Origin of the sequence: Cyclobacterium lianum, from assembly GCF_900143075.1 — a bacterium.
GTDB classification, from domain to species: domain Bacteria; phylum Bacteroidota; class Bacteroidia; order Cytophagales; family Cyclobacteriaceae; genus Cyclobacterium; species Cyclobacterium lianum.
In genome coordinates this window covers 57,672-115,342 of record NZ_FRCY01000016.1, presented here as the reverse complement: position 1 = coordinate 115,342, position 57,671 = coordinate 57,672, and the positions used below count along the sequence as shown (strand labels likewise).

45 protein-coding genes and 1 pseudogene (2 of these 46 cut by a window edge) are annotated in these 57,671 nt (G+C 44.7%); 25 read left to right on the top strand and 21 right to left on the bottom strand.

Annotated elements, in window-relative coordinates:
- On the bottom strand, positions 1 to 176 hold the 5' portion of the coding sequence (gene folE, locus BUB19_RS20060) for a GTP cyclohydrolase I FolE (RefSeq protein WP_073097153.1). 526 nt of this gene lie to the left of the window's left edge; the window shows 176 of its 702 coding nt (coding positions 1–176); the start codon lies at positions 174 to 176; its stop codon lies off the left edge, out of view.
- Entirely contained in the window at positions 136 to 546 is a 411-nt protein-coding gene (locus BUB19_RS20055; protein ID WP_073097151.1) for a 6-pyruvoyl trahydropterin synthase family protein, read from the bottom strand. The genes folE and BUB19_RS20055 overlap by 41 nt, the downstream gene beginning before the upstream one ends.
- Before the next feature lie 333 nt (positions 547 to 879).
- On the opposite strand from BUB19_RS20055, the gene BUB19_RS20050 reads away from it, so the two are divergent.
- Positions 880 to 1,608: a murein L,D-transpeptidase catalytic domain family protein gene (locus BUB19_RS20050; RefSeq protein WP_073097150.1), complete on the top strand. Its 729-nt coding sequence runs from the start codon at positions 880 to 882 to the stop codon at positions 1,606 to 1,608.
- Here BUB19_RS20050 and BUB19_RS20045 read toward each other — a convergent pair.
- Genes BUB19_RS20045 through BUB19_RS20030 form a run of 4 tightly spaced genes read right to left on the bottom strand, consistent with a single transcriptional unit; the run spans position 1,585 to position 6,220 of the window.
- Complete coding sequence (locus tag BUB19_RS20045) at positions 1,585 to 3,270, bottom strand: L,D-transpeptidase family protein (RefSeq protein WP_073097148.1); 1,686 nt, start codon at positions 3,268 to 3,270, stop codon at positions 1,585 to 1,587. The genes BUB19_RS20050 and BUB19_RS20045 overlap by 24 nt on opposite strands.
- Complete coding sequence (gene kdsA, locus BUB19_RS20040; RefSeq protein WP_073097147.1) at positions 3,270 to 4,115, bottom strand: 3-deoxy-8-phosphooctulonate synthase; 846 nt, start codon at positions 4,113 to 4,115, stop codon at positions 3,270 to 3,272. Before kdsA ends, BUB19_RS20045 begins: the two co-directional genes overlap by 1 nt.
- A gap of 12 nt (positions 4,116 to 4,127) precedes the next feature.
- Positions 4,128 to 4,679 (bottom strand): KdsC family phosphatase, encoded by a 552-nt coding sequence (locus BUB19_RS20035; RefSeq protein ID WP_073097145.1) that lies wholly within the window; start codon positions 4,677 to 4,679, stop codon positions 4,128 to 4,130.
- A complete protein-coding gene (locus BUB19_RS20030) occupies positions 4,679 to 6,220 on the bottom strand; it encodes a GNAT family N-acetyltransferase (RefSeq protein ID WP_073097144.1) in 1,542 nt (513 codons plus the stop codon). The genes BUB19_RS20035 and BUB19_RS20030 overlap by 1 nt, the downstream gene beginning before the upstream one ends.
- A gap of 213 nt (positions 6,221 to 6,433) precedes the next feature.
- On the opposite strand from BUB19_RS20030, the gene BUB19_RS20020 reads away from it, so the two are divergent.
- The 13 genes and pseudogenes from BUB19_RS20020 to BUB19_RS19950 all read left to right on the top strand — a co-directional run bounded on the left by BUB19_RS20020 (position 6,434) and on the right by BUB19_RS19950 (position 29,910).
- Positions 6,434 to 7,339: a mechanosensitive ion channel family protein gene (locus BUB19_RS20020; protein ID WP_073097141.1), complete on the top strand. Its 906-nt coding sequence runs from the start codon at positions 6,434 to 6,436 to the stop codon at positions 7,337 to 7,339.
- An 81-nt stretch (positions 7,340 to 7,420) separates the two neighbouring features.
- Positions 7,421 to 8,365: a DUF6089 family protein gene (locus tag BUB19_RS20015; RefSeq protein WP_073097140.1), complete on the top strand. Its 945-nt coding sequence runs from the start codon at positions 7,421 to 7,423 to the stop codon at positions 8,363 to 8,365.
- 127 nt (positions 8,366 to 8,492) lie between these two features.
- Positions 8,493 to 11,267, top strand: coding sequence for a leucine--tRNA ligase (gene leuS / locus BUB19_RS20010; protein WP_073097138.1), 2,775 nt, complete (start codon positions 8,493 to 8,495; stop codon positions 11,265 to 11,267).
- 552 nt (positions 11,268 to 11,819) lie between these two features.
- The gene (locus tag BUB19_RS20000) at positions 11,820 to 12,752 is read left to right on the top strand and encodes a YihY/virulence factor BrkB family protein (protein ID WP_218588581.1); all 933 of its coding nucleotides are present in this window, start codon (positions 11,820 to 11,822) and stop codon (positions 12,750 to 12,752) included.
- A 959-nt stretch (positions 12,753 to 13,711) separates the two neighbouring features.
- Positions 13,712 to 17,143 (top strand): SusC/RagA family TonB-linked outer membrane protein, encoded by a 3,432-nt coding sequence (locus BUB19_RS19990; RefSeq protein ID WP_073097133.1) that lies wholly within the window; start codon positions 13,712 to 13,714, stop codon positions 17,141 to 17,143.
- Between the two features lie 13 nt (positions 17,144 to 17,156).
- Entirely contained in the window at positions 17,157 to 19,055 is a 1,899-nt protein-coding gene (locus tag BUB19_RS19985) for a RagB/SusD family nutrient uptake outer membrane protein (protein ID WP_073097132.1), read from the top strand.
- A gap of 81 nt (positions 19,056 to 19,136) precedes the next feature.
- The gene (locus BUB19_RS19980) at positions 19,137 to 22,115 is read left to right on the top strand and encodes a SusC/RagA family TonB-linked outer membrane protein (protein ID WP_245802913.1); all 2,979 of its coding nucleotides are present in this window, start codon (positions 19,137 to 19,139) and stop codon (positions 22,113 to 22,115) included.
- 11 nt (positions 22,116 to 22,126) lie between these two features.
- A complete protein-coding gene (locus BUB19_RS19975) occupies positions 22,127 to 23,908 on the top strand; it encodes a RagB/SusD family nutrient uptake outer membrane protein (RefSeq protein ID WP_073097130.1) in 1,782 nt (593 codons plus the stop codon).
- A gap of 50 nt (positions 23,909 to 23,958) precedes the next feature.
- A complete protein-coding gene (locus tag BUB19_RS19970; protein ID WP_073097191.1) occupies positions 23,959 to 24,984 on the top strand; it encodes a DUF5627 domain-containing protein in 1,026 nt (341 codons plus the stop codon).
- 25 nt (positions 24,985 to 25,009) lie between these two features.
- On the top strand, positions 25,010 to 27,136 hold the full coding sequence (locus tag BUB19_RS19965; RefSeq protein WP_073097128.1) for an endo-1,4-beta-xylanase: 2,127 nt from the start codon (positions 25,010 to 25,012) through the stop codon (positions 27,134 to 27,136).
- Between the two features lie 151 nt (positions 27,137 to 27,287).
- On the top strand, positions 27,288 to 28,436 hold the full coding sequence (locus tag BUB19_RS19960; protein ID WP_073097127.1) for an endo-1,4-beta-xylanase: 1,149 nt from the start codon (positions 27,288 to 27,290) through the stop codon (positions 28,434 to 28,436).
- Positions 28,437 to 28,593: 157 nt separating this feature from the next.
- Positions 28,594 to 29,265 (top strand): annotated as a pseudogene (locus tag BUB19_RS19955) (glycoside hydrolase 43 family protein); the annotation flags it as partial.
- 150 nt (positions 29,266 to 29,415) lie between these two features.
- Positions 29,416 to 29,910, top strand: a complete 495-nt coding sequence (locus tag BUB19_RS19950) for a glycoside hydrolase family 97 C-terminal domain-containing protein (protein WP_073097125.1) — start codon at positions 29,416 to 29,418, stop codon at positions 29,908 to 29,910.
- Between the two features lie 25 nt (positions 29,911 to 29,935).
- Here the strand turns inward: BUB19_RS19950 and BUB19_RS19945 are convergent, their stop codons facing one another.
- Positions 29,936 to 31,891 carry a 7TM diverse intracellular signaling domain-containing protein gene (locus BUB19_RS19945; protein WP_073097124.1) on the bottom strand — a complete coding sequence of 652 codons (1,956 nt, stop codon included), beginning with the start codon at positions 31,889 to 31,891 and terminating at the stop codon, positions 29,936 to 29,938.
- Between the two features lie 1,024 nt (positions 31,892 to 32,915).
- On the opposite strand from BUB19_RS19945, the gene BUB19_RS19935 reads away from it, so the two are divergent.
- Positions 32,916 to 33,878 (top strand): Smr/MutS family protein, encoded by a 963-nt coding sequence (locus BUB19_RS19935; RefSeq protein WP_073097121.1) that lies wholly within the window; start codon positions 32,916 to 32,918, stop codon positions 33,876 to 33,878.
- A gap of 2 nt (positions 33,879 to 33,880) precedes the next feature.
- Positions 33,881 to 34,714, top strand: a complete 834-nt coding sequence (locus tag BUB19_RS19930; protein WP_073097120.1) for a hypothetical protein — start codon at positions 33,881 to 33,883, stop codon at positions 34,712 to 34,714.
- On the opposite strand, the gene BUB19_RS19925 is transcribed toward BUB19_RS19930, so the two are convergent.
- Positions 34,711 to 35,856 carry a cystathionine gamma-synthase gene (locus BUB19_RS19925; protein ID WP_073097119.1) on the bottom strand — a complete coding sequence of 382 codons (1,146 nt, stop codon included), beginning with the start codon at positions 35,854 to 35,856 and terminating at the stop codon, positions 34,711 to 34,713. The genes BUB19_RS19930 and BUB19_RS19925 overlap by 4 nt on opposite strands.
- A gap of 206 nt (positions 35,857 to 36,062) precedes the next feature.
- Between BUB19_RS19925 and BUB19_RS19920 the strand changes: the two genes are divergently transcribed.
- Positions 36,063 to 36,806 (top strand): TVP38/TMEM64 family protein, encoded by a 744-nt coding sequence (locus BUB19_RS19920; protein ID WP_073097118.1) that lies wholly within the window; start codon positions 36,063 to 36,065, stop codon positions 36,804 to 36,806.
- On the opposite strand, the gene BUB19_RS19915 is transcribed toward BUB19_RS19920, so the two are convergent.
- From BUB19_RS19915 to BUB19_RS19905, 3 genes are read right to left on the bottom strand one after another with little or no spacing between them, the layout of a single operon-like run.
- On the bottom strand, positions 36,779 to 37,636 hold the full coding sequence (locus BUB19_RS19915) for a TraB/GumN family protein (protein WP_245802912.1): 858 nt from the start codon (positions 37,634 to 37,636) through the stop codon (positions 36,779 to 36,781). The two genes, BUB19_RS19920 and BUB19_RS19915, sit on opposite strands and share 28 nt — an antisense overlap.
- A gap of 28 nt (positions 37,637 to 37,664) precedes the next feature.
- A complete protein-coding gene (locus BUB19_RS19910; RefSeq protein WP_073097116.1) occupies positions 37,665 to 38,396 on the bottom strand; it encodes an RluA family pseudouridine synthase in 732 nt (243 codons plus the stop codon).
- A gap of 20 nt (positions 38,397 to 38,416) precedes the next feature.
- On the bottom strand, positions 38,417 to 39,997 hold the full coding sequence (locus tag BUB19_RS19905; protein WP_073097115.1) for a peptide chain release factor 3: 1,581 nt from the start codon (positions 39,995 to 39,997) through the stop codon (positions 38,417 to 38,419).
- Positions 39,998 to 40,148: 151 nt separating this feature from the next.
- Between BUB19_RS19905 and BUB19_RS19900 the strand changes: the two genes are divergently transcribed.
- Both BUB19_RS19900 and BUB19_RS19895 read left to right on the top strand, forming a co-directional pair.
- Complete coding sequence (locus BUB19_RS19900) at positions 40,149 to 40,703, top strand: hypothetical protein (RefSeq protein ID WP_073097114.1); 555 nt, start codon at positions 40,149 to 40,151, stop codon at positions 40,701 to 40,703.
- Positions 40,703 to 41,515 (top strand): TIGR02757 family protein, encoded by an 813-nt coding sequence (locus BUB19_RS19895; protein WP_073097112.1) that lies wholly within the window; start codon positions 40,703 to 40,705, stop codon positions 41,513 to 41,515. The genes BUB19_RS19900 and BUB19_RS19895 overlap by 1 nt, the downstream gene beginning before the upstream one ends.
- Before the next feature lie 84 nt (positions 41,516 to 41,599).
- Here BUB19_RS19895 and pyrE read toward each other — a convergent pair whose 3' ends face one another.
- Positions 41,600 to 42,244, bottom strand: a complete 645-nt coding sequence (gene pyrE, locus BUB19_RS19890) for an orotate phosphoribosyltransferase (protein ID WP_073097111.1) — start codon at positions 42,242 to 42,244, stop codon at positions 41,600 to 41,602.
- An 83-nt stretch (positions 42,245 to 42,327) separates the two neighbouring features.
- Between pyrE and BUB19_RS19885 the strand changes: the two genes are divergently transcribed.
- Positions 42,328 to 43,017, top strand: a complete 690-nt coding sequence (locus BUB19_RS19885; protein ID WP_073097110.1) for an NUDIX hydrolase — start codon at positions 42,328 to 42,330, stop codon at positions 43,015 to 43,017.
- On the opposite strand, the gene coaD is transcribed toward BUB19_RS19885, so the two are convergent.
- From coaD to BUB19_RS19865, 4 genes are all read right to left on the bottom strand, one after another.
- Positions 43,005 to 43,460, bottom strand: coding sequence for a pantetheine-phosphate adenylyltransferase (gene coaD, locus BUB19_RS19880; protein WP_073097108.1), 456 nt, complete (start codon positions 43,458 to 43,460; stop codon positions 43,005 to 43,007). The genes BUB19_RS19885 and coaD overlap by 13 nt on opposite strands.
- Positions 43,460 to 44,308, bottom strand: coding sequence for a DUF3822 family protein (locus BUB19_RS19875; RefSeq protein ID WP_073097107.1), 849 nt, complete (start codon positions 44,306 to 44,308; stop codon positions 43,460 to 43,462). The genes coaD and BUB19_RS19875 overlap by 1 nt, the downstream gene beginning before the upstream one ends.
- A gap of 2 nt (positions 44,309 to 44,310) precedes the next feature.
- Positions 44,311 to 44,892, bottom strand: coding sequence for a hypothetical protein (locus BUB19_RS19870; protein WP_073097106.1), 582 nt, complete (start codon positions 44,890 to 44,892; stop codon positions 44,311 to 44,313).
- A gap of 61 nt (positions 44,893 to 44,953) precedes the next feature.
- On the bottom strand, positions 44,954 to 45,457 hold the full coding sequence (locus tag BUB19_RS19865; RefSeq protein ID WP_073097105.1) for an NUDIX domain-containing protein: 504 nt from the start codon (positions 45,455 to 45,457) through the stop codon (positions 44,954 to 44,956).
- A 22-nt stretch (positions 45,458 to 45,479) separates the two neighbouring features.
- On the opposite strand from BUB19_RS19865, the gene BUB19_RS19860 reads away from it, so the two are divergent.
- Both BUB19_RS19860 and BUB19_RS19855 read left to right on the top strand, forming a co-directional pair.
- Positions 45,480 to 46,904 carry an ATP-dependent DNA helicase gene (locus BUB19_RS19860; RefSeq protein ID WP_073097103.1) on the top strand — a complete coding sequence of 475 codons (1,425 nt, stop codon included), beginning with the start codon at positions 45,480 to 45,482 and terminating at the stop codon, positions 46,902 to 46,904.
- A gap of 42 nt (positions 46,905 to 46,946) precedes the next feature.
- The gene (locus BUB19_RS19855) at positions 46,947 to 47,348 is read left to right on the top strand and encodes a DUF1573 domain-containing protein (RefSeq protein WP_073097186.1); all 402 of its coding nucleotides are present in this window, start codon (positions 46,947 to 46,949) and stop codon (positions 47,346 to 47,348) included.
- 54 nt (positions 47,349 to 47,402) lie between these two features.
- On the opposite strand, the gene BUB19_RS19850 is transcribed toward BUB19_RS19855, so the two are convergent.
- From BUB19_RS19850 to BUB19_RS19830, 5 genes are all read right to left on the bottom strand, one after another.
- On the bottom strand, positions 47,403 to 48,059 hold the full coding sequence (locus BUB19_RS19850) for an SGNH/GDSL hydrolase family protein (RefSeq protein WP_073097102.1): 657 nt from the start codon (positions 48,057 to 48,059) through the stop codon (positions 47,403 to 47,405).
- 101 nt (positions 48,060 to 48,160) lie between these two features.
- Positions 48,161 to 49,207, bottom strand: a complete 1,047-nt coding sequence (locus tag BUB19_RS19845) for a S66 peptidase family protein (protein WP_073097100.1) — start codon at positions 49,205 to 49,207, stop codon at positions 48,161 to 48,163.
- Positions 49,208 to 49,215: 8 nt separating this feature from the next.
- Complete coding sequence (locus BUB19_RS19840; protein ID WP_073097099.1) at positions 49,216 to 50,505, bottom strand: D-alanyl-D-alanine carboxypeptidase; 1,290 nt, start codon at positions 50,503 to 50,505, stop codon at positions 49,216 to 49,218.
- A 5-nt stretch (positions 50,506 to 50,510) separates the two neighbouring features.
- The gene (locus BUB19_RS19835; protein ID WP_394333890.1) at positions 50,511 to 50,900 is read right to left on the bottom strand and encodes a DUF423 domain-containing protein; all 390 of its coding nucleotides are present in this window, start codon (positions 50,898 to 50,900) and stop codon (positions 50,511 to 50,513) included.
- A gap of 4 nt (positions 50,901 to 50,904) precedes the next feature.
- A complete protein-coding gene (locus tag BUB19_RS19830; RefSeq protein ID WP_073097098.1) occupies positions 50,905 to 51,588 on the bottom strand; it encodes a YggS family pyridoxal phosphate-dependent enzyme in 684 nt (227 codons plus the stop codon).
- Between the two features lie 470 nt (positions 51,589 to 52,058).
- On the opposite strand from BUB19_RS19830, the gene BUB19_RS19820 reads away from it, so the two are divergent.
- The 3 genes from BUB19_RS19820 to BUB19_RS19810 form a co-directional block, all read left to right on the top strand.
- The gene (locus tag BUB19_RS19820; protein ID WP_073097095.1) at positions 52,059 to 52,646 is read left to right on the top strand and encodes a DUF6992 family protein; all 588 of its coding nucleotides are present in this window, start codon (positions 52,059 to 52,061) and stop codon (positions 52,644 to 52,646) included.
- A gap of 620 nt (positions 52,647 to 53,266) precedes the next feature.
- Positions 53,267 to 56,491, top strand: coding sequence for a SusC/RagA family TonB-linked outer membrane protein (locus BUB19_RS19815; protein ID WP_073097094.1), 3,225 nt, complete (start codon positions 53,267 to 53,269; stop codon positions 56,489 to 56,491).
- A gap of 20 nt (positions 56,492 to 56,511) precedes the next feature.
- Positions 56,512 to 57,671: the 5' portion of a SusD/RagB family nutrient-binding outer membrane lipoprotein gene (locus BUB19_RS19810; protein WP_073097092.1), read on the top strand. The gene runs 445 nt beyond the window's last position; only the first 1,160 of its 1,605 coding nucleotides appear in the window; its start codon is at positions 56,512 to 56,514; the stop codon falls past the right edge of the window.

The following is a 57,671-nucleotide window of genomic DNA, read 5'->3' as shown; positions in this document are numbered from 1 at the left end:
ATGATATCCCTAAAATGTTTCTCTATCAACTCCATTTTGAGCTCGTCGTCCATTTCGAAGGCATCTTCCCTCAAGGGGGTGTCATGTGAGGAAGCCACGTGCTCGTTCCCAAATTCCTCTATTGCCTGGTTGATATCAATTCCCGCTGTATTCAACAAAGTTTCTTTCTGTTTCATATAATCGAACTGTTAAATCGTATTTTTTCTCAATTTTTTCTCTCAAAATATTCCAAATAACCACAGCAATGTTTTCTGCAGTTGGGTTAAGGGTTTTAAATTCATCGGTATCCAAATTTAAGTTTTTGTGATCAAATCGGTCGGTAACATATTCCCTAATCAGGTCCTTCAATAATTTCATGTCATAAACATAACCTGTATCCGGATCTATCGGGCCTTCGAGTTTTACGATCAGATCGTAATTGTGGCCATGGTAATTCTCATTGTTACATTTCCCAAAAACCTCCTGGTTTTTTTTACTGGACCATTTCGGATTGTGAAGCCTGTGTGCTGCGTTGAAATGCTCTTTCCGGAATATGGCTGTTTTCATAGGTTATTTAACCGTATTGGTTTGTCTTTGTTTAATATTTGTAAATATTGATTCAACAAAAAAGCCAAATACTTATTTTACAGGCATTTCGTGTGTAAATATTTTTTCCATGCTGCATTTTGTCAAATCAATTTCAAGCCAAAGAACAACTGTAGCGGGGTATTGGGTTCAAAATTCATTGAATTTTAGGCCGGTGCAAAATAATTGAATGGTGAAAATAAATTATTTTTGCGTTTTTGCTGTTAACAAATACCACAGAAATCAGGGTTGCATTTGGTTTTAGCCCAACATCAACCTGATCTATTCTAAACTTTTATTAACTATGCTGTCCATATGAATAAAATAATGATGGTCCTGCTCTGTTTGTGGAGTCCTGTACTTTCTTTCGGTGATGCCCGACTGGTGTTCCCCGAAAGAATTCCAAATGTTCCCATAGCCTCAGAATACCTCAACAAGCATGCAGAAATGGCAGAATTGCTTTGGCAAAGTTTGCAAAATGAGGCCGTCTTTTTAAAAAGGGAAGTGTTGGAGATGGCCGTAAAGGGTTATTTTACGATGGCGGAGAAGGGCTTGTTGCGTGAAGGGAAACCGCTTTCAGTCATTGATTTTGACCTGCCCTCCAGTAAAAAGCGACTTTGGATCATCGACATGAAAACGCTGAAACTACGTTATGCCTCACTGGTAGCTCATGGGAGGAAGTCCGGAGAGTTGATGGCCAAAAATTTTTCCAATATCGCTGAAAGCCACATGAGTAGCCTGGGCTTTTACCTGACGGGCGAGACTTATTCCGGCAAACATGGTGCTTCGCTTCGTCTAGATGGTCTGGAAAAAGGAATCAATGATCAGGCCAGGTCCAGAGCCATAGTGATCCATTCTGCCGATTATGCTGAGCCTTCTTTTTTAAAAGCTCACGGTAGATTGGGAAGGAGTCTGGGCTGTCCGGCCTTACCCAGGGAGGATTACGAAGAAATCATTGCGTTGATCAAAGACAAGAGTTGCTTGTTTATTCATTCCAGCCAGGCTGCTTACAGGAGCAAATCAGTTTTCCTTGGCCAGGGGTGACTGTAACAATTTAAGCAATTCGGCGTCTCTGGAATAAATGTCTTTGCGAATATTTTCCTGGCCGGATGCGTCAGTCCAGAAAGTCAGGTAGATCAGGACAACAGGAATTTTCCGTTTTAAAGTTACCGTCTGTTCCCGGCCGCTGTTCATGGCATTCCTTATCCGCTCATCATTCCAGAGAGGCTGATCTGCAAGGAGCAATTGGGCAAGTTCAAATGGTTTTTGGATGCGGATACATCCGGAGCTCAATGCCCTGTCTGCCCGAAAGAACAAGTCTCTTGACGGGGTATCGTGCATGTAGACGTTATATTTATTGGGAAACATGAATTTTACCAATCCCAGCGAATTGTGGGGTCCGGGACTTTGCCTTATCATATAGGGAAAATTTCTACCTGTCATTTCGCCCCAATTGACAGTGACCGGATCTATTTCATTGCCGGAAAAATCAAGCAGCCGCATGTTTTTATTCCTCAGGTAGCTGATATCCTTCCTGACCGCCGGGATGACATCATTGGCGAGGATGGTAGGGGGAACCGTCCAGGTTGGGCTGAAGACCAGGTAGGACATCTCCGCATTGAAGACCGGGGTTTTTCTGTAGGACTGGCCCACTATAGCATTAGAATGCAATAGGGTGTCTTTCTGCCGGATAAAATCCATAGAAAAATTGGCTATATTGACCAGAACGAACTCCTGTAGTGTAGTATCTGGCAGCCATCTCAGCCGCTCCATATTGACCGCTGCTTTTTCAATCAAGTCCTTTGGTGCATGATTTAGTGCCGCTACCGTGGCCTTACCCAGTCTGCCATCTGGCAACAGGCCATGGCGCGACTGGAAATTTTTAACGCCTTCTACCATCAGGCTGTCGTAGACATCTGCCTGGCCGGAATCCGGCGCATAGTGGTCAAGATCCTTCCAGAAAATCAGCCTTTGCCGCAGTTCAGCAATCTGGGCTGCTCTATGCCCCGGCTCCAGGGGTTTATCCGGAACGGCAATTTTCCTGACCGGCCCGGTAAGCGCTTTTTCCAGTTCATAGTATTTTTTAATGGTTTGGCGCATCCTGTGGTATATGCCAAACTTCGGGTGGAGGCTGAAAAGTTGTTGCCGCACATTTTTATGGGAGAGTGCAAGATTTAATTTTTCCAGGACCTTGGGCTCATTTTCTTTGTGTTGTATATCCCAGACCCCCTCCAGATGTTCCGGATGGACTTTTCCCTGGTAGAGGTGCCTGGCCAAAAGTATAAATGCATCGCTGAGCAACACCTCCATCAGGGCCTGCTCTCTCAGGGAGATGAAATCGTTTGCCAGCGCTTTTTCAAAAAGCAAATCAAGCTGCCCGAGGTGATAATCTTCAGGAAGCAGGCCGTCGAAGCGCGATTGCTGGATGAGCAACCTGAGTTCAAGCGCTTCACAAGAAGGTTTTGTGCCGGTTAACCAGGCAGGAGCAAACGCCCTATCTGAATAAAAAGTGAGTAGATAGGATCTGGAAAACAGGCTGTTTTGCTGAAAATCAGTGTCCAAAACAGACGGATCACTTTCCAGCAGGCTTCTGATTTCGCCGGGCAAATTTTGAGTGGGCAGGCTGGCCTCTGCTTCCAGTCCCGGCTGAAGCCAAGTAAAGATTAAAGTAAGGATCAAAGAGATTTGTCGGAAGTATACCTTCATCACAATTGGTAATCCTCAAATTCATGTCCCAGGGTCCAGGCCTTTTTCAGCATGCCCAAAAAGCCATCCATTTCTGCCAGAGGAACCATGTTGGGTCCGTCACTTAAAGCCACCGAGGGGTCGGGATGGGTTTCTATAAAAAACCCGTCTACTCCGGCGGCACCGGCGGCCCTGGCAAGAAACGGTGCCAATTCTCTTTGTCCTCCGCTGCTTCCATGGTTTCCTCCGGGCTGCTGCACGCTATGGGTGACATCAAAAACTACCGGTGCAAACTGCCGCATGATGGGTAGCGCCCGCATGTCTACTACCAGGTTGTGGTAGCCCAGGCAAAAGCCCCTTTCTGTGAGGCATACCTGCTGATTGCCGGTGGAGCGAATCTTATCTACTGCAAATTGCATGTCTTCGGGGGCCATAAATTGGCCTCTTTTGATTTTGATGGCCTTTCCGGTTTTTCCTGCGGCAAGCAGCAGGTCTGTTTGCCGGCATAGAAATGCAGGTATCTGGATCACATCCACTACTGCAGCTACGGCTTCCAGCTGGCAGGTTTCGTGTACATCGGTAAGCAAAGGTACCTGGAGGCTGTCGCCCACTTCTTTCAAAACTGCCAGGGAGCGTTCAAAGCCGATGCCCCGGAAAGACTGTCCTGAAGTACGGTTGGCTTTGTCAAAAGAAGCTTTGAATACATAGCCAAAACCATGTTTTTCTGCATAGGCTTTGACCTTTGTGGCTATTTCGAGACATATTTCCGGGCTTTCTACGGCACAGGGTCCCGCAAACAATACCGGTTTTGCACCACCCAGTTTGAGGGTTTTACGGATGATCATGTCGTGTTGGCTCCTGTTCATTTTTATTCGGTATCAATATGTTTTTTTACTTTGTACCTGAGCAAATGGCAGTTTCTCCTGCGAGAATAAGATCAGGTCGGCAAGTTCGCGGAAAGCTCCCTTGCCTCCCTTCTGGTTCGTGACAAAATCCACGCTGCTCCTGATATAGGAGATGGCATCTGCGGGCGCTGCTGAGAGCCCGACTTTGCTGAGCAGCTCTGCATCGATGAGGTCGTCTCCGATATACGCTACCCCGGATGCCGGAAGCTGCTTTTTGTCAATTATCTCTTTTAAGGTAGCCCACTTGTCCCGTACACCGTGATAATGAAAATCTACGGCCATCTGTTCACAACGGATTTGCGAAACCTTTACATTTCTACCGGAAAGGATGCCGGTTTGAATACCCGCCTGCTTCAGGTAAGAAATGATCTGTCCGTCTTTGACCTGGAATTTCTTATATTCCGTTCCCTGATCGTCCAGGATGATGCCTCCATCGGTAAGCACCCCGTCCAGATCAGACACCAGTAAACGGATCTGTTTTGCTTTTTCCAGTAGTGCAGAGGGGATTTGTTCGAATGGATCCATTATCTTTTGTTTTTCCACTGGATAGAATAGAGGTCCAGGCGTCGTTGGGCCAGGTTTCGTACACTTCCGGCCTTGCGCAATTTGGTAAGCAAGTCCAGGTCGACATCGGCCACAATGGTGGTCTCTGTATTGAGAGATGCTTCCGCAATGATGGCGTCATGGGGAAAGGAAAAATCCGATGGAGAATATATAGCGGCCTGAGAATGTTGGATATCCATATTTTCTACCCTGGGTAAATTGCCCACAGACCCTGTTATGGCTACATAGCATTCATTTTCAATGGCTCTGGACTTAGCACAGGTACTTACTCTAAGGTATGCATTTTTGGTGTCTGTCCAAAAGGGGACGAAAAGGATGTCCATCTCCTTTTCCGCCAATATGCGGCTCAATTCAGGAAATTCGATATCATAGCAAATCAATATTCCCACTTTACCTGCATCGGTATCAAAAACCCTGATCCCGTTTCCTCCCTGCAGGCCCCAGTAGGATTGCTCATCCGGGGTAATGTGCAATTTGTACTGCTTGTCCATGGTGCCGTCCCGCCGGCAGAGATAACTTACATTCCTCAGTTTTTTTCCGTCATACTCCGGCATGCTGCCGGCGATGATATTTACATTGTAGGAGAGTGCCAGGTCCCGCATGCGGATGACGATTTCCTCCGTGTATTCGGCCAGATTCCGGATGGCCTCAGAGGCATCCATTTTGTTGAATTCTGCCAGCAGTGGTGCATTAAAAAATTCAGGAAACAGGCAAAAGTCAGATTTGTAGTCGGATACCGTATCGACAAAAAATTCCACCTGCTGCATCAGGTCATCTACATCGGTAAAGCGCCTCATTTTCCATTGTACCAGGCCGAGGCGGACAATGGTTTTTTTATTACCGATCAGTTTTTCTTCCTTTTCGTAGTAGATATTGATCCACTCCAGTAATGTGGCATAAGCCCTGGAATCTGTGTCCTCAGGAAGGTATTTGGTGATCACTTTTCTGACGTGAAATTCATTGGCGAGCTGAAAGGAAAGTACCGGATCAAATATCTCTTTGTTTTTAACCAGTTCTATGTATTTCCTGGGAGACATCTGGTCTGCATATTTGTTGTATCCCGGTATCCTTCCGCCGGCGATAATGGATCGCAGGTTCAGGTTTTCGCAAAGTTCCTTCCTGGCATCATAAAGCCTGCGGCCGAGACGAAGGCCCCGGTATTCCTTGTCTACAAACACATCTGTACCATACAGCGTATCTCCCTCTTCATCGTGTGTATCAAATTTGCCGTACCCAGTGATCTGGTCGTAGGTGTGGTTGTCTCCATATTTGGAATAATCCACGATCAGGCTCAGGGCTACAGCTACTACTTTTCCGTTGTCCTCCAGGCAAATTTGTCCCTCGGGGAAAGCGTTTAGCTGGTTTTTGAACTCCTCTTTTGTCCAGGTCATCCCCTGGGTTTTGTAGGCCGAAACCATGATCTCCCGGATATCTCTGAAATCGGAATGCTTGATGTTCCTTAATTTTAGACGGTGTTCGAGTTCTTCTTTTTGTTTACTCATGACGTAAAATTATCACAAATTTACCTAAATTGATGGCTATTGGTGAATACAGTTTAAAAAATTCAATGTTTGGCCGGGAGATAAACTTTCCGTGTAAATTGCTGGTTTCAATCCGGATTGAAAATAGGTATAGCAGGCGTGTTGGCAAAAGCTATATTGAAGATGTCGTAAGGCCGTTTGCTATCCTGAAGCAGACTGCACAACAAAATGGTGATGGAGGAAATTATTGACAGTATTAAAAAAGGGGATTTCGGAAAAATTTTAGAATATCTCAACGATATCCTGGATATCAGATTATTGATGTTGGGAAAGACAGAGTTGACCCTGGGTTTATTTATCAGCCTTGCGGTAGCTGTGTTTCTGCTTTTTTTTGTTTCCGAATTGGCCAGAAAGTTCCTGGCCAATAAAGTGCTCACCCGCTATAAATTAGAGGTTGGCATCAGACAATCCATTGCTACGATTTTTAAGTACGTGCTGATCATTTTAGGTCTGGTCACCATTCTCCAAAACAGCAATGTGGATTTAAGCGCACTGGGGATCCTTGCGGGAGCCATAGGTGTGGGTATCGGTTTTGGCTTGCAAAATATTACCAATAATTTCATTAGCGGCCTGATCATTCTATTTGAAAGACCTATCAAGGTGGGAGACAGGATTGAGGTCAATGACGTATATGGGGATGTGACTAAAATTTCAGCCAGGTCTACCATGGTACTGACCAACGACAATATTTCCGTGATCGTACCCAATAGCCAATTCATCGACAATGCGGTGATCAACTGGTCTCACAATGACAGGAATATTCGGTTTAACATCCCGGTAGGAGTTTCCTACAGAGAAGATCCATCTAAAATCAGGAAAATACTTCTGGAGGTGGTCAAAGCCAACGAGGGAGTGCTCAATTACCCCGAGCCGGACGTGCTTTTTGACCAATATAATGAGAGCAGCATCGATTTTAACCTCCGGGTATGGACCTCCGATTATATCAACAAACCAGGTGTGCTGAAAAGCCAGTTGTACTACGAGATCTTCAGGAGATTCGGCGAAGAAAAAGTGGAAATACCTTTTCCCCAACGAGATCTCCACATACGCTCCGGACTGGAGAAATTTACACGATCGTAATTTTTTATTATTACCTTTTATTTTATCTTTAGGCCTTAATTCCCAATAGGTTATTGGAGCAGGAAACAGGTGAAGGTTTTTATGAACAGGTTTTTTTCGTTGGCAGCATTTTTTTTGCTGTTCCTTTCCGGAGACATTTTTGCGCAGAGCATGTACAGGTTCAGATTCGAAGAGCCCTGGTCATTTTCCCTGCAGGCCGGCCCCTCTCAATATTTTGGCGATTTGTATGCATTGTGGCAATATAGTGAAGGAATACAGCCAGACTATAATGCTGCCATGAGTGCCAGATACACCTTCGGTACCCGGCTCAAAGCAAGGGCCGATGTCACCTATTACCAGATTTCGGGTCAGGATGTTAAAGCAGATCCGAGGAGTGGGCGCATACCCAGGGATCTGAATTTCAGAGGGCGAAATTGGGAGGCAGCATTCCTGGTAGAATATTACTACAAGCCGGTAAAACTGTACAATATCACCCGCGAGTTTATCAACCCCTATTTGTTTTTCGGGATCGGTGCTACTACCAACAACCCCAAGACGCTTTACAGGGATGACTGGGTAGCTCTGAGACCCCTGAGAACTGAAAATGAATTGTACTCCAATAGGGTGATGGTATTTCCTATGGGACTGGGCCTGAAATATAAAGTCAATGTGTACATGGATTTTTTCGTTGAAGGTAATTACCGCTTTACACTTTCGGATTACCTGGACGATATCAGCAGCTACAATATTTCCGGATATTACGAAGAGTTGATTGCAGATTATGTCTCCGGCGAATACCCCGAAAGACTCCGGCTGGCCGTAAGACAGGCCCGCTATCTTTTGCCTAATGGCGAGCCGGATGTGGAAAGGATCCGGAACAGCAGGGGAGCTCCAAGAAGGGGAAGCGGGGACCCCAGATTGGATGAACCGGAAGCCAGGTATGACGGATATTTCACCCTTAATTTTGGTGCAGAAATTTATTTTTCTCAGGATATCTGGGACAACTGGATATTCAGACACAGGGGCAGGGGATTCAGGTTTTGGTAAGGAGTTCGACCCCTTCCCTTTTTCATTGCCTGATAATTTGAACGCTACGCCTGCTATTTCCAGTGAATACGGATATTTTTTATAATTTTGGAAATGATTTTAACTTACAAATTGACCAATACTGCAAATGTCTGAATATAATTTTCGCGCCATCGAAAAAAAATGGCAGGAGCGCTGGGAGCAATCCCGGCTTTTTAATGCCGAAGTAGATACCGAAAAGCCAAAATTTTACTCCCTGGACATGTTTCCCTACCCCTCAGGAGCGGGGCTTCATGTGGGGCACCCATTGGGCTATATTGCTTCCGATATTGTGACCCGCTACAAGCGTCTCAAGGGCTTTAATGTCCTGCACCCTATGGGTTACGACTCGTTTGGGCTTCCGGCGGAGCAATATGCCATACAGACTGGCCAGCATCCGGCTATTACTACTGAACAAAACATCCGGCGATATACCGAACAGCTAAAGAACATAGGCTTTGCATTTGATTGGGAAAAGGAGGTGAGGACCTCAGATCCCGGGTACTACCGCTGGACCCAGTGGATATTCATGCAGCTCTTCAATAGCTACTATGACCTGGATGCAGACAAGGCTTTGTCTATAGACCATCTCATTTCGATTTTTGAAAAGGAGGGAAGTAGCGGCTTGCGCGCGGTTTGCGATGAAGATCCTACCGACTTCAGTGCGGAAGATTGGCACAACTTTCCGGAAGCTGAGCGACAAAAAATTCTGTTGCAGTACAGGCTGACATTTCTGGCAGAAACCACCGTCAACTGGTGCGCTGCCTTAGGTACGGTACTGTCCAATGACGAGGTCAAAGACGGCTTCTCCGAACGAGGGGGCCACCCGGTGGAAAGGAAGCGCATGATGCAGTGGAGCATGCGCATTACGGCCTATGCAGAGCGACTGCTGAATGGTCTGGACAAGCTCGACTGGCCGGAACCGGTAAAGGAAATGCAGCGCAATTGGATAGGCAGGTCTGTGGGAGCAGAGATGGTATTCGATGTGGTGGGGCAGGCAGGTAAAATCAAGGTTTTCACTACCAGGATAGATACCATCTATGGGGTGACCTATCTGGCATTGGCTCCCGAACACGAGCTGGTTGGGCAGTTGATTACCGGCGAACAACGGGAAGAGGCGAACTCCTATGTGCTCCAGGCACGAAACCGCTCCGAGAGAGACCGCATGTCAGATGTGAAAACCATTTCAGGGGCTTTTACCGGCAGCTATGCCATCAATCCCTTTAATGGAGAGCAGATCCCTATCTGGATTGCAGATTATGTGCTGGCGGGCTATGGTACCGGAGCGGTGATGGCGGTGCCGGCCCATGACGAGCGGGATTATAACTTTGCCAGACATTTTGACCTGGAGATCCGGCAGGTGATCGAAGGAAGCATGGAAAACGGTTCCTTTCCGGGCAAAGGAGGTACCATCATTAACTCCGGCTTTATCAGCGGGATGGAAATGCAGGCTGCCATGGATAAAGCCATTGCCTTTCTCGAGGAGCAGGGGATAGGAAAAGGAAAGGTACAGTACAAAATGAGAGACGCCATTTTTACCCGGCAACGATACTGGGGTGAGCCATTGCCGGTATATTTCAGGGAGGGGCTGCCCTATCTGGTGGCCGAGGAGGATCTGCCACTGAGGTTGCCAGAGGTGGACAAGTACCTGCCGACAGACGATGGAGCACCGCCCCTGGGACGGGCCAAAAACTGGACCTATACTACCACCGAGGGGACCTTCCCGCTTGAAATGAGTACCATGCCCGGCTGGGCAGGATCAAGCTGGTATTTTTTCAGGTACATGGATGCCCGGAACCCGAAGTCTTTCGTCAGCCCGGGGGCAGCAGCGTACTGGGGAGCAGTAGACCTGTACATCGGAGGGGCTGAACATGCCACCGGCCATTTGTTATACTCCCGCTTCTGGACCAAGTTTTTGTATGACAGGGGCATGGTACCCATAGATGAACCGTTCCAAAAGATGATCAATCAGGGAATGATCCAGGGCAGATCAAATTTTGTCTACCGAAAAAAGGGTACCAATACCTTCATCAGCCATGGTTTGATCAAAGACCATGAGGTGATCCCCATGCATGTGGACGTCAATATTGTTCATAACGATCAGTTGGACCTGAATGCCTTTAAGAATTGGAGGCCTGATCTGGCGGATGCGAAATTCGTCCTGGAGGATGACAAATATGTCTGCGGTGCTGAAGTGGAAAAAATGTCCAAGTCCAAATACAATGTGGTTAACCCGGATGATGTGATTGAGCGCTATGGGGCGGATACCCTGCGTCTGTACGAGATGTTTCTGGGCCCGCTTGAGCAGTTCAAACCCTGGAATACCAATGGAATAGATGGTGTTTTCAAATTTTTGAAGAAATTGTGGAGGCTTTTCTACGATCAGAATGGCAACTGGCAGGTAACGGACAAGCAGGCCCCCAGGGAAGCCTATAAGGCACTTCACAAAACCATTCAAAAAGTAGAGGAGGACATTGAACGGCATTCATTCAATACTTCGGTGTCTTCTTTTATGATCTGTGTCAATGAGCTTTCCGCACTCAAATGCAACCAACGAGAGATTCTGGAACCCTTGTTGGTCATCCTGTCTCCTTATGCCCCCCATATCGCAGAGGAACTTTGGGAGAAAATGGGGCACGAGCAGTCCATCATTCATGAAAGCTATCCCAGGGCCGAGACGCAATATCTGACAGAGGAGAGTCATGAATATCCTGTTTCTATAAACGGAAAGATGCGGGCAAAAATTAACCTCTCACTGAGCCTTTCGAAAGCCGAAATCGAAGCCGCTGCACTGCAACACGAGGACCTGCAAAAATGGATTGATGGAAAGACACCCAGGAAGGTCATCGTAGTACCAGGCAAGATTGTGAATATTGTGCTGTGATGGGTGTCGATTATTTGTAAAGGTTAAGCAAAAAAAAGGGGTTTAGGAATATTATGCAAGCGCTTGTTGTTTGTTAATCAGAGGTTAGCGTGTATACCACTATAGCGTATTTGAGTTGACTCTTTAAAAATGAAGATATTTCGATTTTAATAATTTTGGCAGGCGGACAGGAAAGCGGTTTCAAAATTCCGAACCTGCCATTCTGCAGTGAGTGTCAATCAAGCTTTTAAAAGGCCCGTTATTTTGGTTAAAGCCGGGATTCCTGAGTCTAAAATTGAGGGAATGGGCTAAAGCCGCATTCCAATTGATAGCGCTTAACGAACTGGTCGAAAAAAATTCATTTAAAGACAATAATGATTTCCGATACAAATTCCACGATCGAAATCAAAATATCTTTCTAAAGCTTTGGGGAAGTTACTCCTTGCCTGGATCAATATCCTCATATGGGGAACCGGCCGGTATCGAGACTTTCGCCTTTGATATAGGGGATAGGGTTTTGGTCCAATTCAAAATGAATTGCCTTATATTGGGAGTTGAAAGTTGATTTGTCAGATGCAGCCCGATCTCAGAAAGGGCATGAAGAAAGGCATCCGAATTTCAAACCAGATGACCGGAGAAATTATGGACAAGAGGGCGCAATCTATTTCTGAAATATTAATCTCGGAATGGAAGACCATACTGATAAACGTTAAAGACCAGATAGGTGAAAATAATGTAATCATTGTGTCGGCCGGAGTAGGTTTTTTTGGATTTTTGGCCATTTTTCCGGCAATTATGGCCCTGATATCCATCTATGGTTTCGTCATGGATCCTCAGGAAATCGAGGAGCAGGTATCTAAAATCAGTTCGATGATGCCAGAGCAGACCCACGAAATCCTACAATACCGCGTGGATCAGTTTATCCAATCCAAGGGCGACTCCCTGGGGTGGGGTACCGTTTTTGGGGTTTTGCTGGGTGTCTGGATTGCCAACATAGGAACAAAATCATTGTTTAGGGGGATAAATATCGCCTATGAAACCAAAAGCAATAGGGGGATCCTAAAAAATAATGGACTTACCTTGCTATTTACCTTTGGAGCCATCATTCTAATCATTTTAAGTGCTGCCCTGATCGTGGCATTTCCTTCAATCGTGGAACAAATTGGTCTTCCGGATAATATCGAAAGCCTGATCAGTTGGCTGCGGTGGCTGATCATGGGTGGAATCCTGGTGGGAAGCATCGGCCTGATATATCGGTTTGGACCGGAAAGAAAACGGGCTGAGTTCAAGTGGGTCATTCCTGGTGCCGTTCTCGCCAGTCTTCTGTGGCTTATGGCATCCTGGGCATTTTCATTTTATCTCCGCAATTTCTGGACCCTAGGGGAAATTTACGGCTCCATCTCGGCGGTAGTATTTCTGATGCTGTGGCTTTTTATCAGTACATTTATTATTCTTCTGGGAGCAGAATTGAATTCCGAAATTGAGCAACAAGCCCTCAAAGTATAAAGCTTGTTATTTCTACTTTTTTCATAGGGTTTTTAATCCGGATTGGCATTTAGGCAGGCGTAAAAAGGACAACTAATTGGGAAGGTATTCTTTTTCATGAACAGGGTTGGATTTTATGAAATTGATAAAATTAATTATTTATAATTGTCGATTTAACACTAAATATACGATATTGTTGCAATATCAGAAATCAATAAATAATTTGGGTTTGAACAGCGATAAGCTTACCAATATTTGTCAAGATCTGTACTAATTGATAGAAATGATCGGGATATATCGGTAAAATTGATTTTAATTAAGTTGGTTACAGCTAAAAAAATATTTATAACGTTTTGATAATCAGATAATTGATCTAAACGAAATAACCATTTTTTCTGGTTTTCCCCAGAATCCTTCCTATTTCTTTCCAATTAGACTTTTTGGAGTTTTTTTTACTTTTGATAAACGCAATGAAAAATTATAAATAAATGAAAATCAGTTAGTTATAATAAATCATGGGCTTAGTCTATTGTCTGATAGCATTTATATATTTGATTTGAAAATTTCAATAAGGCAAAACCCAAAAAACTAATGTCTAACCTTGCGCTGTCAAGTTGTAAACCCCGGATTTCTTCGGCGAAATTCAGGACCAACCCAATAAATAAAGAGACGCTGGAATCTAATTTCAACGCCTGCTTTACCGGTATTTTTTTTCCATTGTTGCCTTCTTCAATCTTATTGTTTCCAAACATCATGTATAGTGGCGCACGCTACTTAATGAGACATCCCCTGACCACAATTCAAACTTTATTGTCCGATTAATGAAATAAATCAAAATAAAACAGTATGGAGAAAATTTACCAAAATACAAGCTAATCTCAAAAACCATCAATGCGGACCTGGAATCTTCCTGATAATGTGGAATTCAATTCAGCGTCGGTGAGAAAAAAATTAAAATCAATCAAATAAACCTGAATTATATGGACTTAAAATTACTAAGGCTGTTCTTTTTCTTATCAAGGAACCTTAGGTATGTTTTGGCTATACAACTGGCATTTAGTGTGCATCTATATCCAACACATGCGAATGATGCCAGAGAATATGTCTCAGCGGAATTTCCCGATTCAACCAGGACTGTTTTAAAGTCTGTACCTTCTGAGTATGGTAGGAAGAAAGCTAAATTAAGTGCCGATCAAGCAGATGCTGAACTGAAAATCAAACAAAATCAAGTCGAAAATTCCGGACATAGAGCTGTTTCCTCAAAAGTTATGGAGGAGTTGGCAGCAAAAAATAATTTTGTATATAGTTCAGGCGGCAGTAAAAAATCAACGGTTTCAAAAACGGATGTAGTCAGATCAGAAAGGATAGATTTTGAGCTGGTTACCGGCACTGTCACGGATGCAACGGATGGAACCCCGATTCCCGGTGTAACGGTATTGATTAAAGGTACTAACAGAGGAATTGCAACCGGCCTTGAAGGGGATTATAGTATCAATGTGGAGCCAGGAGATGTCTTGGTATTCAGTTTCATTGGGTACGAGTCTCAGGAGGTTTTAATTGTTGAAGGCAAGACCGTTTATGATTTGAGTTTGAGTTTCAATGAGACTTCTCTGGAGGAGGTAGTAATAGTCGGATATGCGGAGCAGAAAAGAGAGACTGTAGTAGGTTCTGTGGTGCAGACAGGGGATGAAGTGCTTCAGAGAACCGGTGGGGTGTCAAATGTTGGACAGGCTTTGACAGGAGCCTTGCCCGGATTGATCACCACATCCAGTGTAGGTACACCCGGGGAGGAAATGCCTCAGATCGTAATACGTGGGCAGAACAGCTGGAATGGAAACTCACCCCTGATATTGGTAGATGGTGTAGAACGGCCTGAATTCTTTGCAAACATGGATGTAGCCTCAGTAGAATCTATATCTGTACTAAAGGATGCTTCTGCCACTGCGGTATTTGGATCCCGTGGAGCTAATGGCGTAATCATCGTGACGACTAAACGAGGCAGGGACGGTAAGGCAGAAATTACCGCCAATTTCAGTTCGATTTTGAAATCAGTTTCCAAACTACCCGGTAAAATGGATTCCTATGATGCCATAGGAGTACGAAATCTTGCCATTGAACGGGAGTTGGCTTTGGCTCCGAACAGTTGGGATGAAATGATCCCTCAGGAAATGAGATTGAAGTACCGCTATCCAGCCAATTTAGAGGACATGGAAAGGTACCCGAATGTTAACTGGCAGGATGTGGTTTTCAAAGACTATGCAATGGCCTACAATACCAATATTGCCATAAGGGGAGGTACTGATTTTGTCAAATATTTTTCCAGTATTGATTACCAACATGAAGGCGATTTATTTCAGCAGTTTGAAACTGGGAGAGGCTATCAAGCCGGATTCAACTTTAATAGGATCAACTTCAGGAGCAATCTTGATTTTAATCTTACACCTACTACGAAATTAGCAGTCAATCTCGGGGGAACCTATGGCGTACGTCAGGCACCATGGAATTATGACTTCCCTGAATCCTACTGGAATTCTGCATACCGCAGTCCTCCGGATGTTTTTTTACCCAGATACGCTGATGGTTCCTACGGAACTTATATCCCGGATGATTATGCGGTTACAAATTCCCTGTTAAACCTGGCCATAAGTGGTACCAATCTGATCACCACGACCAGGCTTTCTACCAATTTTGTTTTGGAGCAGGATCTGGGGGTGATCTTAAAAGGACTGAATTTTAGGGGGACCCTTGCAGTAGACAATTCTTTTCAGGAAAGTAACCGTGGAATAAATGATCTGTATAACAATCCCAATACCAAATGGATCAATCCTTTTACAGGAGAAACCATATTCCGAAATATATTGGACGGAAACACTCGATTTGATTTTGTGGAAGCGATCACATGGAATCATGCAGCGGGAGAAGTAAATAATGATGAGTCTCAACGAAGGCTTTTCTACCAGATGCAATTGAATTACGCAGGAAGTATTGAGGACTCACACAATTACTCCCTTATGGGGTTGCTGAGCAGGCAGGAGGATGCCAGAGGAAGTATTATTCCAAGCTACCGTGAAGACTGGGTGTTCAGGGCAGCATATGATTACAAAAATAAATATATGCTGGAGTATAATGGTGCTTACAATGGCTCCGAAAAGTTCTCTGTCGAAAATCGATTCGCATTTTTCTCCTCCGGAGGATTGGGGTGGAATATTTCCGAAGAGAATTTTATGAGAAACATGTCTGGCGTGGACGTTTTGAAACTCAGGGCCTCCTACGGAGAAGTGGGTGACGATAATATTGGAGGGAGATTCCTCTTTATGGATGAGTGGGTGTTTAACAACACTTCCCAAATGGGTGTGATCGGACAGTCCGGAGAAGATAGTCCGTACACCTGGTTTCGCCAAAATGCAGTTGGTAACCCGAATGTACAGTGGGAGACAGTTTATAAGTCAAATGTGGGTGCGGAATTTAGATTTCTTCGGGGTTTAATTCATGGTAGTGTGGATTGGTTCCGGGACAACAGGGTCGATATCTTAATGACAAGCGGACGTTCAATGCCATCTTATTATGGTGCCAACGCACCGGCAGCCAATCTTGGACGGGTAGTGACCAGGGGATATGAATTGGTGTTAGGATTTAATCATAATCTCAGCAACGGGATCAGACTTTGGGGTGATTTCGCTATGACTCACGCCATTGATCAGGTCATTCAAAGGGACGATCCTGAATTGCGTCCTGATTACCAAAAAAACGCAGGATACCAACTTGGCCAGTACCGCAGTCATATCAGTGCAGGATATTATAATACCTGGGATGAGCTATATGCCAGTCCCCAGCACAATACCAACGATATGGCCAAACTTCCGGGGAATTATTACATCTCCGATTTTAATGGGGATGGCATAGTAGATGACTTTGATTCTGCTCCTTATGGGTTTTCAGGAGTTCCACAAAACACCTACAATACCAATCTGGGAATTGAATGGAAGGGACTGAGCCTGTTTTTACAGTTTTACGGGGTCAACAATGTAACCAGAGATGTGGCATTGGGGAGCTTGAACGGAGGACTAAACCTGGTGTATGAAGAAGGAACCTATTGGTCCAAAGACAATCCCAATGCGGACTCCCCCTTGCCAAGATGGCGCTCCCAGCCATCCGGGTTTAATTATGGTCCCAGGTACCTTTTTGACGGGTCTTACCTGAGATTGAAAAACGCAGAAATCGCATATAATTTCCAGTCAAACTGGTTAAACAATATGAGTTTGAGCAATATGCGCATTTATGTCAACGGTAACAATCTCCTGTTGTGGACGACAATGCCCGATGACAGGGAGTCTAATTTTGGAGGAGCCTCATGGCAAGGCGCCTACCCGACGGTAAGAAGGATCAATCTGGGAATAAATGTTACATTCTAAACGAGCCAATCCAATGAAAAATCATATAAAATCATTATTGAAGGGATCTGTCTTTGGAGCAATGCTTCTATTCGTATGCTCTTGTGAAGATTATTTGGAAAGAACCCCGGAATCGGTCATTTCGGAAGAACAGGCCTTTCAGAATTTCACCAATTTTCAGGGCTATGTAGAGGAGCTATACCATTGTGTACCTAATTTCACCTTGTCCAACTGGGTAAGTTCATTTAACTGGGGAGACGATGAGATAGAATCGACAGCGGGAACTTTTACCTTTTCTTATGCCGTGGACAGGGGCAATTTTTGGGCCTGGCAGGTGGAGAATGGTGCGGGAAATAACGGCTGGTTGGATGCCAATTCTGCCAATACCAACAGAGACCATAAAAACAAAGGACTGTGGCCCCTGGCCTGGTATGGGATCCGCAAAGCCAACATGGGATTGGAGAACCTGTCCATGATGGTAGATGCTACCGATGAGGAGCGCCAGTTGATAGAAGGCCAGTTGTTGTTTTTCAGAGGCTGGTTCCATTTTATGCTGATCCAGTATTTCGGGGGTTTGCCCTATGTGGATCGGGCACTGCCAAGTGATGAACAACTGACCTTGCCCCGAATGACTTATCATGAATGTGCAGATAGGGTGGCTCAGGATTTGGAAAGGGCGAGTGAGCTACTACCCATCAATTGGGACAATACAGTAGCAGGTCGCAGGACCCTGAGTAAAAACCAACTACGGATCAATAAAATCATGGCTTTGGGCTATTTGGGCAAAAACTACCTGTGGGCAGGAAGCCCGCTAATGAATTCAGTGTCTACCGGAAGTCAGAGCTATGATGCCGAATATTGCAGAAAGGCAGCCGATACTTTCGGTGAACTATTGCAATTGGTAGAAAGTGGTGAGACGCAATATGCATTACTTCCTTTTGACAGGTACCATACCAATTTTTATACCATGGGACAAAACTGGGCCTTGGCCGGGGGGACAGAGGCTATTTTCAGGTCTACTTACTACTCTGCCAACGATACACACTGGCGCGTTTCCAAGCAGTATAAGCCTACCTTCATGGATGAAGGTGACCCGACAAATTACTACCCAACAGCCAATTACGTGCATCATAATTTTGGGATGGCCAACGGATTGCCTCTACCCGAAGATGTCACTCAGGCGGATCCCGAATCAGGGTATGACCCTCATTACCCCTGGAAAGGTCGCGATCCCAGATTTTATGCTGCGATTGCGTATGATGGTGTAAAAGTAGTTCAAGGTGCCATACCAGATGCTGGTGAGGAGGTCAATCGATATGCTAACCTTTATAGAGGAGGCAGCTACAGGGAAGTGGTAACAGGAAGCCTTTCAGGATACGCAAGTCGTAAGTTCTCTCCATTAACGGCCAATAAATATGACAGGGCCTATGATTGGGGATCCTCTCTACACATCAATGTGCCTTACATGCGTTTGGCAGATATCTATCTGATGTATGCGGAAGCCACCCTGATGGGATTTAACAGTCTGGGTGCTACCTCTACTACCTACGGCGGCACGCCTGTGGACGCTGTAAATATTATCCGGACACGTGCCGGGATGGTCGGTGTTCACGAGAAGTTTTTGGTTTCACAGGACATATTTTTACAAGAACTCAGACGTGAAAGGGCCGTTGAGTTAGCCTTCGAAAGCCACAGATTTAATGACCTGCGCAGGTGGATGCTTCTGACAGAAGCACCTTATACTGTCAAGACATCTTATGAATTTGACAGGGCAGGGGAGTTCAATACAGAAGACCCTACCCAAAATCGAATTATTAACATGAGAGAAGAAGTCATTATCGAGCGCAATTTTACTTCCAAGCATTATTGGTTGCCTCTGAAATTAACAGATGTGAGTCTTTATCCCGAATTCTACCAGAATCCAGGTTGGTAATGGGGGGACCTTTAGTCTTGTAAAACTTAATGAATAAACGCAATGAATGATATTAAAATAGTGCTGATATGCTGCATCTGTATGTTACAGTTTCCACTGTTACTTGTAGCCCAGGACACGACGAAAATAACCATTGACCCGGTTATCAGGGCGGCCTCGATGGAACCTATTCCTGAAGCTACAGTCACCAGTGATCAGGATGGATTTGAGACCATGTCGGATGGCGAAGGGCAGGTGCATCTGGAGGTGACTTCAGGAGCTTACCTGGTAGTGGAAGCTGCAGGATATGAAACCAGGATTCTTCCTGCCAATGCAGCGATGGAGGAAATAGTACTTTACCCCTATCTGGATGGAGATGCAGTGCAAGTTGCCTTCCAAACCCAAAGTCGGGATGATCTTATCGGCGGAGTTTCGGCGGTAAATATGCGTTCTGTACTTGATGAGAACTATATCATCTCTCCGCTGGATGGTATGGGGGCTTATGTGGGTGGTTTTCACGGGAATATGTGGGGTAATGACAGCTATTTGACTTTGGTAGACGGTGTACCCCGCGATCTGGGAAGTGTAATGCCTACCGAAATTGCCCAAATGACATTCCTGAAAGGAATCAATGCCATAGCCTTATACGGAAGTCGTGGTGCCAAAGGAGTTTTATTGATTACTACCAAACGGGGGGTGGCCAATGTGCAAACTGTAGACGTTCGAACCAATTTTGGTGTACATGTACCAAAAAGCTATCCGAAGTACCTCGGATCCGGCGAGTATATGACCTTATTTAATGAGGGAAGGGTCAATGATGGGCTAAGTCCACTTTATTCGCAAGAGGAGATCTACAACCATGCTTCTGGAATTAACCCTTACCGTTACCCCAACGTGAATTATTTTAGTGATGAGTATTTGCAGCCTGCCTATGCACGGTATGACGCAACCATGGAAATATCCGGAGGTAATAAAAGGGCAAGATATTATACCAATATGGGATACTGGGGTGAAGGATCAGTACTCGATTTTGGGCAGGCCGCTTTCAACGGCAGTGAAAGGTTTAATATTCGCGGAAATGTAGACATAAGCATCAATGAGTATCTTTCAGCCAACGTTGATGCGGCAGCAATATTCTATAATGGAAGAGGAATCAATGCGGATTTCTGGGCAGGAACTACCACACTCAGACCAAATCGCTTTACACCTCTGGTTCCGGTGGACATGCTTTCTCCGGATGATCAGGTGGCTATGGGATATTTGCAGAGCAGTCAGCATTTGATCGATGGAAGATTCCTGTTAGGAGGTACACAGTTGGATCAAAACAATCCCATTGCCGGGAGTTACGCCGGGGGCTCCAATAAATTCACCAGCAGGCAATTCCAGTTTAATGCCGGAGTAAACGCTGATTTACGGAATATAATTGAAGGACTATCTTTTAATACCTTTTTTGGACTTGATAATTCAAGTTCTTATAATTTGTCCTTCACCAACGATTATGCAGTGTACCAACCCAGCTGGACCAATTTTAATGGGAGAGATGAGATTGCCAGCCTTACCAGATTCGGTCAGGATGCAAGTAGCAGAACCCAAAATATTGGTGACAGCTGGTTCAGGCAGACATTGTCGTTCTCCTCTCAACTGAATTATGAAAAGGCAATAGATAATAAACACCATATTTCAACCATGTTGATTGCCAGTGGTTTTCAGGTTGGAGAATCAGCAATTTATCATAAAGTAAGTAATGCCAATATTGGTTTATATGCCGCTTATGATTACAAATCAAAGTATTATTTGAATTTCAGTGGTGCATTGGTGCACAGCGCCATGCTGGCACCTGAAAATCGCCAGGCTTTCTCTCCTACGGCCTCTTTGGGCTGGAGACTAAGTGAAGAGAAATTTCTAACTTCTTCCTCTGTGGTAGATGACCTAAAGCTGTCCGTTTCTGGTGGAATTCTTCATACTGACCTGGACATAGCAGAATATTATTTGTATGAAGGAATCTATACAGACGAAGGATCCTGGTATGAGTGGAGGGATGGATTGAACAATACAGCTACAGATGTAAGGAGAGGGCAAAACTACGATTTGAGCCTTCCGAAAAGGGAAGAAATAAGTATAGAACTGAACGGTTCATTATTTAATAACACATTGACATTTAACGGCTCCTACTTTGTGAGTGAAATGACAGGTTTGTTCCTTCAGGACAACAATATTTATCCCAGTTATTTCGAAACAGGATGGCCCATCTCTTCCTGGATTCCCTATGTCAACTATAACAACGACCTTAGAACAGGCTTCGACTTTCAACTTAATCTTAACCAACGGATTAAGGATATTGATTGGAATTTAGGTTTTTCTGGAATTTATTATGACACCAGGGCGACCAAAAGGTCAGAGAATTTTGAATTTGATTATCAGACCAGAGTCGGCATGCCATTGGATGGCATATGGGGTTTGCAAACAGACGGTTTCTTCACGGGAGTAGAGGATATAGCAAATTCTAACGAGCAGGCTTTTGGAGAGGTACGGCCTGGTGATATCAAATATGTAGACCAGAATGGGGATGGTATCATCAATGCCCAGGATGAAGTGTATTTGGGTAGAGGAGGATGGTCCGGGGCTCCTTTGACTATGGGTATACACTTATCTGCGAGGTACAAAAATTTCACTTTCTTCGCCTTGGGAACTTCCCGTACGGGAGCTTTTGCTATGAAAAACAGCACCTATTTTTGGGCAAAGGCGGATGATAAATACTCCGAGGAGGTTAGGGGCCGCTGGACAGAAGCCACTGCAGATGCTGCCACCTATCCAAGGTTGACGACCTTAAGCGGTGCAAATAACTACCGGAACTCTGATTTCTGGTTGTATAGTACCAATCGGTTTGATTTGACACGGGTGCAACTCTCTTATTCCTTCCCTCGCACAATGTTTGGCGGACGTTTCTTAGAAGGACTTGATGTATATGCCAATGGAGCCAATCTCCTTACGATCTCTCCCAATAGAGACATCCTGGAGATGAATATTGGTGCTGCTCCTCAAACCAGGTTCTATAACGTTGGTCTTAAAGCAAAATTCTAACCTGACTCCAAATGAAAATGAAGATAAATTTTAAAATTGGATTATTAATTACTGGCTTAGCAATACTAGCCAGCTGTACTGATCTGATTGATCCCGCATTGGAAAATATCCAAAACAAGGAACGGCTAAGAGAAAGACCGGATATGGTACAAGGCTTATTGCTGAATGCCTATCTGAGAATACCTACGAACAGTTTTAGCTTCAGTGAAGTGGCCACAGATGATGCGGTAACCAACGATCTTACCAGTGGGTTGTTGAACGTAGCGACTGGCCAATGGGCCTCTAATTACAACCCGTTGGAGCAATGGACCAATGCTCAATCTGCCATCCAATATCTGAACGAAATGTTGGCAGAGGTGGCGAATACGGAATATGCGAGCAACCCCAATGTCAACCAAATGTTTATAGACCGCATGACCGGAGAAACATACGGCTTGAGGGCCTTGTTTATGTACCATTTGCTTCGGACACATGGTGGAATTGCAGGAGGGGAATTGTTAGGGGTGCCTGTGTTTCAGGAGTCTCAGACGGTTAACTCTGACTTTAACATCCCTCGGGCGACTTTCGCAGAATGTCTGCAACAGCTGTATGGGGATATTGACAGGGCCATGGAGCTTTTACCGATGGACTATCGAAATATCAGTAATGAAGAGGTGCTGCCTGCCAGGTATTCGGCCATGGAAGTCCAAACCGGAGAATATAACAGGGTGTTTGGGGATGATGCCAAACAGCTGCTATCGGGCAGGATTGCCCAAGCCATTAAAGCACAAGCTGCCTTATTGGCTGCGAGCCCCGCATTTAATTTAGACAATGACCCATCGAAATGGATCGATGCAGCGACTTTTGCCGGAGAAATGCTTAATGATATTGGTGGAGTAAGTGGTTTGGATCCAGATGGGGTGACCTGGTTCAGCAACATTTCGATGATTGACAATTTAGGTGCAGGTGACAATCCATCGGAAGTTCTTTGGAGGGGTTCTGTTGGCGGGACAACTAATGACCTTGAAACCGAACATTTCCCACCGACATTGTTTGGCAATGGCAGGGTAAATCCAACCCAAAATCTGGTGGATGCTTTCCCTATGGCCAACGGTTATCCCATATCAAACAACTCTTCAGGCTATTCTCCAGATGCCCCTTATAGTGGGCGAGATCCCAGACTTTCGCAGTTTATTGTAGTGAATGGAAGTACTGCAGGACCTTCGGGAGTTGTAATCAACACCGCTTTGGATTCTGATACGAATGATGGCTTGAACAAAGTAGAGACATCCACCCGTACGGGATATTATATGCGTAAATTATTGAGACAGGACGTGAATTTAGATCCTGTAGCCAATACAGGACAACGGCACCTTCAGCCAAGGATCAGATATACCGAAATTTTCCTGATCTACGCCGAAGCAGCCAATGAAGCCTGGGGACCGACTTCTGCCAGCTCCTTTGGATTTTCTGCCTATGATGTGATCAAAGCTATACGGCAACGTGCTGGGATAGGCACTGAAAACGGTGATGAATATCTTGAATCCATTAGAAATGATCAGGCTGCCATGCGGCAATTGATTCGAAATGAGCGACGGCTGGAGCTATCCTTCGAAGGTTTTCGGTTTTGGGATCTGAGAAGGTGGGATCTGGATCTGACGGAGACTGCCCGTGGAATGAGTATTGTAAATCAAAATCAATTCAATGAGATCAATGTTGAAAACCGGGTTTATCGTGATCATATGATCTATGGCCCGATCCCCTATAGTGAAATGTTGAAATTCAGTGCCCTCCAACAAAACACAGGTTGGTAATTGAATTTAAAGCTGGAAATGAATTGAAATTGGCTTTTAATAAACAAAAAATGAAAAAGATACCATATATAATAATAGTAATTGCGCTGTTGTTCTCCTCGTGTGAGAACCAGGATTGGGAGTTTCCCGATTTCGAGTATCAGACTGTGTATTTTGCCTACCAGTTTCCTGTGCGGACGATTACCTTCGGAGAGGATATTTTCGATACTTCCTTAGACAATGAAGGCAAGTTCAAACTGATGGTTACAACCGGGGGAGTATATTCTTCGCCAAGAGATGTAACCGTCCAGATTGAAGTAGATGAATCATTGGCTGAAGGGCTCTTGTTTGAGGAAGGTGGGGATGAAATAGAAGTGCTGACTTCTGAGTATTACCAGCTTTCCTCGGAGACATTGACTATCCCAAGAGGGGAGATTGCCGGGGGAGTTGAGGTACAGTTGACGGGTGCTTTCTTTAATGATCCCAGAGCCATTAAGAATACTTTTGTGTTGCCTGTCAAGATTACAAGTGTGTCAAATGCCGATTCTATTCTGTCTGGGATACCCGTAGTTGAAAATCCCAACAGGTCCATTGCTGATGACTGGTTTCCAACACCAAAGGACTTTACACTTTATGCACTGAAATATATCAATCAGTGGCATGGAAATTACCTAAGGAGAGGAAGTGATAATATCACAGGCAAATCGGACGCTATCAGTGATAAGGTCATTATCAGGCGTGAGGAAAGTGTGGAGTTTGATGAAGTCAATCAATTGATCACCGAGTCGCTTTCCGAAGTGTTATTTCCGTTGGTTATTGCTGATGAGGGTGGAGAGAATATCACCGCCGACTTGCTGTTGACATTTGACGATGAGGGTAACTGTACTGTTTCAGCAGCTCATGAAGGATACACAGCTACAGGAAGTGGAAAATTTGTAAGCAAAGGTGAAACGTCCAGTTGGGGAAATCAAGACAGAGATGCTATTTATTTGGACTATGAGATCGATTTGCCTCAAATGCACGTGGTCACTTTGGATACACTGGTAATGAGAAACAGAGGTGTTGCAATGGAAACCTTCAGTCCTGTACTGAAATAGTATTCACCATTTAAGAAATTAACAGATGAATTATAAATCAATTTTGGGAATGTTTACCGCACTGGCGATGGCAGGAACTTCCTGTGCAGATTTTGATCCTTTGGAGTTCCAGGTGGAAGAACCCGAAAGCATAGCCAGGCAACAAGAGATCAACGCTTACGATTCCTTGAAAAGTTACATCAGCCTTGAGAACAGCCCTGGCTTTAAGTTAGGAGCCTCCGGGTCTACCGCAGACATCCTGAATAAAGGGGTAATGTACAGGCTGTTGAAAAGTAATTTCGATGAAATTACTTTAAATACGGCAATGACCCACGGATCGGTTGTTCAATCGGATGGAGACCTGGCCCTTGCCAATTTATTGGACTTGTACGAAGCAGCGGAGCAATCAGAAATGGGGATCTATGGGCGTACAATATTGTGGAATCAGAACCAGAATGCAACGTATTTGAATGGCTTGTTGGCACCCCTGATCGTCAATTCACCTCCTTTCGCCAATTCTTTGGATGTGAGTTCATTGAAAAATGGTGATTTGGACGGTTGGACCTATTCGGCAGGAGGCGGCAGTGTGACTATTGCCGAGCAGGAAGGAATGGGAGGAGCTGAATCTGCTATCAAAATGACTTCCAGCTCAAATGCCTCTGATCCCGCAGATTTGAGATTGACTTCGCCGGACATCCCGGTCACTCCTGGAAAGGAATATGAAATACTGATTTACATTAAGTCTGACGTGCCAGGTGAAGGCAGCATTTCATTTGAGGGTTTGGTGGATAATGAACCACTTAAAGATTGGATGCAGACCGGAACCGAAACTGAAACCTTCGCAACAAACCTATCCTGGAGAGAAATCAGGTTTACGGTGAACGATTTTGAAGGGGAGGCGTTTAAAATCAATTTTGACCTGGGCTATGCGCCAGGGGTGACCTACAATATTGATATTAATAACCTGTACGTTTACGATTTAGACGGTGAACCAATTATCAATAACCTTATCAGCAATGGCGACTTTGAAAATGGTGTTGCCTGGGGAGGTTGGGGCAATGGTTCTACCAGAGGTGTGACAGAAGATGGTGAAGGAGTTGGTAACAGTGGCAGAGCTTTTACTGTAACTAACCCTTCTTTGGCTAATTTCTGGGCTGCGCAGTCTATTTATGAGTTAGGCAGTCCCTTGAATAATGGTGAAACCTATAATTTAAGCTTTTGGGTGAAAGGGGATGCCGAAGGAATTATAAGGCCTGAAATGCAGAGTCCTGACTTCTCTTCCAATGGCTTCGGGATGGTCCCAGTCACTACAGAGTGGAGACTTGTTAATTTATCAACTACCATCACTGCGGATGACCGTAATCGATTTATCATCAGTTATGGCGAGTTTGAAGGGACCGTCTATATAGATGATGTTGTTCTTAGTAGTGCGACATTGGTGGGTGGAACCACTACGGTAGTGGATAGACTACCTGAGGAAAAGACAGCTATTGTGGAAGAACAATTGGAAAAGTGGGTTTCCGGAATGGTCGAATATTCGGCACCTTATGTAAATGCATGGGATGTGGTGTCCCAGCCTATGGATGACAATAATCCCAATGAATTGAAGACCGGTGTAGGTAGATCATTGGCCAATGGAGAGTTCTACTGGCAGGATTACCTGGGCAAAGATTATGCACTTAAGGCATTTCACCTGGCCGAAGAATATGGAAATCCAAGCGATTTGTTATTCATTAGCGACAATAATCTGGCTTCTAACCTGGATAAGTGTCGCGGATTGATTCAGTATGTAGAATATTTGGAAGATAACGGGGCTAAAATTGACGGTATAGGTGCCCAATTGAATATAGAAATTTTTACCAGTAAAGAAAATATCGCCCAAATGTTTGAACTCCTGGCCGCTACCGGGAAGAAGATTAAAGTGACGGAACTTGAAGTACGGATCAACACAACACAAGTAACTGAGGAAATTATGAACCAGCAGGCTGATATGTACCAATATGTGCTGGACACTTACCGGGAGAAAGTGCCTGCCTCCCAAAGGTATGGAGTGACAGTCTGGGGGGTAATGGATAGTCAGACCAATACTTCCTGGGGCCAGGGCCTATGGGACTCCAATCTAAACAGAAAACCTGCTTATGTGGGATTTGCTGAAGGACTGAAGGGATTGTAATTGGCGATGTTTAAATTCAGATTTAAAAAATAGCACATTATGATAAATCTTAGGGATATTTAATTCTTATTTTAGGTACAGGAACCATGCGATATAGGTTTCAAAAAATGTACTATTGGGATAGTTTCCGCCAACATTTAGAAAATTTATTATGATAGAAAATAGTAAAAAAAATATAATCCTCTTAATTCTGATAGCCGGGTCTATAGTGGGATTGGGATTTTCAATCAAATCTCAGTATTTAAGAGATGAATCGAGTTTGAAAGCTGCCTTCGAAGGCAAGTTTCACATAGGTGCAGCCATGAGTAGCAGGCATATCAACAACCAAAACCAGCCCTCTATAGATGTGCTGAAATCACATTTCAACTCGATCGTTGCTGAAAACAACATGAAAAGTGGTTTGATTCAGCCAAGAGAAGGTGAATTTAATTTTGAGACCGCAGATAAGTTTATCGAGTTTGGAGAAGCCAATGATATGCACATCATAGGCCACACCCTGATCTGGCATTCGCAAGCCCCAAGGTGGTTCTTTACCGATAGCAACGGTGATGATGTCAGTGCTGAAGTGCTCACACAGAGAATGAAAGACCATATCCATACCCTGGTGGGTAGGTACAAAGGCAAGGTCAAAGGCTGGGATGTGGTCAATGAAGCAATTCTGGATGATGGCTCCTGGAGAAAGAGTAAATTCTACGAAATATTGGGGGAGGATTTTGTAAAGCTTGCCTTCCAGTTTGCACACGAGGCGGACCCGGAAGCTGCCTTGTATTACAACGACTACTCTATGGCCAATGAGGGCAAAAGAGCAGGGGTGGTGAAAATGGTCAAAAACCTGCAGGATCAGGGCATCAGGGTTGACGGGATCGGAATGCAGGGCCATCTGGGCCTGGAACATCCTGAAATTGAGGAGTTTGAGAAGAGTATTTTGGCCTATGCTGAACTTGGCGTGACTGTCATGATCACCGAGTTGGATATAAGTGTACTGCCTTCACCGAGAAGGAATATGGGCGCAGAAATTTCTACAAATGTAGATTATCAGCAAAGCCTCAATCCGTATACAGAAGGACTGCCTGAAAATGTGCAGAATCAATTTGATGAACGCTATTTGTCTTTTTTTAAGTTGTTCCTGGATCATCATGACAAAATATCAAGAGTTACATTCTGGGGGATCAATGACGGAGATTCCTGGAAAAACGGTTGGCCTGTAAGGGGGAGGACAGATTACCCGCTGCTGTTTAACCGGGACAATACTCCGAAAAGTGTGGTTAGGGACATCATTGAATTGGCAGCCAGGTATTGATCTGAATTTCCTATTTCGTAATCCATCCAACCTGCCGGGTTGAGATAAGCAGGCAGGTTTTACCTAATACCATATGCCTGGCGCGACCAACGGTGTAAACCCAGCAAGTCTTCCTATTCGTACTATTGAATAGGGAGACTTTACAATCTAGGTCAAAATGAACCAGCATTCCTTACCTGTATCCTTTGCATTTTTGTTCATCATCTTGTTTGGCCACTCGATTTTTGGCCAAAATGCGATTAACCCAGTTATCCATGCGGACGTACCGGATATGTCCATGATTAGGGTGGGGGATACCTATTATATGAGCAGCACCACGATGCATATGGCACCAGGGCTTCCGATAATGAAATCAAAAGACCTGGTAAACTGGGAAATTGTGAATTACGCATACGATGTACTATCTGCAAACGACAACCTGACCCTCTCCAATGATAAAAACAGCTACGGAAAAGGCTCCTGGGCAAGTAGTCTGCGCTTCCATCGGGGCACATACTATGTGTCAACGTTTTCCGCAACTACCGGAAAAACCCATATTTATACCACCAAAGATATAGAGAACGGTCCCTGGACAGAAAGTGCATTTTCACCATCCATGCATGACCATACCATCGTTTTTGAAGATGACAAAATCTACTTGATCTGGGGAGCGGGAAAGCTTATGATGGTAGAGTTGGAAGCAGACCTTTCGGGGGTTAAATCAGGGACGAAACGGGTATTGATTGAAAATGCAACTGCCCCTGCGGGAGAGAATGTTGGCTTACCAGCAGAGGGTTCACAGCTCTTCATGGTAAATGGCTATTTTTACCTTTTTAATATACCCTGCCCTACTTTATGTTTAACTCCGATAAGTTAATAATTTTATATACAATAAATGTAATCATCGATTTGACATCAAGTTGAGACTGGATTAATGGAAGAGAATAAACTACGGCGGTTCACTGGTTTTATCTAACAAACCGATATCGGAGACAAATAAATGAAGCATCCATATATCCGAAATTCAGTAGGAAGTATGGAATTCGGAGGAGTGCTGCTGAATAAATTTTTAAATCGTGGAAATGAACGCCGTCAGGAACGCTTGACGACAGATATTTTCCAACTTGCCACCGGTGTTCTTTTCCAGAATCCAATTCAAATGTTTGGATTGGCCCCAAATAACCTGTATGATGTGCCTGGTTTCGAATTGGATTTTTTGAGAAAACTTCCCACAACCTGGGACGAGACGGTCCATATCGATGGCTTTCCGGGAAAATACAGTGTAATTGCCCGTAGAAACGGAGATGCCTGGTATATAGCCGGTGTCAATGCCGAAGAAACCCCAAAGCAAATCCAACTAACACTCCCAATGCTGGCATGCAGGAATATCACAGTTTACAACGACGATGAAAGTAAACAACCAGCCCTAAATCAGACAAAAATTGCAGAAAACGGAGATTGTACTGTTGTGATTCAGCCCAAACGGGAATTGTGATTACCAATCACTGAGCCCTGTTAAGTTAAAATTCCAAATGAACCAATGCAAGTGTTTCCCAGCCGCTGAGGTCTCTATTGTGCCCGACTTTTTCCATCGCTTGCATGATTTTATTTTTAAAGGCCCAGCAGGTTTCTCTTCTTAATTCAAGTATTTCAGATAGCTCATTTAATGTGAGATCAACATCCTTTCGATTGGAAAGGTATAAGATGTAAAACGCCTTTTCGATAGGGAATTTGAGCTTATGGAAGAGTGTATCTACCGTTGGGGACTCGTAGTAGTTGCAATTTCTACATCTTCTGCCATGATTAGGACCTTCTATGTATTTATTATAGCCACATTTTTTGCAATGGTATTTATCCTTCCATTTTAATTCGGAGAGAAATCTGAAACAGGTATCCTTATCTGGAAATACATTTTTAAAATCTTCGAATCCAAGCCCTTTCATCAGTGCCAGATCCTTGGTCACCTCTTCTACACTTGACTTAAGTTTCTCATTATTTTCCTGAAGGTAGTTATTCATTTGGGTGACTTGTGAATTGAGCTCCATCAATTTTAAATTGGTTGTTTGCAGTTCTATATTCTTTTGGGCGAGGTCAGATGCCATTTTTTCTATCTTTTCGGTTCTTGCCCTTACTTTTTCCTTTAGTTTCGAGTTGAGTTCGTTGGTTAGCTGATTGTTCTTTTCAAGTGCCAGGGTGGTTTCTTTGCTTGCGCTGATATATTGATTCTGGAGGAATTTGATCTGGTTGAAAATTGAAAATGAGAATAAAATCACTTCTAAAAATATTACAGGGTATACAAAATACCAATTTAAAACCGGGCTGTCGAACAGTTGTATACTTTTTGAGTAGGAGTAGACAATGACGAGAAATAAACACGCATAGGCAAAAATATAGGACCAGGAATAAATTTTAACCTTGAGTAATGCATACAAACCTAAGGAGAGTGGAATTAATAAAATTATAATTGTAATTAATATGTAACTGATATAATGTAATTGATAGAGATATGCATGAACTATGAAAAGGAGTAATTTTAAAAATATTGCAAGGTAAGTAAAAGTCCATAATCTTTTACTTTTTGTATATTTCTGTACATACCGGTCTGAAAACAATAGTGTGGACAAGATAATAGAAAGCTCGATAAAGTTTTCATTGCTTAATTTGTTAATCCACGGATAGTCTGGCCAAAAGTATTGAAATCCCAGACCATCTCTACCCAGCGAAAACCAAATACAGGATAAGATCAGGCATGGAAAATATAAATATAAGGTATCTTTTATTTTGAAAAACAAATAAAAATTAAATATTAAAATTATAAATAGAACGCCGTAGTAGATACCTAATAATAAATATTCATTTAAAGAATGTTCAATAAACTTCTCATTGGTTCTAAGATAGAAAATGAATTCCTGATTATAATTTCTTCTGACTTTTACGTAATATGTCTTCGTTTCAGATGGCCGCAGGTCTAAGAAATAGTTGAAGTTTTTATGCTTTATATTTCTTTGCTCAAACGGCAGTTCGAAACCTGCACTTGACGATTCATAGTTTCCGTTTGGTGTAGGTAGGTAAAAGGTGATGTTCCTGATGTCAAAACCCCATGATTCAAGATACCACGAATGTTTGTAGACAGTTTGATTATTTTGAATGGTAATGCGCATCCAGATAGTCGACTCAAGATTGCCGTATACTACGTGGGGATCCGACACATTGTTAAATTGATCTTGAAAATTATCTCCTGATATATCCTGGATAGAATATTGAGAAGAAGAATCTAAAAAGTAATCAAACATAGTTGTTACCCGTAGTTCGGACATGTCATCTTTCAATTCTACAAAATTATTGTTTGATGCTTGTGAGTATAATTCAGGTGGTGATACAATAAATAGCAGCAAAAGAAGCTGAATTAACAGCCGATTTTTGATGTGTAGATTTGCTGCAGACGTAAAATATATCTTTGATAGAAATTTTATCATGCTCAATTCTTTATATGGATAAGGTGGCCTTGCAATGTTATTAAGTTAGGATAAAAGTACCCTTGTAAGCAAAATAGTAAGTTTTTCTTATGTAAATCAGCTTGCTTAAACCGACCAAACGCCTCTGAAACATATAACTATGAAGATACAAAATACCAGCCAAATCATGACGGAGTTATTTTTGGATTGTCCAAAAATTTTCTTCGAAAAAAATAATCGACTGGAGACAGTCTCTTTATTGTTCGGACGCTGCCCGTTTTTCCAGGTTTCCATTGGCAGGTGGAAGGGGTACATTGTCTTCGGCGCCGGTGCGAATAAGTCAAACCTGCCAGCATCCAAATAGATATGTAGATATTTTGGTGTACAAACGAGCCTTTCAATAGCCTCCCCGGCCAGGATACTTTTTGCCAATGGCGTATTACCAGCCTCGCTATTCAAACAAATTGCAGAGAAGATGCAGTCCCATTGGAGCCATACATGAGGTATAGTTGGCGAGGTCAGTTTTGCTATTTACGGCAAAGGTTATCGATCAGCGGAGTCTTTTGAGCTGTAAATCAAATCACCAATAGTTTTTTAGAAAATAAGCTGAAAGGAAAAGCAACTAAACGCAATTGGAAAACAGCAAAGAAATTGCTACAATTGACTTTAAAGTCAAAAGACCAATGAATATTTACTGAAATTAAAACTTAACGCATAAGCAGGATAAAGAGAGGAAGTGGCCTGGATATTGTCGGAGGCATCTAAATTGGCGTCAATAGCCAAAGGTTTTCAACTGTTATCGGTCAGCAAAAAAAGGAAGGAGGGGAATGCCGTATATGTCATAGAGGTTCGGGACAATAAAGCTGGCCACAACAACCCGCTATAATCGTATGCGCTAAAGACTTACTATGAAAGCAATGCCGACAGTGGACGGACTACCCACAAAAAGGCAGGAACTTTTAATTTTGAGTGCTTCAGGAATTTAAAATCAAAACGGGCGACCGCAAATTCCGGATTTCCCCTTTCAATTTGGTAAATTTGGTTTATGAACATTGGAGATAAAGTACGGTTACTGCATGGAAGGGAAGAAGGAATCATCACAAGGCTTTCTGCCGGCGGTCAGGTGGAAATAGAGATTGAAGATGGTTTCCGGATTCCGGCGCTAAAATCAGAGGTAGTCGTGATTGATGCGGCCGAAAAGGAGTATTTTGACCGGCCCGGCGTGGAGACAAACGCCTTTGAGCCGCCTGTGCAAAAAACGCTCCCCGCCGCCAGCACTGAAGGTATTTTTCTCGCCTATGTCCCGTACAATGATCAGCTTCATGACCTGGTATTGATCAACCATAGCCAGAAGCCTTGTTTGTTTGCGGTGGATGAGCTATCCGGCGAAAAGGTAAAAAACCTGGAAGCAGGGGTTCTGCAAGCTGAATCCTTTAGAAAAATCAGTGAAAGAACGCTGCAGGATTTTGAGCAGTGGCCAGCCTTGAAGTTCCTGTTGATTCCCCTCAATAAAAAATTTGATGCACCGCAAGCCGCAATGGAGCGAAAGGTTAAATTCAAGGCGACCCAGTTTTTCAAACATAAGGGGAAGGCGCCGCTGATCGGCAAGGAATCTTATTTCTTTCAGCTGGATCTGCGTGAAAAGGCATTGGATGTCAAAAAGCTCAATGAAGCGTTGAACCCGGTGGCGAAAGATGCTTTCCCGCATGTGCAGCCAAAACGGCCGCCGGCTTCGGTGGACCTTCATATAGAAAAATTAAGTCGGGAACATGATCTGATGAGCAATAGCGAAAAGCTGCAATTGCAAATGGAGGTTTTTCAGAAGATGTTGAACGATGCGATGACATCAGGTATGGACGAGATCACCTTTATCCATGGCATCGGTAATGGCGTGCTCAGAAAGGAAATCCACCGGTTTTTGAGTCAGGTCAATGGCATTAAGTATTTTAAGGACAGCCAAAAGACAAATTTTGGTTACGGTGCTACTACAGTAAAAATTCATGAATAGCCATGGAATCGACCTCACCTCAGATCATGCAGGTTTTTGACCGGTACTATGCTGCCGGAAAGAAAATTTATGGGGAGATATCAAAAAAAATCAGGTCCGGAAAAGCATTGCAACTCGAAGATCAGCTTTTTTTCCTGCGGTTATTTTTACTCGTCCTGGACCGGGCCAGGTTTGGTGAGAAAGAACAGCTAATCCTTTCATTCCGCCCTTTTAAAGAATTGTACAAACAGCTCCGCAAGGTACAACATATCAAAATGATCAAGGAGGGGTATGATTCCTACTTTGGGCACGAAAAAAGTCTGTTTTCAGAATACGGAAAAGCCATTGCAGCAGACAAAAAGAGCATCTATACCCATGTGTATGAAATCATCCTTTCCATTTCACCACAGGATTGGGAAAATTTGTATCAGGAGGTGTACAGACAGTCCAGAGGCCTGTCGATCCTGACGGTAAACACCGCCATTACGCAAATCATCAACGAGGAGTTGGAATATTTCTATTTTGATTCCAAAACGAAACTGGATCCCCAGTCCATTCATGACATTTACAAGGGTATCAAAAAGGTCATTTTTTTGGAAAAAATCCGGTTGAATATAGGTTTAAATACCATTTTTACGCCGCAGGTGCATGAGCAGGTCATGGGACTGGAAAATAAGATGGCAGCCTGGCATAGAAACCAGCTATTGCTGCAGCATTTGGGAAACTACCTGGCCAAAAAAGAGAAAGTGAGTAAAAAATTCCAACCGGTAATCACAAAGCTGCAACAATCCCACAAAGGCCAGACGCAAATAATCGCCGACCGATGCAGGCGACTTTTTGTAAAAATGCTACATTAAATGGCCTCCAATGCCCTGGAGATATCCTTTTTGAGGTCATCGGCGTCTTCTATGCCCACACTCAACCTGATAAGGGAATCAGAAAGCCCTACTTTTTCCCTTTCTTCCCTGGGAATGCTGGCGTGGGTCATGCTGGCCGGATGCCCACAGAGGGATTCTACCCCTCCCAATGATTCAGCCAGGACGAAAATCCGGAAGGTTTCCAGAACTTTTCTGGCATCCTCCAGGCTGTTTCCTGTCAACGTAAATGAAATCATTCCTCCAAAATCCCGCATTTGCCTTCTGGCAACAGCATGATTAGGATGGTCCTCAAATCCGGGCCAATACACCTTTTCTACCTTCGGATGATTTTTCAGGTAGGCAGCAATGGTTTTGCCATTTTGGCTGTGTCGCTCCATTCGCAGGTGCAATGTTTTGATACCTCTCAGCACCAAAAAGCAATCCTGAGGCCCGGGAACGGCACCGCAGGAATTCTGAATAAATGCCAGCTCTGCGGCCAGCTTTTCGTCTTTGACCACTATGGCTCCCATCACCACATCAGAGTGGCCGGCCAGGTATTTGGTAACGGAGTGCATGACCAGATCCGCACCATCATCGAGTGGATTTTGGAGAAATGGCGTGGCAAAAGTATTGTCCACTCCCAGCAATATACCATGGCGCTTGGAAATTTTGCCCAAAGCCCTAATGTCGATAATGTTCATCATGGGATTGGTTGGCGTCTCCGCCCATATCAGTTTGGTGTTTTCATTGATCAGCGCCTCTACTGCCGCAGTGTCCTCCATATTGACAAAATGAAACCTGATGCCATACTTTGAAAAGATCCTGGTAAAGATACGGTAGCTGCCACCATACAGATCGTTGGTGCTGATGACTTCATCTCCCGGTTGGAGGAGTTTGATGATGCAGTCTATGGCGGCCATACCAGAGGCAAAGCACAAACCATGATTTCCGTTTTCCAGAGCGGCGAGGTTTTTTTCCAAAACCTGCCTTGTGGGATTTTGCGTTCTTGAATATTCAAAACCTTTGTGATCTCCCGGTGACTTCTGCACGTAGGTGGAGGTTTGAAAAATAGGAGTCATGATGGCTCCTGTTCCCGGATCTGGCTTGATTCCGGCGTGGATCGCTTTGGTTCCAAATTTCATATGTTTAAGCTTGTCTCTTTATAGGTCAGGTGAAATCTATGCGGATTTTAATCATCTTTATCATGTGTTTCTGAATATGATGTTACCCGGATTGATCTCATTTGTCGATAATAAACCTCAAACCATAGGTATAAAGGAAGGGTAGACGCTACCTCTATCCGGTTTGATTCCATTAAAGTTGGTATTTTTTATAGCTTTGCCCAAAGATGAGTAAAAAACCGCCTATTTTCAAGCATTTTTCTGTTATCTATCGCAGAAACCCCCTGGTACTGGCAGCAATTCTCTGGGCGGCTATAGTACCTTCCCTGGGTGTTTTATTTCTGGTTCAGTGGTTGTACAGCAATTGGGCCAGTCAGAGTATACCCTCAATAATGAATCTTGAATGGGCCGCGGTCTACTGCCTGCTTGGGGCTATGCTGATGGGTTTTGCCCTGATTCCCACTACCTTTTTTTCGGTAGTCAGTGGGTTTGTTTTTGGCTGGGCGGCATTTCCACTTCTGGTTTTGGCGTATACGCTGGGCAGCGCGATTGGCTATCAGTCCGGACGATTTATGGATAGAAACAGCCTGGAATGGTTACTCAAGCCCTATCCAAAAGCAAAACGAATGATAGACAAGAGAAGGGAAGATATGGGCTGGTTGATATTTTTTGTGCGTATAAGTCCGGTGATACCCTTTGCCATATCCAACCTGGTATTTGCCCTTCTGGATACCGGTCTCAAACGGGTACTTTGGTTTGGCTTGCTGGGGATGCTGCCCAGGACACTATTGGCGTTTTTTACCGGAGCTTTGGCGGGAGATATTCAGCAAGCAGTAGCCGCCAAAACAGCATCCTGGCAATACGCGGTAATCGGTATTCTTCTCCTGCTCAGCCTATGGGGTATCTATCATTTTTTTGTGCCCAAATCCGCCGGAGATGAAGCTCAAAGATACAGACGCTCTACCGAATAACCTTCCCTTTTTAGAAGCTGGATCAGGCCCGTATCTCCGGCAAGATGCCCTGCACCGACAGCAAAAAACATGGATCCGCTTTTCATCAAGGATTCCATGGGATCTATCCAGTTCTGGTTTCTCTGGTCGAGCAATACATCCTTATAATCTCTGTACTCCGGACTTTCCGAGACCAGGTCCAGAAGGGCACTGATGTCCTCTTCTCTGTACGAGGCGATTAATTTTCTGAATTCCTCTTTTCCTTTTTCCAGATTGTCTGCATAGGTGTAAAAACTCCGGTATTGTTCCTCCAGTGGGATCAGGTCAAATAGTGAAAGTTGGTCCTCAACAGACTCCAGGCCTACGATTTCAATATCCTCTGACTTAGCCAGAGCCATCAGCTCATTTTCGAATGCCCTGGTGTCACATTCCAGTAAATTGGGATATATCAATGACATCAGGACCATCGGTCGCATGGTTTTGAGCATATCCATGTCCATTCCGGTTCGCTCTTTCAGAAATGATTTGATTTCCTGATACTCCTCTTCCGAGAGATAATCTGTAATTTTCTGTCCGTCTTCATTATAAATATTTGACATCAGTGCCATCCGCAGAGCAGGGTCGTCCATGTCTATTTCCAAAACCAATGCCTTGGATTCAGCCAGTTTTTCGATCACCTGCCCGCTCATCGCAAAATCCTGCTCACAAATGAGGTGGATGGTGCCAAAGAGGTAGGAGCTGGAAGGAAGTCCGTTGCCTGATATTTTCCAAAAAACGCCTTTTTCCTGTCCACATACCGGGAAAATAGCCATTAGCAGAAGAGCAAAAATAAAAAACGATTTTCTCAGCATATCAATCCTATCAACTCGCTTAAGTAATCTACCCGCTAAATGTGTTGTCCAGATGGCGATCACTTGTTTTGACATTTTCAAACTCCAAAAACTGTTCCCAAAATTGGTCCTCCGGCAGAGCAGCCCTCAGAAAAAGTTTTTCCTTCTTTACCGGATGATTGAACACCAAATGGAAGGCATGAAGGTTGATGCTGAGATCTGGGTTGGCTTTGGAAAAACCATATTTGACATCTCCTCTGATAGGACAGCCCATCGCGGCTAATTGCACCCTCAACTGGTGGGGTCGGCCCGTCACAGGTCGCAGTTCCAGTAGCCAGTGGTCATTCAGTTTGCCCATCCGTTTATAATTTGTTTCTGATTTTTTGGAATCGGCCACTTCTCTTTCGAATGCTTTGGAGACATTCTTATCGTTATCTTTTACGAGCCAATGGGTAAGCTTGGCCATTTCTTCCCTGGGTTTTTTTTTGACGATGGCCCAGTATACCTTGTGGATATCTCGTTTCCTAAACAGGGCCGTCATCCGCTCCAATGCTTTGGAAGTCCTTGCAAATACGACGATACCGCTTACCGGTCTGTCTAACCGGTGTACCGGGTGCAGAAACACCGCTCCCGGCTTCTGGTATTTGTGGGCAATATAGTCCTTACAATAATCGGTGAGCGTTTTGTCGCCGGTTTTATCTCCCTGCACCAGTATACCTGCTGACTTGTTGACCACCAGGAGGTGATTGTCTTCGAAAATAACGTTAAACGGCTTTTTCATTTGGCAGGTAAGCTAATAAATTAAAGTTCTGATGTGTAGTGAAATTCAATGTCCGGGAAATTTTCCTGCACCATTTGTAACCAGGCTTTACTTTCGGCCATAAACACAAGTTTGCCATCCTTATCCCGGGCAATATGGCGCTGCTTGGAGCGGACAAACTCATCCAGTTTCTTCTTGTCCCTGCTTTTAATCCAGCAGGCCTTGAACAAGTTCATGGGTACAAAGTCTGCGGTGGCATTGTATTCGTTTTTCAGCCTGAACTGAATCACTTCAAACTGCAATTGCCCCACGGTGCCCACGACTTTCCGGGATCCGATTTCAAAGGTAAACAATTGGGCCACACCTTCCTCCATCAATTGCTGCAAACCTTTCTCTAGCTGTTTGGTTTTCATCGCATCCTTATTGACCACCTCCCGGAATATCTCCGGAGAAAAACTGGGTATGCCCTTAAACTGCAGATCTTCACCATCGGTAATGCTATCTCCGATTTTAAGGTTTCCGGTGTCATACAAACCTACGATGTCTCCCGGGAAAGCTTCTTCGATGATCTCTTTGTCCTGCGCCATAAAGGAAGTGACATTAGAAAAACGCAGTGCTTTGGGCCCCTTCACATGATTGTAGGGCTTATTTCGCTCAAACCGTCCTGAGCAAATTCTCAGAAATGCAATCCGGTTGCGGTGTTTGGGATCCATGTTTGCGTGAATTTTAAAAATAAATCCAGAGAACTTATCCTCTTCCGGCTTGACTTCCCTTTCTTCGGTCAATCGGCTCTTGGGACCCGGAGCGATTTGAATAAAGGTATCGAGCATTTCCTTCACCCCAAAATTATTGACAGCCGAACCAAAAAATACAGGCGCCACCTTTCCCTCCAGATAATCGGCCGGATCAAAATCGGGATAAACCCCTTCTATCAGGTCCACATCTTCCCTCAGTTGATCTGCGAGGTTTTTGCCGATCATTTCATCCAATTGGCCGGAATTGAGGTCTTCTATCGTAATCCTGTCGTCGCTGACCTTGCGTTGACTGGGGGTAAACAGGTTCAATTGCCTGTCGTAAAGATTGTAAACTCCTTTAAAGGATTTTCCCATTGAGATGGGCCATGAAAGCGGTCTCACCTGAATATTAAGTTTCTGCTCCACCTCGTCCAGCAGGTCATAGGGATCTTGTCCCTCTCTATCCAATTTGTTGATAAAACAAATGACGGGCGTTTTCCTCATACGGCATACCTCCATCAATTTTTCGGTCTGTATCTCCACACCTTTGACACAATCAATGACCATAATGACAGAATCTACTGCGGTGAGGGTCCGGTAAGTATCCTCTGCGAAATCCTGGTGACCCGGAGTATCCAGCAGGTTGATTTTCTGCCCTTTGTATTCAAAGCCCATTACCGAGGTTGCCACGGAGATGCCCCGTTGTTTTTCAATTTCCATCCAGTCAGATTTGGTGGCGGTATCGATCTTGTTTGACTTCACAGCCCCCGCTGTTTTGATGGCTCCGCCAAAGAGCAGCATTTTTTCTGTCAGGGTGGTTTTACCGGCATCGGGGTGGGCGATGATACCAAAAGTTTTCCTTTTGGCAATCTCTTGAGTAATATTCATGGCACTATGGTATTTTCAGCCTGCAAAGGTACGGAAAAACCCATGAGATTGTTCAAATTTAAAACTCTGGTACTGAAATTTTTGCTCAGTGAGTTGGCAATTTTGTTTGTTGGCCAATTTCGTTTACTTTTGGCTTTGTATTCAGCACGCAATGGGCACAATCGAAAACTTCTTTCACCGGTTTTTCAAATTTATCTGGAACGCCATTTTTGTATTGACTTACCCTGTCCTTGCCACTTTTGGCTTGCTGTTCATTGGTGTGACGTATTTATTTTCCGGTATTTCCAGCTTCCTGGCAAAATTCAGTAAATCTGCTCCCAAACAGGAAAGCAAAATTATTTGGAAGCAACTATCTGAGGAGTCAGACCTCATCGAGGGAAAGCTTTACAAGCAAATTATTTTTGGTCCCGAGTGCTATCATTTCAGAAGAAAAGATGGTATACCCTCCGTCATTGAAGAACATGTTTTTGGCAAACGGGTCAACGTGCTCAAAGAGGGTTGGTTGCTGGAAAAGTGGAACACTACTGATCTGGCACAGATCCCTGACTTCGACATCTGCCTGTATCAGCCGGATGCAGATAAACTGACCAAATTGGCCAATATCAGGTGTTTTGACTGGCATGTTTCTGATAAACAAGAAGAATTTTTGTGTTTAAAGTGGTTTGACGGTACCCAGGGTGGTGAAATGAAAGTCGCCATTGCCTGATGGGAGCACTGAAGGATTTTTTGGAAGAGAAGGTGCTGGCCTTTAACCGGCCCGATTTTATTGCAGAAGATCCCATTTCCATCCCCCATCAGTACAGCCGCAAGCAGGATATCGAAATCGCCGGCTTTTTTGCCGCGATACTGGCATGGGGTCAACGCAAGACGATCATCAACAAGTGCCGGGAGCTCATGGGAATGATGGACAATAGTCCCTATGAGTTTATGCTGCATCATTCTGAAGATGACCTGAAGCCTTTTGTTCATTTCAGGCACCGTACTTTTAACGATATAGATACCCTATATTTCATTGATTTCCTTTCCAGGTTTTACCGAAAGCACGATAGTCTGGAAGCGGCATTTACGCTGGGCTGGACTTCCGGGCAGAATGTAATGGAGAGCTTGCTTATCAACTTCCACCAATTCTTTTTCGACCTGCCTCATGCGCCACAGAGAACAAGAAAGCACGTGGCCACGCCCGGCAGAAAGGCAGCATGCAAAAGGATCAACATGTTTTTGAGGTGGATGGTGAGGAAGGACAATATGGGAGTTGACTTTGGCATTTGGGATACCATTTCACCTGCTCAACTGGTATGTCCATGTGATTTGCATGTGGATCGGGTTGCACGCAGGCTTGGCTTGATCCGCAGAAAGCCTACCGACTGGCAGACAGCCATGGAACTCACAGAAAACCTCCGGGCCATGGATGCTACTGATCCTGTAAAATATGATTTCGCACTGTTTGGCCTGGGATTGATGGAAAAAACAGATCAAAAAGCAAACACCTTTTATCCGGAAAATTACCCCGACCATTGATCACCTGTAGGCCGGCTTATCTCTGCTTATATATTGGATTACGCCGGAAGGCGATAGCTGATCTCTTGCCGGGAGGTCCGTTGATTATGGCTTCCAGGTGTCGGGGCTATTTCTCCAGGCTTTCAACGCTTCCATGTCATCAGCTGAAATGAATCCTTTAGCCAAAGCCTGAGGCAGCATAGCGGCGTAATCGCTCAGACAAATCAACTTGACCCCTTCCCTGGAGAAATTTTCTTTTGCCAGTTCAAATCCATAGGTAAAAATGGCAACCATTCCCAGAACATTAAATCCCGCTTTTTTTAAGTCGTTTACAGCTTTCAGAGAGCTTCCCCCGGTAGACACCAGATCTTCGACGACCACCACTTTCTGGTCTTTGCTGACCTTTCCTTCTATCATGTTTTCCATGCCGTGCCCTTTGGCCTTAGATCGCACGTATACAAATGGAACATCCAGCCTGTCTGCGATAAGGACTCCCTGTGGAATGCCGGCGGTAGCTACTCCCGCTACGGCTTCTATGTTCAAAAAATGAGTTTGGATGGCTTTTACCAGTTTTTCCAGGATGAGCTTCCGTACGTTAGGATAGGAGAGAGACAACCTGTTGTCGCAGTATATCGGAGATTTCCATCCGGATGCCCAGGTGAAGGGGATTTTTGGAGAAAGCTTGATAGCATTGATTTCCAGGAGTTTTTTGGAAATGAGGGAAGCAGTGTTTGGTTCATAAATTTCCATGGTATAAAATTAGCCAATTAATGTTTACTGATGGTTGTAGGGCCTGAAAAAAAAATGCATTTTTGGAAAAACAAGCCTTGCTTATGAAAATATTCATCAATGACAAGCCTTTGGATTTGGTGTCATCTCTGGATTTTTTGCCAAAGAAATCATTTGAATGTATCTATGACAATCCCTCCGAACTGCCGGCTACGGCTGATTTTCATGACGATGTGCTGATAAAAAATCCATCCAAAGACATCATTGTGCGCCTGCTTTATCTCCTGCGTACCAGGAAATTGAAGAACCTGGACAGCATTACGCTTGTGACCGATGAGAAGAAGGAATTGAAGAAATTTATTAAAAGCAGGTTTATGATCATTAAAGCAGCCGGTGGTTTGGTGACTAAGGAAGACAAAATATTGTTTATTTACCGGCTGGGTAAATGGGATCTGCCCAAGGGGAAGTTTGAAAAAAAAGAGTCCCCATCAAGCTGTGCCCTCCGTGAGGTAGAAGAAGAATGCAATATTCAGGTCAAAATCAAAGCACCGATCTGTAAAACCTGGCACACGTACACACAGAACAGAAAGAGTATTCTGAAGAAAACATATTGGTACAGTATGCATTGTCTGAATGATGCAAAAATGAAGCCTCAAACTGAAGAGGGTATTTTCGATATCAAATGGATGAGTCATCAGGAGGCAAAGATAGCCCTGATCAATTCCTATCCATCCATGCGTTATTTGTACAAGCGTTTTTTAAACCTCCATCCGGCTTTGCATCAGACGCTGTAAGGAAGAAATTTATCTACATTACCCCCGTACCGGTGTACTTCACGGATTATCGTCGAGCTGATGGCTGCGTATTCGGGAGAAGTGATCAAAAATACCGTTTCCAACTCCTCGTTCAGGTAACGATTCATTTGGCTAATGGTATTTTCGTATTCAAAGTCTGTCGTATTTCTGAGGCCACGCAGCAGGTACCTGGCCTGATGGCTCTTGGCGAGGGAGGACGTAAGCTCATCATAGACCAGTACTTTCACACCTGGCTGGTCGGTATAGATGGATTTGATCTTATCCACCATCATGTCAATGTCAAAATACCTGTTTTTTTTGCTGGTGTTGTGGCCGATACCGATGATGATTTCGTCAAACAGGTTCAGGCCTCTTAAGACGATGTCATGGTGGCCATTGGTATAGGGGTCAAAAGAACCCGGGAAAAGTGCTATTTTTTTCATCAGACCGCTGGTTGCTGAAGCCAGAAGGCTTCTAAAAGTTGGGTGTTTCTTAAATTTTCGGCACCTTTTTGATACCCGATGTTTTGTGTCGGGCTGATTTGCCGGATATTTTTAAAATATTTCAGAAGATTTTCCTCAGAGGAATGGATCCAGTCCAGATTTCCCAGAATGCTTATTTTGCAATGGGACTGGTCAAAGGCCAACTGCTGAAGCACGGTAAACAGGTAGCGCAGGAGGGCCTGCTCTTCATGGATTATGAACCTGTTGAATAACATCAGTTCGCTATCTTTAAAACCAGCTACATACATACAATTTGGAGCGGTGTGCACAAAGATCTCCTGATTGAGCAAATCCTTGTTTTGGTGAAGAAAGTAGTCCAGCACATGCGCCGCTCCGTGAGAAGTTTCCATTTCCGGCAATCTGGCATCGAACAAATTCAGGAGCGCCTTGTCTGCTGCGCCGAGTATCTGTATGCTGTTATTGGCTATTCCGGTATAGACCACCTCATCTCGTTCCGGGTTTACTTCGGTCGCAAAGTTAAGGTAAAGGGCACTGTGGGCTGGGTTGAATAAGATCCCGGGAACGAGCGTAAATCTTTGGTGATGGAGGTAGAGCCTGCCAGAGGTATTTGATGCGTTAATCAGCTCATCGTGGTCCAAAATTTTTTCGAGATCCTGTCCTTCATGCAGGGAATAGATGTTTGCCGCTGCAATGGACTGATCTGACTGACAATGCGCAATTACCGTCAATAGGTTTTCATATAAGAAAAGCGATAGATTTGATATGTCCTGCACATCAAATCTATCGCTATTGAATCTACTCTGGATATGATTGGTTGCTTCTGCCAAGCTTACTCCCAGTTTCCTGAGGTAGAGGAATCCGTTCTGGATCCTACCCTCAACGCCTTCTCATTGTTGTTTCTTCTGCGCTCAGGATTAATGGGCGCCGGATCTCTGATCTCAAACACAGCAATTTCCCTGTTACTCCGCTCAATTTTATCTGCAAAGAACTCAAACGTTTTGCCACCTGAGCCTGGTACTACATTGAGCAGATCCAGATTGAATTCCGGATATTTGGTTTCGTTGAAAAGGGAATCCTGTACATTCACAGATCCGAGCGTATCTATGGTGACGGTGGTCTCCTCTTTACCGTATTCCAAAAGCTCAGTGGTCTCCGTTCGCTGCACAATGTAAATGCGACCGTCCTGAATAAATTCCTTTAAGTCATTCCAGTTGGAGGCATATTCTCCATTGGTGGCCTGGTAGGCAATCTGGGCATCTCTCAGCATCTCAAGCTTTTCGATGATCCTTTCTTCGGTTCGTGCCAGCATTTTTTCCTCTTCCACAACCTCATCTACTCCCAAATATAACCTGTATCCAAGGCCCAGAGCACCCAGCAGAAATACGATCGATAATATCTTACTCAACGTCATTTTAAATATTTTTAAGGCTTAATTTAATGAATATAAAGAATTGATGGTTTGTTTTAGAACGCTATTTTATGCAATTATTTTCAAAATTAAAATATCCTTTCCATATTCTTACGTCTTTGAGAGAATTAATTCTGCTGAAGAGGGCATGTTTTTGCTGGGGCGGGATGGATTTTATTTCATCCAGGCTAAGGAATCGGATGTCTTCGATCAACTGCTGCTTGTCCCCCAATTCCGGATCAGTGCCCATGGTCAATGTTCCACCTGTTTGGGATACCTCAAAAAACAATTCTATGGCATGAAGCGGAGGGGATAGAAACTCGTGTACAAATAAATATTCTTTTACTTCAACGTCCAGCCCGGTTTCTTCAAGAAACTCTCTTTGCAGGTTTTTAGTTGCATTTTGCCCAAATTTCATTCCGCCACCAGGTACATTCCAGAACGATGCATTCTCTCCCATCCGGTGTTTGATCATCAGTATTTTTTCATCACGGACCAAAATACCATTAACCCGGGCACGCAGGCGGTTTCCGAAATTATCTGTGATGTCCTTTTTTATGTTCGCCATTTTCGGTTTAGTTTCGCATAAGATGCGTAAAGATAGTCAAGCCGTTTCGAAGCCTTCTGAAAAGCTCAGGAAAATCTTCCCCCACAAGCCTACTGTGGATCAGCAGGTTTTTTTTGAAGCCATGGATGATTTTTTAAGGGTAAAGGTAGCATCGGCCGCTGCTTTTATTTTGAAGGGTTTTGCAGGCACAGGCAAAACCACGGCTCTGGCAGCTCTGGTCCGTATTTTGCCTGAATATGGACTCAGGCCTGTAATGCTGGCCCCCACAGGAAGGGCAGCCAAAGTCATGAGTGCGTATGCAGAAAAAACGGGATTCACCATACATAAAATCATATACCGCCCTCAGGAAAAAGTCGCTGACGGCTTGTATGGATTTGAAGTCCAAAAAAACTATTACCACAAATCTGTTTTTATTGTTGATGAAGCTTCGATGCTTTCCGATGACCGGTCCTCTGGTAAATCACTGCTGGCAGATCTGATCCATTTTGTTTTTCAAAACCCCGAAAACAGATTGATGCTCATCGGAGATATGGCCCAATTGCCCCCTGTAGGAAGTGAGGACAGCCCGGCTTTAGACAAGGATTACCTGACAAGAAATTTTAAGCTTGAAGTGCAGGAAGCAGTGTTGAAAGTGGTTACCCGGCAGCAACTGGATTCCGGAATTCTGACCAATGCCACCACATTAAGAGAGCAGGTGACAGCAAAATCCCCGAAAATAACATTTAAATCAAAAGGCTATACGGATTTTTACCGGATGACCGGCGAAAGACTTGAAGATGGATTGAGGTATGCCTACGATAAATTTGGACTGGACAATACCATGATCATTACGCGCTCCAACAAGCTTGCCGTACAATACAACCGGTATATCAGGAATGCAATCTTTTATCATGAGGACGAATTGAGTGCGGGAGATCGCCTGATGATCGTAAAGAATAATTATACCTACATGGAGGAATCGGGGAAAGTGAGTTTTTTGGCCAATGGAGACTTTGTCGAAATCCTTAAAATTCGTTCATTTGAAGAAATTTATGGCCTGAGGTTTGCTACACTTGAATTGAGGCTGATCGACTATCCTGATGAGCTGCCTTTTGAAGCCAGGGTGATCCTGGATACCCTGCACTCCAATTTGCCTGCGCTTTCTCAGGAACAGTGGAAAGACTTGTATGAAAAAGTAAGTGAAGATTACCAGGATCTAAACAGCAAGACCAAAATCAGGGAAGCTTTGAAAAACGACCCCTATTTGAATGCCCTTCAGGTCAAATATGCCTATACCTTGACCTGTCACAAGTCACAGGGCGGACAGTGGGATGCCGTATTTGTCGATCAGGGATATTTAAAGGAGGGACAGATTGACAAGAATTATGTTAGATGGTTGTATACCGCAATGACACGTGCAAAAGAAGAACTGTTTATGGTGAACTTTCATCCCAGTTTTTTTATTTAATGCTTATTGAAACAAAGTTTTAAACAAATGAATAGGATACCCATGAAAAAATTATTGATTTTCGGATTGATACTGACGCTTAGTTCGGTATTGGCAGTGGCGCAGGAAAAAGCAGCAGATGGTCCTGTAATTACCTTCGAGGAGTCCTCCAAGGATTTTGGTGATATCACGCAGGGAGACAAGGTGGAAAATGTGTTTAAATTTGAAAACACTGGCAATGCACCCCTAATTATTTCCAATGTGGCTGCTACCTGCGGGTGTACCGTGCCGAGCTGGCCAAGGGAGCCCATCGCACCTGGAAAAAAAGGAGAAATCAAGGTATCCTTTAATTCGGCCGGTAAAATGGGCAAACAGAACAGCGTGGTCAGGATTTATTCCAATGCCAGCGAACCCATAGAAAAAGTATCTATGATCTCTAATGTACTTCCTAAGGGAGGCCGATAGGTTAACATAAAAAAAATACTAAACCTGCTCTGGAACTCAACCGGGCAGGTTTTTTTATGTTTTGACTGCCTTCTGAAACACCTTGCTCAATAGGTCGGCCCAGGCGGCGTAGATTTGTCCGCTGGGATGTAGCTTATCGGGGGCCAGATTGACAGGCTTCCCTCCAATGGCCCTGTACCGGTCTGTAATATCCAGGTAAGGGATCTGGAAATCTGCGGCTAGTTTTTTTACAATTTGATTGTAGGCATCTATTTCCCGGGAAATACTTGCTTTTTCTCTCGTTCCCGAATCCGCAAATGGGGTAACTCCCCAATCTGGTATGGAGATCAACACCATACCGGCCCTGCCTCTATTGGTCAGATCCAGGCTTGTTTCTATCAATTGTTTTAGCTCCGTTTCAAATTGTTCCAATGAAAGACCCCGATACTGATTGTTCACTCCGATCAGGAGGCTTAACAGTTCAAAGGCTCCGGGTGAAAGATTTCTTTGCCGTATCTCCTGTAAAAGTTCGCCGCTGGTCCATCCTGTCCGGGCGATAATGTCAATGTTCGTAATGGGAACACCTGCTTTTTCCAAAAGATGGCCGGTCTGGTAGGGAAAGGAATCCTCCTGCGGTACACCTTCGCCCACAGTGTAGCTGTCGCCCAAGGCCAGGTAGCGGTAGTCTTTTGAGCGGTTTACAGCAGGGTTGTCCGAATGTTGGTCAGCCATAGTATTCAGATTTTGGTACGGAAATGTAAATCGATAGGAGAGATATGGTATATTGAACCCACCCGATCATTATTTCTACATTTCAGCATTGCCGGCGCATGTTACTGAAAAAGAGCTTCTCTGGTTTCCAGGATTCCACGATTGGCATCCATGGCCATTTTGGCACCAAAAGGCAGCAGAAACTGGCTGGGAATGTGTCCGATCATGGCCCCCCTGAACGCCGGGATCTTATGGGGTAGCAGGTAATCGTCAAATATCTGGTCCAGGGTAAGGTTGCCATATCCTCCTCCCGGATCGCAATCCGTGCATTGACCAAATACAAATCCGCTTATCTGACGAAATACACCCATGAGCATCAATGTGCTCATCATGCGGTCTATCCTGTAGGGTTCTTCACCGATATCCTCTAAAAACAAGAGCTTGCCTCTGAAATCGGGGAGATAGGGAGATCCAGCCAATGCAGTAAGTACTGTGAGGTTTCCACCCACCAGGCTACCTTCGGCCTTGCCCGGATAAATGGTCCTGATTCTGTTTTTCTTGTTTACCAGATCCTCGGTTTCCTCAGATTCATTTTTATAGGTAATGGTTTCGCCTGTGCCAAAGAATACCGAACGGAATTGGTTGGCGTTAAAATTGTTCCAGCTTCCCGATCCGTTAGGGCCATGAAAGGTGATCAGGCCCGTCTGGGCATTGATGGCATTGTGCAAGGCTGTGATATCGCTGTAGCCCATGATAGGTTTTGGATTTTTTCTGATAAGCTCATAATCCAAAAGTGGAAGTATCCGGGCTGCACCTGAGCCACCCCGGATACAGACAATAGCCTTGATTCTTTTATTTCCAAACATTTCGTTTATATCGGCAGCTCTCTCCGCGTCAGTACCAGCCAGATGTCCCCTCCGCTCTTTCAGGTATTTCCCTTGCTCCACTTTCAATCCCAGAGCTTCCAGGGCTTCTCTGGCGAATGTAAATTCCATGATATCTGCGGTGGCTGCGGAGGGACTGACAAGGCCTACCTGGTCGCCGGGTTGAAGTTTTTTGGGCAAGAGCCTGTCCTGACTTGGTTGCTTTTCAGTGGTTTTTGCAAGGCCAGACAAGGGCATCAGGCCCAGGCCCAGCCCCAGTGATTTGATAAATTCTCTTTTTTCCATGGCAGAATTTAGAAATTATCCCGGATATAAAGCAATACTTTTTCCATTTGATTACGGACCACGGAAGCTTTGTAGGGATAATTGTTGTTCATAAAAGCAAAGGCATATATTTTGTTCTTTTTGGTCTTCAGATACCCTACCATACTGTGGTGATTGCTGATGGTACCGGTTTTGGCCATCACATAAGGTACCGGGGCCTGGTAGTTGTATTTGAGGGTGCCGGTTCTGCCGCCGGTAGGAAGCATGGAAAAAAGCTCATCATCGGGAAAAAGCCGGTATATTTTTTCAGCCAGTGCCACCATAGTTCTGGGTGTAAACAGGTTGTGCCTGGACAACCCTGACCCATCCACCCACTGTGGATCGTCGGGCAGATCGTACAGATAGGTGTCCTTAATGTATTCGATTGCTTTTTCGCTATTCAGCTCTCTATGTACTTCGTCTCCGATTTGAAGCAGTAGCTGTTCCGCAATGAAGTTGTCGCTCTCAAGCAACATCTCCCGATACAGGGCTTTGGTTGGGATGCCTTTCAGGATATAGTGGTCCGGGGGCAACTTTTTGTCAGACAGGACCACAGGAATTTTCCAGTCCTGGCTGGCCATTTTGGCAAAAAGCTCCTCTGAAATGATAAAGGGCACTCTGATGTCCCTGCCATTGTAGGTTCTGGGATTATAGAAAAACCTGTTGCTTCGCCAATCCCGCTGCACGTTCTTCATTGGTTTGTCGGTCGCCTCAACCTGAAATAATGAAGGGCTGATTACCGGCCGGTTGTTGACATTTCTGGCATTGGCCAAATTACCAAAAAGGGGTAGTGGTGACTTTTCAGGAGAATAGGAATAGTAGTAATCGTCCCATTGCCACCCATAGCCGAAAGCTTCGTCCTTCCAGTTGCTGGAAGAATAATACACCGTGTCGTAGTCGGAAAGAAAGCTTTTTATTTCAGGGCTTGGCAGCGAAGGGTACTTCCAGGAGGGGTCACCCGTCCCCCAGATCGTAACATTATTGCCCTCAGGTACAAAACGCAGAAAATTAGTGCTATCGCCCAGGACCATTAGAGAACCAAAGAAGGTAAACAGTTTGGTGGTGGATGCAGGTACGAAATAGATGTGACCGTTTTTATCGTATCGTATCTGCTGACTGTCCAGGTCGTAGAGCATAAATCCGGTGAGGTGGTTGTCAAAGAATGAGCCCTCCCCCAGGTAATCGTTTAGCCCAATGACGATTGATCTGGTATCCTGGGCATAGCTGGCAAAGTGTATGCTACAAAAAAAGAAGAGAGGTAGAAAGATTTTTTTGTGCATAAATATTACGAAGGGTTTCTTTTTCCAAAACTAACCAACAAAATCATCCAACCCAGGATAAAGGCCAGCCCGCCGATTGGCGTGATGGCGCCCAGCCAACTGACATCGCTCAGGCAAAGGGTGTACAGGCTACCGGAAAAAATAAGTATCCCGGCAATAAAAAACCAGGCGCTTGTGAACAATCGACTGTTTTCCGGATACAATCGGCCAAGCAAAGCCACTGCCAGGAGTGCGAGTGTATGGTAAAAATGATAACTTACGGCGGTCTCATAGGTATCCAGCCTCCCGGTTTCAACCAGCATGTTTTCGAGGGCATGTGCGCCAAAAGCACCAAAAATGACAGCCAATACACCGAATAAAGCTGCAATGCGTATTATTAGTTCTGTTTTCATCATTTTTCTAGCTATAGTTCCGGGCGCCGAAAATGGCGCTACCGATTCTTACCATCGTGCTGCCCTCTTCCTGGGCGATGGGGTAATCTCCGCTCATGCCCATAGACAGTTCATTCATCTTCACCTGGTCAGGAAGCGGCTCCTGTTTCAGTCGCTCGAACAAATGGGCTAAAGCCCTGAATTCGTTCCGTATGGTTTGTTGGTCCTCAGTATTGGTGGCCATTCCCATCAGCCCCTCGACCTGAATATTTTTCATCTCTCTGACTTCTTCTCCAAAAAGAAAATCGGTCAATTCCGTTTCGTCCCAGCCATATTTGCTTTCTTCTTTGGCGATGTGAACCTGAAGCAGGCAGGAAATCACCCTGCCAATCTTTTTTCCCTCCTTATCGATCTGTTTTAGCAGACGAAGCGAATCCACGCTTTGGATGAGGTGTACAAACGGAGCGATATATTTTACCTTGTTTCGCTGCAGGTGGCCTATCATGTGCCAGCGAATGTCTTCAGGCAATTGTACTGCCTTATCCGTCAGCTCCTGCACCTTATTTTCACCAAAATCCCTTATGCCGGCAGCGTATGCCTCCTCAATTGCCGATACAGGCTTGGTTTTGCTCACAGCGATGAGACGGCAATCCTGACGCATAAATGTGCTTAGGGTTTGTTTGATATTGTCCCTGATGTTTGTGTTTGGCATGTCGACTTTTTTTCCCAGCGTTTTGTGATTTCAAAAACAAAGATATAGGTATATCGGGTACATTGCTACTTATAAACCTTTTCATCTATGAGTGGTTCTAATAAAGATCGGGTTATTTTCAACCCGGATGAGATGGGATTCAAAAATATGCTGCAGCATTGCATGCGGGGCCACCTCTCCTCCGTTGCAGGTAAGCCGAAGTGTAGTACTTGATTCGGTCGGTAACCTGCATAGGAACGTTGATGAATTCAGCGCCCTGAGGGGCAAAGCATTGAAAACCACGGATAGTAAAGCCGTAGGGGGTGAAGAAAATACGGGTTTGGCTCTATTTTAGCTGTTTTATGCAATATTAATGACGAAAACCGGCCAACCAATTTTCCACTCCTGAACGTTTATGATTTACCGATCCTCACATTGCTAAAATTCAGAAGCCTGGTGAGGCTGGTAAATCATCCGGAAAAAATAAAACAATGAAATTAAAAACCTTATTTGTATTGGCGGGAATGTTTACTTCTATTTTCTGTAAGGCTCAAAATAGGTACACTATTCCCGAAATTAATGAAAATAAAAAACGGCTCGAAAGCCGTGGCATGCTGGTGCTCGGCTCATGGGCACTGGGAAACATGGTGTGGGGAGGAATAGGAGCGTCGCGGTCCGGCGGATCGGAGAAAGGATTTCACCAGATGAATCTGTATTGGAATTCGGTAAATCTGGCTATTGCCGGACTGGGTTATTTTAACGCCAGAGGGCAGGAAACAAATAAAAGTCTGTGGAAAAGCCTGGAAGCACAGCACAAAACGGAAAAAATTTTGTTGTTCAACGCCGCCTTGGATTTGGGATACATGGCTGGCGGACTGTACCTAAAAGAAAGGGGCCGTGCCCGTCAAAAAGAGCAATGGATCGGTTTTGGGAATTCCATAGTGCTACAGGGTGCTTTCCTGTTGGTATTTGACGGTATTCTGTATTCCCTTCAGGCTAAGAACCGGGCTTCATTTAAACCATGGATGGACAAGGTAAATATTGGCGCCAGCGGAGTAAGTTTCAGGGTCGGGTTTTGACTCCAACGGAGCTTTAGACCACTGATTTGATTGCGCCGGCGGGCAGCTTTTCGAATAAACGTCACCATTCTGAGCACTACCTACCAGGCGGCATGCCCTTCACATGCGGTCCCGAATTTAATGCGCCGGATTTTTCGACCGCTTGGCTTGGATAGTGAATGCAGTTTTTAGGTGTTTAAATCCAGGCGATACCATTTTCAGGTAAGCTTTTAAGCATAAAATTTATTTTAATTTTATATTTTATTGGATGTTTTCACTGGGTTTCTGAATCAGGTTGTTTTTTAATTGGGTCTCTTGTACTCTTAAGCAATATATCTTCGGTTTACTGGTAAAATACGTTTATCCGCTTTTGTTTGGCCAATCATGTAATTTTTGAACGAAAAAATATTCACTTCAATTCTTTTTTTATTTCTTATATTATTTTACATTTCTGATAAATATTGCCCTTATTGACCGTTTATCAATTGTAAAAACCAATCCTATGAGTTGGGAGAAGAGAGGAGCAAAATATATTTTGTTCTGCATGGCAGCTTGTCTCCAGATAGTCATGACCATTGGTGTAAACAGGGGTGATCAGAGGTTGGGGCAATAGTCATGTTAAATCCAAAATTATCCGTTTTATGAAAAACCTATTACTTATTGTCTGCCTTTTAATGCTGACCACTTTGAGTGGCAGTGTTTTGGCACAAACCGTCACCGGAAAGGTTACCGGTCAGGCCGATGGTTTGCCCCTTCCGGGCGTTTCGGTATTGATCAAGGGGACATCTACCGGTACGGCCACAGATGTGGATGGGAATTACAGCCTGAATGTTCCTGGATCAGAGACAGTGCTTGTGTTTTCCTATCTGGGATTTGAGACTGTTGAGCAGACAGTCGGCAATCGCAATACGATAAACGTCATCCTCGCCGAGGATGCTGAGGAATTATCTGAAGTGGTTGTTACTGCACTTGGCATTGAAAGAAATGTGAGGGCCTTGCAGTATTCGATTACAGAAGTAGGAGGAGAGGAGTTTACTCAGGCCCGCGAAAACAATATAGCCAACCAGTTGGCAGGTAGGGTGGCCGGAGTGAACGTCAGCAATGTAGCATCCGGACCCGCAGGCTCATCCAGGGTCATCATCAGGGGCAATACATCGCTGCAGGGAGGCAATCAACCGCTCTACGTCATTGATGGTATTCCGATGGACAACACTAACTTTGGCCAGGCGGGTGTCTGGGGGGGCGCTGACCAGGGTGATGGGATGACAAGCGTCAATCCGGATGACATTGAGTCCATGTCCGTATTGAAAGGTGCCAGTGCTGCAGCCCTTTATGGATCCAGAGCTGCAAACGGCGTCATATTGATTACCACCAAAAGGGGGACCGCACAGCGGGGAATCGGAGTAGAGGTAAACTCCAATGTGGTATTCGAGCGAATCAACAATCAAACCGATCTGCAGACAGAATTCGGATCGGGAAGATTCCAGGGCGATCAGATAACCGGCGCCGCAGAAAGGCCTACTACCGTACGGCAGGGCTATGACTGGGGTACGCAAGCCTGGGGAGAGCGATTGGGCACAGGTACTTCCATGCATTTTGATGGAGTAGAGCGCCCCTATGTTTATGCAGGAGACAACTGGAACCGCTTTTATGAAACCGGTGCTGCCTACACCAACAGTATTTCACTTTCCGGTGGTAGCGAAGCCCAGACCTTTCGATTCAATGCCACAGACATGAGGAGTACCTCTGTGGTTCCCAATGCTGGCTTTGACCGATTGAATATGTCCATAGCCACCAATGGTAAGTTTGGCAAAAAACTCACCTTCGATGCCAAGGTACTCTACTCTAATGAGAGAACTAAAAACAGACCCAGGTTATCGGATTCACCGGGAAATGCCTTTCAGTCCATTTTTGCCCTTCCGCCGAATGTCAATGTAGAGTGGGGTAAGGGAGATCCGAATCGATTGGGTACCATACCGGTAGGCACAGATCCGGACTTGCTGAGCACCTGGGGTTTTGCCGAGCAGGAGGAATACCTGATGACAAACAATCCCTGGGGACAAAACCCTTATTTTTCTACCTATCAACTGTCGATCGACGATACCAGAGACAGGATCATCACTTCAGGATCCCTGCGGTATGATATCACTGATCACCTGTACCTATCAGGAAGGGCGGGAATGGACTGGTTTACCAGAAGAGGTACCACTTTGACCCCTCAGGGAACCGGCTATGACAGAAATGGCAGTATGAGCGAAAGCGAGCGAAGGGTGAATGAAATCAACCTGGAAGCCATGCTGGGCTATGACCGGCAGTTTGGCGATTTTGCATTGAATGCCTTTGTCGGTGCCAACAGGATGAGAAGGGAAGATGAGACCATTTCAGCCAACGGTCAGGGATTCAACGTTCCTTTCTTCCATGCGATCAACAATACAGTGACCCGAAACTTTGGTTATGGGTACTCCGGCTGGGGGATCAATTCTGTTTTTGGCTCAGCGGAGGTCAGCTACAAGAACATAATTTTTCTTACCGCAACGGGAAGAACAGATTGGTTCTCTGTACTGGATCCACAGTTCAATGATATTACCTACCCTTCTTTAGGCGGAAGTTTTGTGTTTTCAGATGCCCTGACGGAATTGCCCGTTTGGCTTAGTTTCGGTAAAATCAGAGGTTCCTGGGCCAGGGTGGGTAACTCTACCGTAGGTCCCTATCAAATACAAAATGTATATTCTCTCTTGGGAGCACCGGCAATCGACTTTGGCGGAAATCAGGTAGCGATGGCCTCATTTGCTACTGCAGGAGGCAATGCAGGCACCATTCCCAATAGATTTTTAAAACCCCTATTATCTACAGAGATTGAAATGGGTTTTGATGTTCGGTTTTTCCAGAACAGGTTGGGACTGGACTTCACCTATTATCGTCAGCGCAGTACCGATGACCAGTTGAATGCACAGGTTTCCAGGGCTTCCGGCTTTGGCTCTACCCTGGTCAATCTGGGTGAAATGGAAAACAGAGGCATAGAAGTTCTGCTTACCGGCTCCCCTGTAAGAACCAATAGTTTCAACTGGGACATTTCGTTCAACGTAGCCAGAAACAGAAATGAGGTGATCTCACTCATAGAAGGCAGCAGTATACTTAATGTGGAGGAGCCCAGAACGAGAACCGTATTCGTGCAGCACCGTACCGGTTATCCGTTTGGCGTGCTTGCAGGATGGGTACAGAAGAAATCTCCGGACGGACAGCCTGTATTTGAAGAGAACGGTGCACCGGTACAATCGGATCAGATGGAGGTCATCGGAAATGGCATCCCGGATTGGACCGGAGGGGTGAACAACAGCATTACCTTCAAGGGATTTAATCTGTCTGCACTGGTCGATTTCAGAATTGGAGGCGACTTGTATTCCGGAACCAATGTCAGGCTTACCCAATGGGGGCTTCACAAGCAGACCCTTCAGGGTCGTGCAGGAGAAGAGCCACTTACAGTGTCTGGTGTAATACAGTCGGGTACGGATGCCGATGGAGATCCCATTTATGAGTCATTTACCAAGACGCTGTCTCCCGGAGAGGCCAACAATTACTGGAACCAGATGGGCAACAGGGTGCAGGATTTCTTTGTCTACGATGGTTCTTTTGCCAAGCTGAGGCAGGTGACCTTTGGGTACAATTTTCCGAGAAGTATTCTGAGTAATACGCCGTTCACCAACCTGAACATATCTTTCGTCGGCAGAAACCTATCTATACTCTGGAAGAATGTAGAAAACATTGATCCTGAATCAGGCTATTCATCAGGTAACGGTCAGGGACTGGATTACTTTGGTATGCCACAGACCAGGACATTTGGATTCAATGTTAGGGCGACGTTTTAATCACTAAAGGAAAAATTACCATGAAAATAATAAACAGATTTCTCTTTTTTGGTTTGGCAATCTGCATTTCTTTGACCGCTTGTGATACCGAAGATTTGCACGATTTGAATATCAATCCACAGGCAGTAAACGAAATTGATCTCAATTTCATGTTTACTGCAGCCCAGCTCGGCTCTGCTTCAGGAGGTTCGGCAGGAGACAACCGCTACATCGACTGGCGAACCAATATAGGCATGACCGCCTACCTGATCCAACACCTGGCCAACGCCGGTGGAGGCATTGCGCCGGGGGACAAGTACCAGGAAAACTTCGAGTCCAACAATGCCCCTTTTGAGTTTTTCTATGGCGATGCATTGAAGAACATCTCTGAAGTGATCCGTCAGACCGGTCCGGGTGGCTATGATGAGGGGAATAAAATCAATACCCGAAATGCCGCCAGGATCATGCGGGTATTGAATTTCCACAGGCTGACAGATTTCTATGGCAATATACCTTACTTTGACGCCTTACAGGGTATGGAAGGTGTTTTCTTTCCGGAATACGATCCCCAGTCTGAAATCTATCCTCACCTCCTCCAGGAGCTGGAGGAAGCCACTGCAGCCATCAGCACGTCCAACCCGGACGATGGTTTTGCCAGAGCAGATATCATTTTTGACGGAGATATAGCGAAGTGGAAGCGTTTTGGCTACTCCCTGATGTTGCGACTGGCCATGAGGGTGTCTGATGTAGCTCCGCAGTTGGCAGATGAGTACGTAACCAAAGCCATTGCCGGTGGGGTTATGCAGAGCAATGAGGACAATGCCTGGGTACCCATGTCAGAAGGACCCAGCCTTTGGATCAACCAGAATGGCATTTCCAGGGCATTTTATCCCGGTGATGGTGGACAACCCAGCTATTTGAGTGACACCATGGTAGAATGGCTGAAGGCTGGCGCCACTACCGCTGATGAGGTGGACCCCCGGCTGATGATCATTAGTGGAGGCATAGCAGACTGGTCTGCCGTTTCCTGGACGCCTATCAACACCAATCCGCTGGAGCAAAAAGGTATGCCAAACGGGTATGATGCCGCCGGGCTGGAAGAGATCGAAGGAGGTCCTGTAGACCAGGTATCTACCTACTCCAGAATCAACTACCTGATGCTGCAGCGAGATAGTCCATATATGCTGATGAATTTTGCTGA

Bases quoted from the DNA above. Each gene is read 5' to 3' on its own strand.
- BUB19_RS20055 (WP_073097151.1), bottom strand. From the start codon at position 546: ATGAAAACAGCCATATTCCGGAAAGAGCATTTCAACGCAGCACACAGG.
- BUB19_RS20050 (WP_073097150.1), top strand. From the start codon at position 880: ATGAATAAAATAATGATGGTCCTGCTCTGTTTGTGGAGTCCTGTACTT.
- BUB19_RS20045 (WP_073097148.1), bottom strand. From the start codon at position 3,270: ATGAAGGTATACTTCCGACAAATCTCTTTGATCCTTACTTTAATCTTT.
- kdsA (WP_073097147.1), bottom strand. From the start codon at position 4,115: ATGAACAGGAGCCAACACGACATGATCATCCGTAAAACCCTCAAACTG.
- BUB19_RS20035 (WP_073097145.1), bottom strand. From the start codon at position 4,679: ATGGATCCATTCGAACAAATCCCCTCTGCACTACTGGAAAAAGCAAAA.
- BUB19_RS20030 (WP_073097144.1), bottom strand. From the start codon at position 6,220: ATGAGTAAACAAAAAGAAGAACTCGAACACCGTCTAAAATTAAGGAAC.
- BUB19_RS20020 (WP_073097141.1), top strand. From the start codon at position 6,434: ATGGAGGAAATTATTGACAGTATTAAAAAAGGGGATTTCGGAAAAATT.
- BUB19_RS20015 (WP_073097140.1), top strand. From the start codon at position 7,421: ATGAACAGGTTTTTTTCGTTGGCAGCATTTTTTTTGCTGTTCCTTTCC.
- leuS (WP_073097138.1), top strand. From the start codon at position 8,493: ATGTCTGAATATAATTTTCGCGCCATCGAAAAAAAATGGCAGGAGCGC.
- BUB19_RS20000 (WP_218588581.1), top strand. From the start codon at position 11,820: ATGCAGCCCGATCTCAGAAAGGGCATGAAGAAAGGCATCCGAATTTCA.
- BUB19_RS19990 (WP_073097133.1), top strand. From the start codon at position 13,712: ATGGACTTAAAATTACTAAGGCTGTTCTTTTTCTTATCAAGGAACCTT.
- BUB19_RS19985 (WP_073097132.1), top strand. From the start codon at position 17,157: ATGAAAAATCATATAAAATCATTATTGAAGGGATCTGTCTTTGGAGCA.
- BUB19_RS19980 (WP_245802913.1), top strand. From the start codon at position 19,137: ATGTTACAGTTTCCACTGTTACTTGTAGCCCAGGACACGACGAAAATA.
- BUB19_RS19975 (WP_073097130.1), top strand. From the start codon at position 22,127: ATGAAAATGAAGATAAATTTTAAAATTGGATTATTAATTACTGGCTTA.
- BUB19_RS19970 (WP_073097191.1), top strand. From the start codon at position 23,959: ATGAAAAAGATACCATATATAATAATAGTAATTGCGCTGTTGTTCTCC.
- BUB19_RS19965 (WP_073097128.1), top strand. From the start codon at position 25,010: ATGAATTATAAATCAATTTTGGGAATGTTTACCGCACTGGCGATGGCA.
- BUB19_RS19960 (WP_073097127.1), top strand. From the start codon at position 27,288: ATGATAGAAAATAGTAAAAAAAATATAATCCTCTTAATTCTGATAGCC.
- BUB19_RS19950 (WP_073097125.1), top strand. From the start codon at position 29,416: ATGAAGCATCCATATATCCGAAATTCAGTAGGAAGTATGGAATTCGGA.
- BUB19_RS19945 (WP_073097124.1), bottom strand. From the start codon at position 31,891: ATGATAAAATTTCTATCAAAGATATATTTTACGTCTGCAGCAAATCTA.
- BUB19_RS19935 (WP_073097121.1), top strand. From the start codon at position 32,916: ATGAACATTGGAGATAAAGTACGGTTACTGCATGGAAGGGAAGAAGGA.
- BUB19_RS19930 (WP_073097120.1), top strand. From the start codon at position 33,881: ATGGAATCGACCTCACCTCAGATCATGCAGGTTTTTGACCGGTACTAT.
- BUB19_RS19925 (WP_073097119.1), bottom strand. From the start codon at position 35,856: ATGAAATTTGGAACCAAAGCGATCCACGCCGGAATCAAGCCAGATCCG.
- BUB19_RS19920 (WP_073097118.1), top strand. From the start codon at position 36,063: ATGAGTAAAAAACCGCCTATTTTCAAGCATTTTTCTGTTATCTATCGC.
- BUB19_RS19915 (WP_245802912.1), bottom strand. From the start codon at position 37,636: ATGCTGAGAAAATCGTTTTTTATTTTTGCTCTTCTGCTAATGGCTATT.
- BUB19_RS19910 (WP_073097116.1), bottom strand. From the start codon at position 38,396: ATGAAAAAGCCGTTTAACGTTATTTTCGAAGACAATCACCTCCTGGTG.
- BUB19_RS19905 (WP_073097115.1), bottom strand. From the start codon at position 39,997: ATGAATATTACTCAAGAGATTGCCAAAAGGAAAACTTTTGGTATCATC.
- BUB19_RS19900 (WP_073097114.1), top strand. From the start codon at position 40,149: ATGGGCACAATCGAAAACTTCTTTCACCGGTTTTTCAAATTTATCTGG.
- BUB19_RS19895 (WP_073097112.1), top strand. From the start codon at position 40,703: ATGGGAGCACTGAAGGATTTTTTGGAAGAGAAGGTGCTGGCCTTTAAC.
- pyrE (WP_073097111.1), bottom strand. From the start codon at position 42,244: ATGGAAATTTATGAACCAAACACTGCTTCCCTCATTTCCAAAAAACTC.
- BUB19_RS19885 (WP_073097110.1), top strand. From the start codon at position 42,328: ATGAAAATATTCATCAATGACAAGCCTTTGGATTTGGTGTCATCTCTG.
- coaD (WP_073097108.1), bottom strand. From the start codon at position 43,460: ATGAAAAAAATAGCACTTTTCCCGGGTTCTTTTGACCCCTATACCAAT.
- BUB19_RS19870 (WP_073097106.1), bottom strand. From the start codon at position 44,892: ATGACGTTGAGTAAGATATTATCGATCGTATTTCTGCTGGGTGCTCTG.
- BUB19_RS19865 (WP_073097105.1), bottom strand. From the start codon at position 45,457: ATGGCGAACATAAAAAAGGACATCACAGATAATTTCGGAAACCGCCTG.
- BUB19_RS19860 (WP_073097103.1), top strand. From the start codon at position 45,480: ATGCGTAAAGATAGTCAAGCCGTTTCGAAGCCTTCTGAAAAGCTCAGG.
- BUB19_RS19855 (WP_073097186.1), top strand. From the start codon at position 46,947: ATGAAAAAATTATTGATTTTCGGATTGATACTGACGCTTAGTTCGGTA.
- BUB19_RS19850 (WP_073097102.1), bottom strand. From the start codon at position 48,059: ATGGCTGACCAACATTCGGACAACCCTGCTGTAAACCGCTCAAAAGAC.
- BUB19_RS19845 (WP_073097100.1), bottom strand. From the start codon at position 49,207: ATGGAAAAAAGAGAATTTATCAAATCACTGGGGCTGGGCCTGGGCCTG.
- BUB19_RS19840 (WP_073097099.1), bottom strand. From the start codon at position 50,505: ATGCACAAAAAAATCTTTCTACCTCTCTTCTTTTTTTGTAGCATACAC.
- BUB19_RS19835 (WP_394333890.1), bottom strand. From the start codon at position 50,900: ATGATGAAAACAGAACTAATAATACGCATTGCAGCTTTATTCGGTGTA.
- BUB19_RS19830 (WP_073097098.1), bottom strand. From the start codon at position 51,588: ATGCCAAACACAAACATCAGGGACAATATCAAACAAACCCTAAGCACA.
- BUB19_RS19820 (WP_073097095.1), top strand. From the start codon at position 52,059: ATGAAATTAAAAACCTTATTTGTATTGGCGGGAATGTTTACTTCTATT.
- BUB19_RS19815 (WP_073097094.1), top strand. From the start codon at position 53,267: ATGAAAAACCTATTACTTATTGTCTGCCTTTTAATGCTGACCACTTTG.